The organism is Neobacillus sp. NPDC058068, from assembly GCF_042885335.1.
Lineage (GTDB): Bacteria > Bacillota > Bacilli > Bacillales > Cytobacillaceae > Neobacillus.
This window is the reverse complement of the sequence record NZ_JBHVSI010000028.1, coordinates 1-57,671: the sequence shown is the minus strand read 5'-3', so window position 1 is coordinate 57,671 and position 57,671 is coordinate 1. Positions and strand designations below refer to the sequence as shown.

The 57,671-nt window shown below is 39.5% G+C and carries 50 protein-coding genes, 1 pseudogene and 1 other annotated feature (1 of these 52 running past the window's edge); of the genes and pseudogenes, 38 read left to right on the top strand and 13 right to left on the bottom strand.

Annotation, left to right across the window (positions count from 1 at the left end; genetic code table 11):
* Nucleotides 1-102: the 3' end of a sugar phosphate isomerase/epimerase family protein gene (locus tag ACFVSW_RS24935; protein WP_387319305.1), read on the top strand. The gene continues 798 nt to the left of window position 1, outside the view; the window shows 102 of its 900 coding nt (coding positions 799-900); its start codon lies off the left edge, out of view; its stop codon occupies nucleotides 100-102.
* 209 nt (nucleotides 103-311) lie between these two features.
* Here ACFVSW_RS24935 and ACFVSW_RS24930 read toward each other — a convergent pair whose 3' ends face one another.
* Complete coding sequence (locus ACFVSW_RS24930; protein WP_387319304.1) at nucleotides 312-1,214, bottom strand: helix-turn-helix domain-containing protein; 903 nt, start codon at nucleotides 1,212-1,214, stop codon at nucleotides 312-314.
* A gap of 398 nt (nucleotides 1,215-1,612) precedes the next feature.
* On the opposite strand from ACFVSW_RS24930, the gene ACFVSW_RS24925 reads away from it, so the two are divergent.
* From ACFVSW_RS24925 to ACFVSW_RS24905, 5 genes are all read left to right on the top strand, one after another.
* Nucleotides 1,613-2,677, top strand: a complete 1,065-nt coding sequence (locus ACFVSW_RS24925) for a DUF455 family protein (RefSeq protein ID WP_387319303.1) — start codon at nucleotides 1,613-1,615, stop codon at nucleotides 2,675-2,677.
* Nucleotides 2,670-2,978: a 2Fe-2S iron-sulfur cluster-binding protein gene (locus ACFVSW_RS24920; protein WP_387319302.1), complete on the top strand. Its 309-nt coding sequence runs from the start codon at nucleotides 2,670-2,672 to the stop codon at nucleotides 2,976-2,978. Before ACFVSW_RS24925 ends, ACFVSW_RS24920 begins: the two co-directional genes overlap by 8 nt.
* Nucleotides 2,979-3,492: 514 nt before the next feature.
* Nucleotides 3,493-4,053: a sugar O-acetyltransferase gene (locus ACFVSW_RS24915; RefSeq protein ID WP_387319300.1), complete on the top strand. Its 561-nt coding sequence runs from the start codon at nucleotides 3,493-3,495 to the stop codon at nucleotides 4,051-4,053.
* Between the two features lie 87 nt (nucleotides 4,054-4,140).
* On the top strand, nucleotides 4,141-4,659 hold the full coding sequence (locus ACFVSW_RS24910) for a hypothetical protein (protein ID WP_387319299.1): 519 nt from the start codon (nucleotides 4,141-4,143) through the stop codon (nucleotides 4,657-4,659).
* A 476-nt stretch (nucleotides 4,660-5,135) separates the two neighbouring features.
* On the top strand, nucleotides 5,136-5,528 hold the full coding sequence (locus tag ACFVSW_RS24905; protein WP_387319298.1) for a hypothetical protein: 393 nt from the start codon (nucleotides 5,136-5,138) through the stop codon (nucleotides 5,526-5,528).
* A gap of 84 nt (nucleotides 5,529-5,612) precedes the next feature.
* On the opposite strand, the gene ppsA is transcribed toward ACFVSW_RS24905, so the two are convergent.
* Nucleotides 5,613-8,213, bottom strand: coding sequence for a phosphoenolpyruvate synthase (gene ppsA, locus ACFVSW_RS24900; RefSeq protein ID WP_387319297.1), 2,601 nt, complete (start codon nucleotides 8,211-8,213; stop codon nucleotides 5,613-5,615).
* A 405-nt stretch (nucleotides 8,214-8,618) separates the two neighbouring features.
* Here ppsA and ACFVSW_RS24895 point away from each other — a divergent pair, with 405 nt between their 5' ends.
* The gene (locus ACFVSW_RS24895) at nucleotides 8,619-9,290 is read left to right on the top strand and encodes an HAD family hydrolase (protein ID WP_387319296.1); all 672 of its coding nucleotides are present in this window, start codon (nucleotides 8,619-8,621) and stop codon (nucleotides 9,288-9,290) included.
* A 29-nt stretch (nucleotides 9,291-9,319) separates the two neighbouring features.
* On the opposite strand, the gene ACFVSW_RS24890 is transcribed toward ACFVSW_RS24895, so the two are convergent.
* The gene (locus ACFVSW_RS24890; RefSeq protein WP_387319295.1) at nucleotides 9,320-10,021 is read right to left on the bottom strand and encodes a hypothetical protein; all 702 of its coding nucleotides are present in this window, start codon (nucleotides 10,019-10,021) and stop codon (nucleotides 9,320-9,322) included.
* 93 nt (nucleotides 10,022-10,114) lie between these two features.
* Between ACFVSW_RS24890 and ACFVSW_RS24885 the strand changes: the two genes are divergently transcribed.
* The 7 genes from ACFVSW_RS24885 (at nucleotide 10,115) to ACFVSW_RS24855 (ending at nucleotide 18,188) form a co-directional block, all read left to right on the top strand.
* Nucleotides 10,115-10,603 (top strand): GNAT family N-acetyltransferase, encoded by a 489-nt coding sequence (locus ACFVSW_RS24885; RefSeq protein WP_387319294.1) that lies wholly within the window; start codon nucleotides 10,115-10,117, stop codon nucleotides 10,601-10,603.
* A gap of 555 nt (nucleotides 10,604-11,158) precedes the next feature.
* Complete coding sequence (locus ACFVSW_RS24880; protein WP_387319293.1) at nucleotides 11,159-11,590, top strand: hypothetical protein; 432 nt, start codon at nucleotides 11,159-11,161, stop codon at nucleotides 11,588-11,590.
* A gap of 176 nt (nucleotides 11,591-11,766) precedes the next feature.
* Complete coding sequence (locus tag ACFVSW_RS24875) at nucleotides 11,767-12,333, top strand: MOSC domain-containing protein (RefSeq protein ID WP_387319312.1); 567 nt, start codon at nucleotides 11,767-11,769, stop codon at nucleotides 12,331-12,333.
* A gap of 706 nt (nucleotides 12,334-13,039) precedes the next feature.
* Nucleotides 13,040-15,256, top strand: a complete 2,217-nt coding sequence (locus tag ACFVSW_RS24870) for a hypothetical protein (RefSeq protein WP_387319292.1) — start codon at nucleotides 13,040-13,042, stop codon at nucleotides 15,254-15,256.
* A 555-nt stretch (nucleotides 15,257-15,811) separates the two neighbouring features.
* Nucleotides 15,812-16,249, top strand: a complete 438-nt coding sequence (locus ACFVSW_RS24865) for a VOC family protein (protein ID WP_387319291.1) — start codon at nucleotides 15,812-15,814, stop codon at nucleotides 16,247-16,249.
* Between the two features lie 876 nt (nucleotides 16,250-17,125).
* Nucleotides 17,126-17,890 (top strand): hypothetical protein, encoded by a 765-nt coding sequence (locus ACFVSW_RS24860; protein ID WP_387319289.1) that lies wholly within the window; start codon nucleotides 17,126-17,128, stop codon nucleotides 17,888-17,890.
* Between the two features lie 109 nt (nucleotides 17,891-17,999).
* On the top strand, nucleotides 18,000-18,188 hold the full coding sequence (locus ACFVSW_RS24855) for a hypothetical protein (RefSeq protein ID WP_387319288.1): 189 nt from the start codon (nucleotides 18,000-18,002) through the stop codon (nucleotides 18,186-18,188).
* 39 nt (nucleotides 18,189-18,227) lie between these two features.
* Here ACFVSW_RS24855 and ACFVSW_RS24850 read toward each other — a convergent pair whose 3' ends face one another.
* Complete coding sequence (locus ACFVSW_RS24850; RefSeq protein WP_387319287.1) at nucleotides 18,228-18,710, bottom strand: GNAT family N-acetyltransferase; 483 nt, start codon at nucleotides 18,708-18,710, stop codon at nucleotides 18,228-18,230.
* 131 nt (nucleotides 18,711-18,841) lie between these two features.
* On the opposite strand from ACFVSW_RS24850, the gene ACFVSW_RS24845 reads away from it, so the two are divergent.
* The 3 genes from ACFVSW_RS24845 to ACFVSW_RS24835 all read left to right on the top strand — a co-directional run bounded on the left by ACFVSW_RS24845 (nucleotide 18,842) and on the right by ACFVSW_RS24835 (nucleotide 24,023).
* Nucleotides 18,842-19,825, top strand: a complete 984-nt coding sequence (locus ACFVSW_RS24845; RefSeq protein WP_387319286.1) for a hypothetical protein — start codon at nucleotides 18,842-18,844, stop codon at nucleotides 19,823-19,825.
* Between the two features lie 784 nt (nucleotides 19,826-20,609).
* On the top strand, nucleotides 20,610-22,493 hold the full coding sequence (gene selB / locus ACFVSW_RS24840; protein WP_387319285.1) for a selenocysteine-specific translation elongation factor: 1,884 nt from the start codon (nucleotides 20,610-20,612) through the stop codon (nucleotides 22,491-22,493).
* 181 nt (nucleotides 22,494-22,674) lie between these two features.
* A protein-coding gene (locus ACFVSW_RS24835; RefSeq protein ID WP_387319284.1) for an IS3 family transposase occupies nucleotides 22,675-24,023 on the top strand; the annotation gives its coding sequence in 2 pieces (ribosomal slippage) (nucleotides 22,675-23,119 and nucleotides 23,119-24,023; 1,350 coding nt in all).
* Between the two features lie 211 nt (nucleotides 24,024-24,234).
* Here the strand turns inward: ACFVSW_RS24835 and ACFVSW_RS24830 are convergent.
* Nucleotides 24,235-24,444, bottom strand: coding sequence for a glycine zipper domain-containing protein (locus ACFVSW_RS24830; RefSeq protein ID WP_387317155.1), 210 nt, complete (start codon nucleotides 24,442-24,444; stop codon nucleotides 24,235-24,237).
* 601 nt (nucleotides 24,445-25,045) lie between these two features.
* Nucleotides 25,046-25,183, bottom strand: coding sequence for a hypothetical protein (locus ACFVSW_RS24825; RefSeq protein ID WP_387319283.1), 138 nt, complete (start codon nucleotides 25,181-25,183; stop codon nucleotides 25,046-25,048).
* Between the two features lie 77 nt (nucleotides 25,184-25,260).
* Between ACFVSW_RS24825 and ACFVSW_RS24820 the strand changes: the two are divergent.
* Nucleotides 25,261-25,458, top strand: a pseudogene (locus tag ACFVSW_RS24820) (23S rRNA (adenine(2503)-C(8))-methyltransferase ClbB); the annotation flags it as partial.
* A 476-nt stretch (nucleotides 25,459-25,934) separates the two neighbouring features.
* Nucleotides 25,935-27,413: an Lsa family ABC-F type ribosomal protection protein gene (locus ACFVSW_RS24815; RefSeq protein ID WP_387319282.1), complete on the top strand. Its 1,479-nt coding sequence runs from the start codon at nucleotides 25,935-25,937 to the stop codon at nucleotides 27,411-27,413.
* Nucleotides 27,414-27,772: 359 nt separating this feature from the next.
* Here ACFVSW_RS24815 and ACFVSW_RS24810 read toward each other — a convergent pair whose 3' ends face one another.
* From ACFVSW_RS24810 to ACFVSW_RS24800, 3 genes are all read right to left on the bottom strand, one after another.
* Entirely contained in the window at nucleotides 27,773-27,988 is a 216-nt protein-coding gene (locus ACFVSW_RS24810; protein WP_387319281.1) for a DUF6366 family protein, read from the bottom strand.
* A 485-nt stretch (nucleotides 27,989-28,473) separates the two neighbouring features.
* Complete coding sequence (locus ACFVSW_RS24805) at nucleotides 28,474-28,947, bottom strand: DinB family protein (RefSeq protein ID WP_387319280.1); 474 nt, start codon at nucleotides 28,945-28,947, stop codon at nucleotides 28,474-28,476.
* Nucleotides 28,948-29,320: 373 nt separating this feature from the next.
* Nucleotides 29,321-30,808 (bottom strand): TerD family protein, encoded by a 1,488-nt coding sequence (locus tag ACFVSW_RS24800; RefSeq protein WP_387319279.1) that lies wholly within the window; start codon nucleotides 30,806-30,808, stop codon nucleotides 29,321-29,323.
* A 276-nt stretch (nucleotides 30,809-31,084) separates the two neighbouring features.
* On the opposite strand from ACFVSW_RS24800, the gene ACFVSW_RS24795 reads away from it, so the two are divergent.
* The 10 genes from ACFVSW_RS24795 to ACFVSW_RS24750 all read left to right on the top strand — a co-directional run bounded on the left by ACFVSW_RS24795 (nucleotide 31,085) and on the right by ACFVSW_RS24750 (nucleotide 41,405).
* On the top strand, nucleotides 31,085-31,909 hold the full coding sequence (locus ACFVSW_RS24795) for a M55 family metallopeptidase (protein WP_387319278.1): 825 nt from the start codon (nucleotides 31,085-31,087) through the stop codon (nucleotides 31,907-31,909).
* A 13-nt stretch (nucleotides 31,910-31,922) separates the two neighbouring features.
* On the top strand, nucleotides 31,923-32,855 hold the full coding sequence (locus ACFVSW_RS24790) for an ABC transporter permease (RefSeq protein ID WP_387319277.1): 933 nt from the start codon (nucleotides 31,923-31,925) through the stop codon (nucleotides 32,853-32,855).
* Nucleotides 32,856-33,809 (top strand): ABC transporter permease, encoded by a 954-nt coding sequence (locus ACFVSW_RS24785; protein ID WP_387319276.1) that lies wholly within the window; start codon nucleotides 32,856-32,858, stop codon nucleotides 33,807-33,809. It begins immediately after the preceding gene.
* 4 nt (nucleotides 33,810-33,813) lie between these two features.
* Nucleotides 33,814-34,812: an ABC transporter ATP-binding protein gene (locus ACFVSW_RS24780; RefSeq protein WP_387319274.1), complete on the top strand. Its 999-nt coding sequence runs from the start codon at nucleotides 33,814-33,816 to the stop codon at nucleotides 34,810-34,812.
* Between the two features lie 28 nt (nucleotides 34,813-34,840).
* Nucleotides 34,841-36,481 (top strand): peptide ABC transporter substrate-binding protein, encoded by a 1,641-nt coding sequence (locus tag ACFVSW_RS24775; protein WP_387319273.1) that lies wholly within the window; start codon nucleotides 34,841-34,843, stop codon nucleotides 36,479-36,481.
* Nucleotides 36,482-36,667: 186 nt separating this feature from the next.
* The gene (locus ACFVSW_RS24770) at nucleotides 36,668-37,591 is read left to right on the top strand and encodes a S66 peptidase family protein (RefSeq protein ID WP_387319272.1); all 924 of its coding nucleotides are present in this window, start codon (nucleotides 36,668-36,670) and stop codon (nucleotides 37,589-37,591) included.
* A gap of 16 nt (nucleotides 37,592-37,607) precedes the next feature.
* Nucleotides 37,608-38,708, top strand: a complete 1,101-nt coding sequence (locus ACFVSW_RS24765) for a dipeptide epimerase (RefSeq protein ID WP_387319271.1) — start codon at nucleotides 37,608-37,610, stop codon at nucleotides 38,706-38,708.
* Nucleotides 38,701-39,618 carry a C40 family peptidase gene (locus ACFVSW_RS24760; RefSeq protein WP_387319270.1) on the top strand — a complete coding sequence of 306 codons (918 nt, stop codon included), beginning with the start codon at nucleotides 38,701-38,703 and terminating at the stop codon, nucleotides 39,616-39,618. Before ACFVSW_RS24765 ends, ACFVSW_RS24760 begins: the two co-directional genes overlap by 8 nt.
* Nucleotides 39,618-40,625: an ABC transporter ATP-binding protein gene (locus ACFVSW_RS24755; protein ID WP_387319269.1), complete on the top strand. Its 1,008-nt coding sequence runs from the start codon at nucleotides 39,618-39,620 to the stop codon at nucleotides 40,623-40,625. Before ACFVSW_RS24760 ends, ACFVSW_RS24755 begins: the two co-directional genes overlap by 1 nt.
* Before the next feature lie 3 nt (nucleotides 40,626-40,628).
* The gene (locus ACFVSW_RS24750) at nucleotides 40,629-41,405 is read left to right on the top strand and encodes a serine hydrolase (RefSeq protein ID WP_387319268.1); all 777 of its coding nucleotides are present in this window, start codon (nucleotides 40,629-40,631) and stop codon (nucleotides 41,403-41,405) included.
* Nucleotides 41,406-41,493: 88 nt separating this feature from the next.
* Here the strand turns inward: ACFVSW_RS24750 and ACFVSW_RS24745 are convergent, their stop codons facing one another.
* Nucleotides 41,494-44,658, bottom strand: coding sequence for an MMPL family transporter (locus ACFVSW_RS24745; RefSeq protein ID WP_387319267.1), 3,165 nt, complete (start codon nucleotides 44,656-44,658; stop codon nucleotides 41,494-41,496).
* 4 nt (nucleotides 44,659-44,662) lie between these two features.
* Nucleotides 44,663-45,157: a MarR family winged helix-turn-helix transcriptional regulator gene (locus tag ACFVSW_RS24740; protein WP_387319266.1), complete on the bottom strand. Its 495-nt coding sequence runs from the start codon at nucleotides 45,155-45,157 to the stop codon at nucleotides 44,663-44,665.
* A 154-nt stretch (nucleotides 45,158-45,311) separates the two neighbouring features.
* On the opposite strand from ACFVSW_RS24740, the gene ACFVSW_RS24735 reads away from it, so the two are divergent.
* The 8 genes from ACFVSW_RS24735 (at nucleotide 45,312) to ACFVSW_RS24700 (ending at nucleotide 54,284) form a co-directional block, all read left to right on the top strand.
* On the top strand, nucleotides 45,312-46,283 hold the full coding sequence (locus tag ACFVSW_RS24735; RefSeq protein WP_387319265.1) for an efflux RND transporter periplasmic adaptor subunit: 972 nt from the start codon (nucleotides 45,312-45,314) through the stop codon (nucleotides 46,281-46,283).
* Nucleotides 46,283-46,993: an ABC transporter ATP-binding protein gene (locus tag ACFVSW_RS24730; protein ID WP_387319264.1), complete on the top strand. Its 711-nt coding sequence runs from the start codon at nucleotides 46,283-46,285 to the stop codon at nucleotides 46,991-46,993. The genes ACFVSW_RS24735 and ACFVSW_RS24730 overlap by 1 nt, the downstream gene beginning before the upstream one ends.
* Entirely contained in the window at nucleotides 46,971-48,137 is a 1,167-nt protein-coding gene (locus tag ACFVSW_RS24725; protein WP_387319263.1) for an ABC transporter permease, read from the top strand. The genes ACFVSW_RS24730 and ACFVSW_RS24725 overlap by 23 nt, the downstream gene beginning before the upstream one ends.
* A gap of 83 nt (nucleotides 48,138-48,220) precedes the next feature.
* Nucleotides 48,221-48,892 (top strand): response regulator transcription factor, encoded by a 672-nt coding sequence (locus ACFVSW_RS24720; RefSeq protein ID WP_387319262.1) that lies wholly within the window; start codon nucleotides 48,221-48,223, stop codon nucleotides 48,890-48,892.
* An 11-nt stretch (nucleotides 48,893-48,903) separates the two neighbouring features.
* A complete protein-coding gene (locus tag ACFVSW_RS24715; protein ID WP_387319261.1) occupies nucleotides 48,904-50,160 on the top strand; it encodes a sensor histidine kinase in 1,257 nt (418 codons plus the stop codon).
* 305 nt (nucleotides 50,161-50,465) lie between these two features.
* A complete protein-coding gene (locus ACFVSW_RS24710; RefSeq protein WP_387319260.1) occupies nucleotides 50,466-51,008 on the top strand; it encodes a PepSY-associated TM helix domain-containing protein in 543 nt (180 codons plus the stop codon).
* Nucleotides 51,009-51,109: 101 nt separating this feature from the next.
* Nucleotides 51,110-52,246 (top strand): cadherin-like beta sandwich domain-containing protein, encoded by a 1,137-nt coding sequence (locus ACFVSW_RS24705; RefSeq protein ID WP_387319259.1) that lies wholly within the window; start codon nucleotides 51,110-51,112, stop codon nucleotides 52,244-52,246.
* A gap of 160 nt (nucleotides 52,247-52,406) precedes the next feature.
* Nucleotides 52,407-54,284: a M48 family metalloprotease gene (locus ACFVSW_RS24700; protein WP_387319258.1), complete on the top strand. Its 1,878-nt coding sequence runs from the start codon at nucleotides 52,407-52,409 to the stop codon at nucleotides 54,282-54,284.
* Nucleotides 54,285-54,317: 33 nt separating this feature from the next.
* On the opposite strand, the gene ACFVSW_RS24695 is transcribed toward ACFVSW_RS24700, so the two are convergent.
* A complete protein-coding gene (locus ACFVSW_RS24695) occupies nucleotides 54,318-55,211 on the bottom strand; it encodes a cupredoxin domain-containing protein (RefSeq protein ID WP_387319257.1) in 894 nt (297 codons plus the stop codon).
* Nucleotides 55,212-55,343: 132 nt separating this feature from the next.
* Complete coding sequence (locus ACFVSW_RS24690; RefSeq protein ID WP_387319256.1) at nucleotides 55,344-55,472, bottom strand: hypothetical protein; 129 nt, start codon at nucleotides 55,470-55,472, stop codon at nucleotides 55,344-55,346.
* A 134-nt stretch (nucleotides 55,473-55,606) separates the two neighbouring features.
* Nucleotides 55,607-55,822: a binding site (T-box leader), on the top strand.
* 81 nt (nucleotides 55,823-55,903) lie between these two features.
* Here ACFVSW_RS24690 and proS point away from each other — a divergent pair.
* A complete protein-coding gene (proS, locus tag ACFVSW_RS24685) occupies nucleotides 55,904-57,301 on the top strand; it encodes a proline--tRNA ligase (protein WP_387319311.1) in 1,398 nt (465 codons plus the stop codon).
* Nucleotides 57,302-57,671: the final 370 nt, after the last annotated feature.

The window sequence follows — 57,671 nt, the reverse complement described above, 5'->3', positions numbered from 1 at the left end:
ACCTCCGGAAATGAAACAGTTGAACTATGCGATCGTTGGCAGCAAGCGCTTCTCCTGAAAGAAATCGTGGAAACTCAGATATTAACGAAAATCCCCAATTAGCGAATGAAGATCGCCGATTATCCTCCTCAATGGTCAGGATAATGGCGGTTTTTTGGATTTTGTTCCTGTATTTGGCGATCCGTCCCACTAGCCCTTCAGGCTACCTGCCATCAATCGGGCCTTGACCAGTATCATTTTTAAATCCTTCCGTGCAATCGTTTCATCCTGAACTAGCAAAACGGTAAACAGGTTCATCCTTATCTATGTTCCTATTTATCGAAACCGGCCATTTTACGTTGTTGATTGCGAAATTTAATCGGGGATAAGCCCACAGAAGAAAGAAAGAATTTACTGAAATGGGAAGAGGAAGAGAAATCGAGCTTTATTGAGATTTCTTCAATCGTCAAATCGGTATTCAGTAATAACTGCTTTGCCGAACGTATTTTCACCTTTGAAAGAAACTCCCGGGGAGAAATACCATATAATTGCTTAAAAGAATTACTGAGATAAGAACGGTGTACTCCCAATTTTTGAGCCAAATCATTGATCTGAAATTTTTCGTTGGCATGCGTCTCCAGTTGAAAGGCAACTTCGTTAGCCAGTTTTATTTGGGAGGGTGTCAGTTTTTCCGGTAGTCTCACTTCGGAATCATTAATAAAATAATCTGCCAGTTTGCAAACAAACTCAAGCACACGGGTCTGCATACGCAGCAACGTCACAGATTTCTCCAAACGTTCATTCATGGATAAGGAAGGTAGAGTGTTATGCTGGACCAGCACTTCCCCGAATTCCTGAATAAACTCTTTAACCCACTGGCTAATGGAAAACGAAACGTCTTTCTTCGATTTTATAATAGGGTTGGAAATCATCTGAAAGAGCATATGGACCTCCTTCTCGTCGATATCAAAGTGAAACACGAATATCTCCGAATCCGACGCAAGGGGGGCCGTTTCATGATAAAGGCCATACTTGATGATTAGGGCATCTCCTTCATGTAACCGGTATGGCTGCCCATTAACCCATTGCTCAATCGTACCGGAGGCACAGTAAATGAACTCAAATAAAAAGTGTCGGTGTCTGGGAAAAGACCAACCTTTAGGACGTTTTACGTAATGTAAGCTCTCCAGCAAAATGGAGGAGTAAAGCTTGGGAATATTGAATAGCAGCTCCATAATCGCACCTCATTAATCGACCAAAGAATAAAAAAAGGTAATTTTTAATAACAAATATATAAAAATAAGCGACATATGTAAATGGCTTTTTAACTTGTACCTTGTTAAATTTATGATATTGGCAGCAAAACAAACTTCTATCGTTAACAAAATAAATTCCAAAAAAAGGAGAATGATCGATGTCAGAGCGAGTGCTGGTTATGGGAACACCCGGAAGGAGAACCGTCAACGAAGCCTCAGAGATGGTGAAAAAGCTGTATTTTATAGAGAGGGAGATCATGCGTACTCTAGGTGGTTACCATGTCAATGTCTCCGAATGGGAGCTGAAAAAGGTACTGCCTCGTCATATTTGGCAGGATTCATTAAGAGCCGATGCGCTACGAACCAGGGTTCTGGAGATGCGATATCCCCGACGTGATGTAGATCAAGCGCACGATGTCGATTTGTCTTGTTTCTTCTCTTCCTTGATCCGTTGTCACAATGATGCGGAGCTGCTGGTCGGAGCCTATTTTGTTGTGAAAGAAGCATTAATTCAGGCGTATGATGACTATTTAAAGGATGCCGATCCGCTTGATGACGCACCGACGGTTGCTTTCATGAGCGGCTTCCCATCCCAGCTGCGTTCACAAATTGCCGAGATCAACATGCTGTATCCGTATTTACCTGAAAGTAAAGAGTCTGAGGCACTCCAACAATGGAAGCAAGCACTGGAATCCTATTTGGAAAATATCGGCGGTTTATTTTGCAAGAGAAGCGGAAGCCTTGAGATACCAAATCTGATAGCAGTTAGAGAGGAATATGTGCCTCCACTCTCTCCAAGACGGGATCCGAAATTCACAGCCTCGGTTTACCATATGCCCCCTTGGTCACCTGAAAAATTCATAGAGCGACAAATTTGGCAGGGCATTAACCATGTCAACGAAATGTGGGCTGCAGAAATACCTGCGCTGGTTATGTGGAAATGGAACGACATGCCGTGGGACTTTTATTTGGAATGCGCCCGGTGGGCCTATGACGAATCTAGACATAGTATGATGGGGGAGGAGAGACTGAAGTCATGGGGGTTCGAGATCGGTGTTGATTATCCGGTCATCGCCGACCATTATATGTCCGTAAGCGAACAAGGAGAATTGGACGTCCTCGCTTTACTTCATACACTTGAAACAGGGGGGCCAAGCTGGAAGGCGGGGTTGAAGTCGGATTTTGAAGCTGTCGGGGATACCGCAAGCTCGCAAGATTTCGACTATGATTGGGCGGACGAAAGTATTCATTTGCAATATGGCCATAAATGGGTACTGCATCGTTTGCAAGGAGATATAGATGCACTGGAGGATTTGAAGGAAGATACACTTGCTAGGTGGGACGAATGGATTCGGGTCAAACATACGGAGTGGGATTATGAACCCTTTAAAAGTAGAATTAAAGGGAAAATAGAGGAAATGGAGGACAAACACCATGTCTGAGTTTATAGTAAAGGTTAAGTCCTCCGACCAAACATTCACAGTAAGACCTAATGAAATAATTCTGGATGCAGCGATCCTCCAAGGAATCAATATCCCTTATTCCTGCCGCAATGGAACTTGCAGGACTTGTATTTTCGAAATCAAAGAAGGGATTGTACAGGCAATTAATGTGGAAGAGTGCTTGATTTCACCAAATGAGCTTGAATTAAATAAAAGACTGTTATGCATGAGTTTATGCAAAAGTGATGTCATCATGGAGAAAGTATCTCCGCGAAGACGGGCAAAGATAACAGGCTCTTAATTGACTTTTTGTAGAAAATGGATAACGTGTTTCGTTACTGGGAATGATAAATTATAAAACTATAAGTCTGAAGAAGCTTAATACTTCTTCCGGCTTTTTATCTTTTTCACACAACTAGGAATAAAATTAAAGAGCCAAAAATATGCAAGTTTTTATGCACTTCTTGCGTATTTTTGGCTTTCTTACATTCTTGCATTTATAGAATAAATAAAAGGAGTATCATTCATGTTTGCATCTGTTTTAATTTGGCTAGGTCCTATTTTCTTAACCTTCCAAAATTGTTTACGAAGAACCGTCTAGAAATGAGATATATGGCACAATTAATGTTACAATCAACAAAATAAGCCTATCCCTAGATGCAACATCACCCCATCCTTTCTTCAAAAATTTAAAAGGAAAACGTTTCTTAATAAAATATTTGCCTTATACAGAGTGGATAATTAATTAGAGGGCGTTCAGTAAAGTTAGAAAGATGAATGTTATTAAAAAATATTTAGATTAGGAGACTATAACAATGAAAACAGAAAAAGAAAAAATGATAAATGGTGAACTATATGTTGCTGCCGATCCTGAACTAGTAAAAGAGCGGGAAAATGCGCGAAGAATTACAAGGCTATTTAATCTTACATCAGAAACAGAGGAGAGCAAACGGACAGAACTGCTAAAAGAACTATTTGGTTCAACAGGAGAAAATATATACATAGAGCCAACTTTTCGCTGTGATTACGGTTACAACATTCATGTTGGAGAAAATTTTTATGCAAATTTCAATTGTGTATTTTTAGATGTTTGTGAAATTCGGATAGGCAAGAATTGTATGGTGGCTCCGGGTGTTCATATTTATACAGCAGGGCATCCGTTGAACCCAGTTGAGAGAAATTCCGGCGTAGAGTTTGGTGCGCCCGTTCAAATTGGTGATAATGTTTGGATTGGCGGGGGAGCGATAATAAACCCTGGTATTAAAATAGGTGATAATGTCGTCATTGCTTCAGGAGCTGTTGTCACAAAGGATGTACCTGATAATGTGGTAGTTGGCGGAAATCCGGCAAGAGTGATTAAACATATTGAAGTGTAGATTATTATAATTATGGCGAGTGTTCAGTATATATCATCCTATCATGCAGAATAATATGTTCATATATGGTTAGGGGTGATGTTTACTGTGAAAAAAGCAGCAAGCTTTATTGGGGGGATATGCCTCGTGCTTTGTTTTAATTCTTTACAAGTCCTGGCTGATGATCCACCAAGGTTATCCTCCGACTGCAGAGAAAATATGAAAATTCGCGACGTTGAATATAATAAAGCACTTATGAATGATATTATTGCAGGTCTTGACTTGGATATTGATGATCAAAACTACATTGAGGTAACGGATAAAGGGTTAGATGCTGCCAACATTATTTACGGCGGGAAGGAATTTGACGAATATTATCAATCCTTACATAAACAATTTATTGTCGCCTCTCGCGGCAAGCCGACATTGTTTGTCAAACCATCGGAAGCCTATTTACTGTATAAGCAGCCTGATAATACAAACGTTGCAGTCCATTTAAAGCTTTCTGATTTAAAATGGGAAGTCATTGAAAAGAAGAAGAAACAAGGTAATGCGATTAAATACCAGCTGTTGACTTGTGAAAAGGATTATATGAAGGAAAAGAAGAAGTATTACAATATGGACTAAAAAGTATCCTTCAGTAGCAATTCGTACTTTTAATAAAGAACGTACCCGTCAAACCTGCATGATCTATCTTGACCCACAGTTTGATGCTAAATATCCTGAGCTAATTCTGTGCTTAGGAAATGTTAGCCAAATGCGCACTTACTTGGTAAGAGTGTAACGGGTTCCGATAAGGGAGAGAAACAATATAATTAGAGTATGAATTAGCAGACTAATTTGCATTGCGAGTTAGTCTGTTTTTTTATCGTTTTATCAACGTTTAAACGAATTAATTTTGAAAATAACAGTTATATTAACAACCCTATTTTTACAAGAACAATAGATGTTGTCCACCATAAAATTGATAAGCTAAAATTACTGCTAAATCATATGCTAAAATGTTGGATATTTGACTTTTGAAACAAAGGGCATTTTGTATTTGAGGTAAAATTAAGTAACAAATTAATAAACAAGTACGACTAATTAAATGGGGTGTCAAAATGAATAAACTCATATTAAGCCTAATGCTGATGGTGGTATCTTTGTTCTATTTATCAGGTTGTATTGATTCGGAAACCAAAACCTCGGTCTCGAAACACCCAGATGCAGAAGAAGTGTTGCGTCTTGATGAAAATGCTAATATTTTTCAATGGGAAGGGTTAATTTATAAAACTGATATTGATTGGATAAATGAATTAGAACTTACCAAGAAAGAGTTAGTTGGGGAGATTACAAAATTATTTACAAACGAAGACACTAAATCGTTTAAAAACGGAATGGCAAACAAATTACCAATAGGTACAAAAATTTATTCAACAAACGAAAATGAAGGCATTTTAATTGTTGAATATAACAGCGAAGAAAAGTATTATTTAGCCATGGTCGAAGGGTAAAAGTGGTTGAGACTAGTAATTATAAACACCGCTCTGGTACCCACTAGAGCGGTGCTACTAATTAAATCTTGACGTATTCAGCAATTATAATATTTCGATATACCCTTCTGTTCCGTTGACAAGAATTCGTTGCCCATCTTTTATCAGTTTGGTGGCATTTTCAACTCCAACAACTGCTGGTAAGCCATATTCCCGTGCGATTACTGCTCCATGGGTCATCAGTCCACCAACTTCGGTGACGAGACCTTTTATGGATACAAACAATGGTGTCCAGCTAGGGTCAGTAAAGGCGGTGACTAATATATCTCCATCTTCTAAATCAGCATCTTCCAAGTTTAATATAACGCGAGCGCGTCCCTCGATCACTCCGGAAGAAACAGGTAGACCTGCAATAGCTTCGGCTGGGAGATTATCTCGTTTGTATTCACCTACAATGATTTCACCATCAGACGTGATAACACGTGGGGGAGTTAGTTTTTCATATAATTTGTACTCGTCTTTTCGTTTGCTGATGATCTGGTAGTCCAGTTTATTTGTGCGGACCACATCAAGAAGTTCTTCAAAAGTGAGATAGTATATATCTTCTTTTTCAAGAAAAACGCCCGCTTGGACGAGTTGTTCGGCTTCTTCCAGTAAAGCCAGCTTATAAACGAAGTAGCGATTAACCATGCCGTATTTTGGATATTCCCGATAACCGATGAAATTCCGGATTAGGTCGACCATTCGTTTTGTTTCTTTGGCTTTTTGTTCACCATCCGGTAATTGCTTCAATCGATCTAATAACTCTTGTTCTTTTTTCAAAGCCTCCAGCCGCCCTTGCTCAAATTTCCGATTGCTTGCATTAGGCTCAAAGTTTTTGATGTTACCCAGAATCATGGGGACAATTGTAATTGGTTTTTCACACCAGCGTGTTCTAGTAATATCGATTTCTCCGGCACATCGCATTCCGTATTTGTTGAGAAAAGCATTAAAAGCGTCTCTAGCTTCCTTTCCACCATCAAAATTAACCAGTTCATCCAAAAAGTTATCATCTTTTATATGTTGTAAATAATCAATTACTTCTGGATAAGGACGAATCACATCTGCGACATCCAATAGTGCTAATCCCATTTCCGAAGTAATATTGTTTGGTACAGATTGAGAAAGCGTGTCTGCTGCGTTTTTTTCACCTAACCACTCGTTCATTTTTTCATTGATCCATGTTGAAGCATTTATAGCAGCCATAAATACAGCTGAACTTTGTGGGTCAAATAAAATCTTCTTTAATTCCTGAATATCTTCTAGAATAAAATCAAATAAATCTAATCCTGATTTCGTTTGGATGTTTTGTTTTAACTCTTCAATCGATGTTTGACTGCGCTTAATCAAATCAGAAACGATTGATGGATTGTTTTCGATTTGTGCCTGCATATCTGTATTGCCTCTAGTGGGACTCGGTGCTTTATTATCATTTGGTAATGACTTTATATAATCTCCACGCCCAATGATGTTCATAAGTGCGTCTTTCATGAGCGGATCGTGTTGTCCCATAGCATTTAATAAAATGTTTCTACTGACAGGTGAAGCCAGTTGATGTGTGACATCTACAAACAACCTTCCACCAGCTTTACGCATGGGTGCAGGAGTCGTTAACAGCCAAAAAGATAATCCCAATGGTTTCATGGGGTCAGTCATCATTTGTTGATGACCAACAGATATATAGACGTGATTTTCTTGATCATTCGCTTCAGGGATGGGGAAAAGAGTAGTGATTGGACGACTCTGGACAATATAAAATGTATCATCAACTAAACACCATTCGATGTCCTGGGGGTAACCAAAATGAGCTTCGATCTGTCTTCCGATGCGTGCTAGTTGTAAAATTTGTTGATCATTAAGTGTTTGAATCTCTTGCTGATCAGGAGCGATCTCGTGAGTCTCTGTTCCGCCTTCTTTTCGTCCATAGGTAGCTAATTTTTTGGTTGCTATCATCGTATCGACGATTTTATCTTCCTGTACTTTATAACAATCGGCAGAGACCAAGCCTGAGACCAGTGCTTCTCCAAGTCCAAAACTGGCATCGATTGATAGCAGCTTTCGGTTAGAGGTAATCGGATCAGCGGTAAATAAAATCCCTGATGCCTGTGGGAACACCATCCGTTGAATGATAACGGATAAATAAACTTGACTGTGGTCAAATCCATTTTGCATACGGTAGATTACCGCGCGATCCGTAAATAGGGAAGCCCAACATTTGCTGATATGCTGCATGATTGCTTCTTTGCCGATGATATTTAAATAGGTGTCTTGTTGACCAGCAAAAGAGGCATGTGGTAAATCTTCAGCAGTCGCACTAGAACGCACTGCATAAGCATGTTCATCACCAAACTGGGAGAGATAGTGAGTAACTGCGCACTCTACATCTGAAGGAATTTCTACTTCCATAATGATTTGTCGAATCTTCCTGCTGATTTCACCAATTTGATCTCGATCTTCTACGTTTAGCATTGTTAGTCGATCCAACAAAGCATGATACGCTTCATTTTGTTCGATGGCTTTTTGATATCCCACCGTTGTAACACAAAATCCTTCTGGTACTTGTATTCCTTCAATTTTTGATAATTCCCCTAAATTTAGGCCTTTTCCGCCAACGAGCAAAAGTTGCGTTTTTTCCATTTCCTGAAAACCGAGAACCAAAGAACTCATTCACCATCACTCCTAACCATTAATATTCTATTGATTTTAGCAGTAGTAAATGAGAATAAAAAGTCTATATTAACCATTTTTTACATGCTATAATTATATTAGGAAGAGTTCAAAAAATAGCTACCTTACCATTAAGTAAGCTGATGCCCCGGTTCATCCCCTCGAAAGCAGCTCATATACCTTTAAACCCCAATAAGAATATGATTAAAATCAACTTTTTTCCATTTAAACTGTTTAGTTTCCCTTAAATACCTTATATTTTTTTCGTATCTTTGCTTAATAGTGGTGAGATTTCACCTGTGAGTTACTTTTTTGCACCCCAAAAGTGAACCCGTTAATAAAAGTATCGCATTTTTTATTTTCAAATTGTTTTGAAATGAAATGAAGTATAAGGGGGGCTGTACAATGATAAAGGCAGTACTATTTGATTTAGATGGAACTATATTAAATCGAGATGCCTCTGTCGAAAAATTTATTGATAACCAGTATGAGCGCTTTAAAAATTCGCTCGGGCATATTCCTAAAGAATTATATACCTCAAGATTTTTAGAATTAGATTCTCGTGGATACGTCTGGAAAGATAAGGTGTATCAGCAATTAATCACTGAATTTTACATTAACGGGATTACATGGGAAAGGCTGCTTCATGATTATCTGCTAGAATATAAGAATCATTGTGTACTATTTCCAAATTTAATCAGCATGTTAGAAGCATTAAAGGCGAAATCAATCCTCTTAGGGATCATCACAAATGGAAGGGGACAATTCCAATTTGACAATATTGTCGCCTTGGGCATTGAAAAATATTTTGAAACCATCCTTATTTCCGAATGGGAGGGCATGAAAAAGCCTAATCACGAAATATATGAAAAGGCGTTAATGCAACTCAATGTATTAGCAAATGAAAGTGTTTATGTTGGCGATCATCCCGAAAACGACATAAAAGCAGCCAGAAAAGTTGGAATGAAATCAATTTGGAAAAAGGATATCTATTGGAATGATGTTGAAGCCGATTTTATTATTGAAGATTTAAGTGAGATTCCAATCATTATTCAAAAAACGGACATGGCAAGATAAGAATTACGACAGTTTGCATATCAAAGCTATTAATGGGTATTTTTTAAGATGCTCTGAATTTTATCCGTATAAATTTTATCTAAATATCGGGTCGTATACTTAAAGTTTTTCATACTTGCTTTTTTAGGGGTACCCATATTAACTAATTCCTTATCCAATTTTTCAATGATAAAACGAGGGTCTTCATCGTTTTTTGCTCCCATAAAATCGACATCAGCTAAGTCTATTTTTGTGCCGTCGTTCAGCTCTACAATATAATAAAAATCACCTTTTGAGTGACCAAAGAAACTAAAGAATTGCCTATCACCATACACACCCGCGTTAATCTTAGAAATATCATTGTAGCTGTAGACCTTGCCCTTTGGAGAGAGGAAAGAATAATCAACCAACGTATTTTGGGTTAATACTGTAACGTTTGAGAGGATGGTATAAAGCAAAATAATATTAAATATCCCAAAAACAGGGAGGAATAATTTTTTATATTTTTTAAAAAAGCTAGAAACCCACTTTCTTAAATCCTTATAAAATAGGCAGAAAAAACCAAAGAATAGGTAAAATTCGTAAATTAATGTTAATCTAGATGCAGGAAATTTACTTACATACATGATATATTCATCCTGAACAAAAAGCTTTTCTTGAATTAGTGGTATTACTATAAAAATACCAACTGTTAAAATTATTACAGCAATGAATGATAGTACCCCATAAATAATTGTTTTTAATGCTTTCAAAATTATTTCTCCTTATCAAACCTTAGAATGCCATCTAATTCGATTTTAACATATATTTTTTAAAAAGAGAGGTAATTCATGGGGTAAGGTAAAATGAAAATACCAAAGGATGATTGCATGATTAAAAAGCTGAATCTACATAATTTAAATCTAGTCAAGGAATTGTTTGAACTACAAAGGGCTTCCTATCTGGTAGAGGCAAAGTTAATCAATTTTTTCGAAATCCCGCCTCTAAAAGAGTCTATGGAGGAACTAATGGAGAGTGGGGAAACCTTCTTTGGATACTTTGAGGGGGATGAATTGGCTGGTGCTATTTCATATACTATCGATGGGACCGAGCTGGCGATTTGCCGGATGGTCGTTCATCCTAACCATTTTCGTAAAGGAATTGCCCAATGTTTATTGGCGGAAGTGGAGAAAAATAATCAGCAGTTTACGGTTTTAAAAGTTTCAACCGGTAAAGAGAATTCCCCTGCTAAAAATTTATATCTGAAAAATGGCTACAAATTAGTTCGTGATCTGGAGGTTGTACCGGGGTTAGTTATTAGTAATTTTGAAAAAAGAAGGGTTGAAGAAAGATGACATCTACATTTTCGCATAAGCAATCGGCTGCAAATTGTTTTAATGCAGTTTGGGATTTACTGGATCTTAATGAAAGGTCAATAGAAGAGGAAGAGACAATGATTCATCTTGCCCATTCATCTTTTTGGCATTGGTGTCATGTAGTTATAATAGATTAATAGATACAGCGCCCATACGGCGCTTTATTTGTTTGTCATCGTATTGAGATTTATAGGTAAATTAAAGGATGAGAGTTATATTTTGCTAACAAGCACATGCACACAGTCCTGTTTTATCATTTGTGCTAGCGTCTTGGTATCGTCGATGATTTCCTGCGTCCCGTTATTCTCCTGAACGACTGGCTAGTCCATTGGCTAAAGAATGCCAAACTGGAATTGCGGAACTAACATAAGAAAAGAACAGTCGTGTGTTATTAAAGTTACGGGTGCAATAAAGCGGGATGGCTACGGCAATCCCTTTATTACGCTAACGTGGCAGGTTACTTTAAGAATGATTATAATTGAATAAAGAACTTAACTCAGAGGTGTTGCTGTTTCTTAATTAAGGAGGTATAGGATGAAGTTTTTTATAAAGTTAAATACTATTAGTGCCTTATACGCTATAGCGTTGTATATAGCAATCGAACTCATAATAAATGTAACTCATATTAGTAAGTTAACTGGCTGGGAATGGGATAATGTTTACTTTGTAATTGCTGCTATTAATGTTATTGGACTTCTACTTTCGACAATTTTATTCATTTGCTTAACAAAAAAATGGACTATAGATAGAAAATACAGCTATTTGTCAATCCTTTTGTGGGCACCATATTTTATTCTTTTTTTCTCTTTTTTCCCTCTTGTTTTTCCTATTAATACAGGAGTAGCACTTTTTCCGAGATTTAGCCTTCTGATTTATGGGTCTGTCATTCTGTATCCTGTTTACATATTATTTATTAATCTATATGCTTCACCTCTAAGTCCAGATTATGAGGAAATAAGGCGTTAATAATGAAGGTCACTTTTTGCACCTTATTCATCTCGCTTATTGAACGGGGGCGATTGTTCAAAAAGAACAATCGCTTTTTCACTAACGAAACAGCAGGTTAGTAGAAGAAGGAATAAATAAACCTTTATCGAATATGAACAAACAGGGAGTTTAAAAAGGGAAGGCTGTGAGGATTGATGTTTGATGAAAAAAAAGAGAGTTCAATTTTAGGAACAGTCATAGCGGTTAGTTTAAGTAAGAAGCATACGTTTAGTAAAGAAAATCAAGAGATTATAAAATTAGTGAAGGGTTTTGGGGTCGAAGGCGATGCACACTTTGGTTCAACGGTTAAACATCGATCGAGAGTGGCACAAAATCCAAACCAACCGAACCTAAGACAAGTGCATTTAATTCAAAATGAGTTATTCGAGGAGTTAGCAGATCGTTTTAATATTAATCCTGGACAAATGGGTGAAAATATAACAACTGTCGGAATAAATCTTCTTGAATTACCTACTGACACGATATTATTTATAGGTGAGTCTACAATTATTAAAGTAACAGGCTGTCGCAATCCTTGTGTTCAAATTGATAATTTTAAACAGGGTCTTTTAAATGCTGTTTTGGATAAGGATTCAGACGGAAATCTAATAAGAAAAGCAGGAATAATGGGAGTTATATTGCAGAATGGAGAAGTGAAACCAGGTGATAACATCCGTGTTGAATTACCTCCTAGTCCATTTAAAAAGCTTGAACGTGTTTAACCAGCTTGGTGCGTATTTGTACCTTAGTGAAATTAATCTTTTTTGTGAACAAATGTACTTAAAGTAACAGGGTGCTTTAGTGAAAGAGGAAATAAGTGATTTTATGATTGAAATCATATTTTAGTTATTCCATTAAAGGGCGCGTTTCTGTAATAAGCAGGAACGCTTTTTTAATGCCATAAAAGAACGTAGTTAACTTTCATTTTCTGTGGAGAAGCTCTGGATGGAGAACGGGTCCTTATGTTGAATAAGGAGGGTCTATACAGCAATCTTAATTTGAGTTTTATAATAACCCATATGTTTGCCAAGAGTTTTTAATTTACCCATATAGGTGCCTTAAGTTTTAGATTTCACATATTTTTCTTTATACATATCGTTCTTTTTTAGTTCATCGAAGTTAATTTTTACAAAATAATGGGTGAAACCCTTGCAGCACAAGGGTTGGCAATATTATGAGTTGATTGTTGGGAAAGATACGGGTTAAGTCACACCTAGCTTACACATTTATGAAAGTTAAAACAGCTGCTACCGATACAATAAAGAAAAGGTACAAAGCTATAACATTAGCAATAGCGGCCAGCTTGAACTTATGCTCTCCTAAAGGTGGGCTTTTTTTATTTGAATGAAAGGAAAAAATTTGTGTATACAGAATACATTTTTATGAATGGGTTTTTTTCCAAAATGAAATGAATGGAGGTAATCGACTATGCGCAAACGTCTCGAAGTTTCGAACATCGGCTTCACCCCTTTCCGGCCTGGTGAACCGCTTTTCGAGACTGAAAGGATTGCCAGCCAAAACTATTTGCCAGTCCTCAAAAATGAAAAGCAGGACGTTGGCGGTTTTTGGGATTTCATCAAACCTGACAAGGACGAATACAAGGGCATTAGTAAAGCATTGAAATTCCTTAAATTCAATGAAGATGAAGCGAAAAAACTCTATGACCTCATTGGCGGGGCGATTAATCTAGCGTCGAGCATTTTTAGCGTTGTTGGAATGATCAACACGGTTACGGACCTTGCTAAACAGTTTGGCTTGTTCGGGTCGAAGGAAATGACTGACAGCGAGCAGCTGAAGGAAATCGGTGCGCGAGTTGAACAGATCTACGAGTATCTTAAGAATACCGAACGTCGAGAGCTCTATGATAAATCGCTCGAGTGGCGCTCAAAGATTCAAAAAGTGAGAGAAGATCTGTGGAATACCGGGCTCTCCAGGTCTCCTCAAAACCTGCATTTTTTAAAGGAGTGCGCAAACAATTTAGACGATGCCATTACGAAGATGCTGGATACGAGAAAAGCCGATATTGCCTTCCAGCAGGCTGCCTATGGTTATGGAATTGACTATCCTCACTGGATCAGTATAGCTTATAGCCCGTTAATCAAACGTGCGGATGGGCAAAAAATACCTAACTATTGGGACCCGAAGAAGGAGCTGCAAACCAATATCTGGGATGCTGGATATTACATCGATGTATTGTTCGCTGCGCTTCGGGAGCGCCTGATCGTTACAACAGCGATTGAACCGGCATTTCGCTCAACAGGTTTCGAACGCCAAGTGCTTTTGAACATCGCCAACGGTTTGCGAAATTTTATTGACATGTGGCGTGCTTCAATTCTCGTCGTTGATCCTGCACTGGGGATTAACTTCGTGGGACAGCTCAATAATCCGCTTTACTATCCTTACCCTGGCTCTTTGGTCAAAGGAATCCTTATCGGAGCGGTAGATCCCGTCACGGGAATCTCCTCCATTCAGTCATTTGATGGCTTCGAGATTAGACACAAGGAAAGCAATGTGTATGAGTATGGAGGGTCATGGGCGGTTGAACCTGAAAAAGCCCTTACCGCAACCATGAAGGCCCATGCAGCTGCGGTTGACTCCGTAATCCAAGCATGTGGCATCAATTCTCTAGCCAAACTTGAATCACAGTTCCGGGCTGCGGCCTCGCCGCCGAGACAATCGCAATTTGTCCAACTCCCCGATGCCAAATTCCGTTTTCATCCTAAATTTATTGTCCCGCGGGGGCTGGGCAACATCATCATCGAAGAGGGAACACCGGAAACGATTGACCTTGGCAATCTCAAAGACTTCGCTGATGATCCGAACAAGACCTATCCAGCTATGCGCTATCACCGGGAAATGGAAAAGACATTCCGATTCAAAATGGCCCGCAGGGCAGAGATGTCCGGGATTCAGCTCGGTTACCGCTTGCGGATTGCCGGCAAGGACATTAAACTTTGCCCCTTCTCGTCCAGTCCACCTGAGGGAATTCCTTCGGAGCCGTTTCCAAGTAAACCGATCGAGTTGAAGTACCAGTTTACCACAGATGTTTATGATTGCTGTCAGATCCGTCATTTCAGTGCCAGCGACGAAGATACCTTCGAAAGGGAGGGGGAAAATGGTGAGCGGGTCTTCCATAATATGCGGAAGGGGCGCGGTCATATTCAGATTTCCGTTCAATTCGTGCCGCTTGTCGGCGGCGCCAATGATGCCCACGCCGGAGAGGCCGTCGTCACGATCCGCAATCTCGAGCCGAATGCTTTTCCAGATGCTTTTATTCTTGATGTCTCGGTTTATGAAACCATATTCGGCAGCTCGATTGGCACGACAGAGGAGTTTGAAGCCGACTCAATTACGATTCATATGACTCCAAGTTATTTAATCGTCGGAAAGGACTTTTTTGATGATCGGTGGAAAGCACTCTTACGAATGTTTAAAGCAAAAACCCGCATCATTGACAAATTTGCCTTAGAGGACTTGATCACCATGGTGCCGACGAAACCGAATCCTGAGCCGGCCTGGAACATCCGCCGCCAGGCGCTGGAAATCGAGAACAGCGTGGCGTTTATCCAAGAAGCGATGCGAGCGAAGCCGGAACTAGTCACTGAGGAAATTAGACACTTACTTCCGCCGCAGATTCGGAAATAGTGTGTGCACAGAAGATGATACATGGGTAAGCAGGAGGTTTATTTAAATAGCTAAATTACCTGAGCCAGGCTGGACGCCTGGCTTTTTGGGTGTTTGGGGTTGTGGTAGAGATGGGTTGCCAGCGGTATACTTATAGCGGTTGAGAAACGAGGGGTTTTCTAGAAAAGGTTATTTTTTTAAAGATTTATAAGGAATTCGCGCAAAATATAATGCAATGTGTAGATTTAAAAGAAAGATGTACCGTTTATAAGAAAGATGCACCCTTTTGAAAAAAGTTTAACCGTTTATAAAAAAGATGAACCGGAATTTCCTATCTCTTTAAAGAAGGGATCTCAGTTTTTCTAGTGGAATAAGAATCTGTAAAATGATGATAGAGTTATTCCATTAAAGGGCCAGATTCTTTAGTAACGATAATGGATTGTGAAGAGGTACACTTAAACTAAAGGGCAGGTTTGTTGAAGAAGAATATTTTCTGTTTTAAGCGAATTAGAATTTCAAACAAACCTTACACGAATACAGGTATTGAAAATAACAGGTACATAGGAGGTATGAGATATGAAGGTCAATAGAATAGATCATGTGAGTATAAACGTAAATGATCTTTCAGAGGCTAAAGCGTTTTTTCTTGATTTAGGACTTGAAGTGCAAGCGGAATGGGAACTGGATGGAGAACAGTTGGACAGAATAGTTGGGCTTAATGATGTTAAAACGGCATGTGTAGGATTGGGGATGCCAGATGGTCAGGCATGGATAGAGCTAGTCAAATTTTATACGCCGTCAGATGAAAAAGATATTCAGCAACCTTTTGCAAATACGCTGGGTATCCGCCATATTTGCTTTGCTGTTGAAGATATTGAAGCTATTGTTGCAAAATTGAAAAAGAAGGGCACGGAAATCTTTAGTGAGATACAGCAATATGAAGAAAGTTATAAGTTATGTTACGTTCGTGGTCCAGAGGGAATTATTTTAGAGTTGGCGGAGAAAATCAAATAAATATTGAATGGGACTTGAAATGATTTAGATCTCCAATTTTAAAGATTTCTTATTAAACTATCGGGTAGCTTTAGTAAAAATTAATAATAAATACACAAAAAAAACACCGAGCTAATAATAACGGGTTCGGTTCAGAGGTGCATAAATGTAAATAACATTATAATTAGGAGTCCAATTTGCAAATGAATTGGATTCTTTTTATTTATTGGTACATAGGGGTTTCTGCCATTTTAACAGATTAATTAGCAGTGGAATTCGCACACGAGTTGGCAACAATCTGTTGGTCAACAGACAATCTCTGAATAGGGTGTATAATGAGCTCTATTTAGCACTCTTTGTATGATCATTTTTTAGATTACACTCAAGGTTTATTAGCATTTCGGTAATGTATTTTAAAATATCGGAATGGGCAAAATAAGAAAAATCTATAAGCGAGAAAAATTGAACAAAATTCTCTTTGTTAGTTCCAAATCGACAATTTCTTGATAAATCTATAAATGTATAATTTTCACCTTTCTGCGCAAAATAAAGATAATTAAAAATTATTAAAAATCATTTAAGGGGGAAGAGTATTCAAATGCTGCATCAAAAAAATATTACGCGCATGATTGAGTAAAAAAAGCTACAGTAAAAAATTTGGGAACCTAAAAATAAATGTTACTTATAATGAGCCAACTGACGAGGCAATCAATATTTTTAATTTGGTCTTTAATGAAATTATCAATCAACAAAATAATAAAAAATGGACAAGGAATCTTAAGACGTTTCTAATTGTGGGAGCGTCTTTTTTTATTCATTCATATAGAAGTGTAGTTGTTGGTTTTTTCTGAAAAATGTATACTAAAAAGGATTACAAAAATAGAATAGGGTGATTGGATGCTAGAGAAAGAGCGGTTAGAACAATTTTGGAATCAAATAGAACCACTAAACAACGATGAGATTATTTCATTTGTTAAAGAACAAAATGTAGATCAGCAAGAAACATTTCAGTTATTTTCAATGATCCAAAGAAAGCTTTACGATTTACATGCTCAATCAAATACACTCGAAAAATATGGACAATTTATATTAGAAATTGTCAATACATACAAGGTGGAAGCTTCTTTATCAAAGGAACCAAATACACTTCTTCATTTTGCAAATGTAATGCTGTATAACCTCTCAGCAGATATGGCAGAATGTTGGGCGGAAGAAAGTTATGTAAAAACAAGTGGCTGTTTTGAAATTGGATTACAAGCAGCGCTTGATTGTTTGCAACTTAGAAAACAATTACAAAAAGATGATGCATCTTTTGCTATGGCTTATTGGGCTGTGGGAATGCATCAGCTTTCTTTACATCGTTATGAGGAATCGCTAGAAAGCTTTAAAACAGCATTTAATTATAGCGTTAATACGGGCACCGATGCTTCTGTTTTTGATATAACAACAGAAAATTCATTTTCAGATATTTTGTATGCTGGATATTTGGGTATTGCATCAGTTGTAAATGAGTTAGCAGGAGGAGAAAAAATTTACGACTTTGCTATAAAGCTTTTTGAACAACAAATAATTGATGATGAAAAGAAAAAAGGGGATGCGGCCTTCGGTTTTAAGCAGTTAGAACATGTGAGAAATAAATTCATTCATTTATCAGTAAAATAACCTTCGTTGGGATTTATTTCTATTGACACCACACCAATAAAAAAACAGACTTAATATGAAGAAGCGTATCTATCTTCTCCAAAATGCCCATAATTTAAGGGAATGGAGAGTGGCTTTTATGAACTTGTCATTGCCGTTTTATATAGGTTATGCCTATGAGGCATTAAGCCGAGCTAATGCTTTATTAGGTCGTACTGATTTGTCCAAAGAGGAAGCTAAACTTGCACTAGAATATGCGCAAAAAGTAAAAGATGAAAGCTCAAAAGATATGCTGATAAAAGATTTGGATTCAATTTAAAATCAGGAGTAGTGGGATAAATCCCACTACTCCTGATTATTAAACTAGCAAATTTGTATCAAACTCTTGTATCGACTTTCTATTTTCGTCATATCTTTCACTGAACTTTCCACCCGTAAATTTAGAAATCGTACCTCTCCAAAAAGCCTGTGCAGGATAGTTCTTTTCAACTTGGGTGACAAACCACTTACCCGGAAATAAGTTGAATAGTTCGCGGGCAGCCATTTTTCCATAGCCTTTACCGGCATATTTGCGGACAATAAAGAATTCAAGTATCGCGTTCGGCTCGATGTCTGTAGCACTTTCAACAAGGGCAAAACCAATCAGCTCGTCTTCCTTTTTAATGAAAAAGGGGTGCAGGTTAGGGCTGCTCCAGCAGTCTGTTAAATCAAACGGCTTGTAAGATCCATTCGATTCTAAAGCAATGGCTGGTATGTACTGGCTAAATTCATAAAAATAAAATTGGCTAAGGTTATGGAGGATATTTTCTTCTTCCTTTAATACTCTCACAAGTTTTATCATGTTATACTCCAATCTACCAAAATAGTATTTGACAAAATTTAGTCATTTTACTTTATTTTATCATTTTTAGAAGGAATTCGTAAAATAAATAGATGATATAGAAATAAAAACAATACTGAGAGGGATCCAATTTGGACGAGTCAAAATTTTATGCCTTGTGTTTACATGGGGATGTAACGGCTGCTTATGAGTATCTTCAATCCCAATCGAATAAAAGCAAAAAACATCAACAGTTAGAATCTAAGTATTACCAACGCTTTTTTGGTGAAAAGCCGATATATCGGCTTAAATCGGATGATCCATGGATTAGAAAGGTGATTTTAGCATATTATCAATACTTTACTTCTGTATTAACGGGAAAGAATCTCAACGAAGCGGAATACCAGCTAGTCAAGTCGTTGGGGGTATTAATTTCAGATGGAAATTTAACAGATAATCTTGATGAAATTGAAGGAAAACTTGAAGCAATTTTTGAGAAAAAGGGCTATCGCTTCTTGGGCGGTGTGACATCACCATTCAGAGGACCATATATTTGGAAGACGACGGATAAAAAGGATTTTAGAGTTGAATTGCCTCATCAAACACAGGATGTTACGGTTTACTTCTTGAGGGATTTCATCATGCAAAGCTGGATTCATTTTGCAACATTCGGGGAAAAATTCGCCGGAGGCTGGGCGAAAGAAGATGGTCTTTATTATGTAGATGAACGGTCTAAGAAAAAAAGGGTAACAATAGATAGCAGCGAGTTTCAAGTGAGTTATTTAAAGCATGAAGCGCAGCATCTAAGTGATTATGCACGTTTTCCTAATCTGCCCGCAAAAGATTTGGAATACCGAGCCAAACTGGTTGAACTAATTTACGAACCAATACCGTTTAGATTACTAAAGAAATTTTTTTATGAGGCAAAAAATGACCAGACTTTCCCGCATTCATACTCATCCTATGTGTTAATGATTAAATTGTCTAAATTAGCTTTTGGAAAAGAAGAAATCCCGAGCCTCGATAAATGGAAGTCTGTGGATTCTGTCAGGATTCGAGATTGGGCTAGGACTTTATATGACGAGCATACAGGGAAGCTTGAAACAAGAGGGAAAGAAAGAGAAGGAATCATTTAGCGCGTTTTAAAAAGCCGAACCTAGCGTTTGTTAAGCTGATTTCGGCTTTTCTTTTTATGATTAAACTTTGTCTTACATAGTTTATTTGCCCTTCATATGGGTGCCGAAGGACAAATCGAGTCAAAAGTAAGAGGTAATTGTCCTTCGTAAGGGTGCCGAAGGACAAATCGAGTGAAAAGTAATAGGTAATTGTCCTTCGTAAGGGTGCCGAAGGACAAATCGAGTGAAAAGTAAGAGGTATTGTCCTTCGTAAGGGTGCCGAAGGACAAATCGAGTGAAAAGTAATAGGTAATTGTCCTTCGTAAGGGTGCCGAAGGACAAATCGAGTGAAAGGTTAGGGGGAAATGTCCTTCGTAAGGGTGCCGAAGGACAAATCGAGTGAAAAGTAATAGGTAATTGTCCTTCGTAAGGGTGCCGAAGGACAAATCGAGTGAAAGGTAAGAGGTAATTGTCCTTCGTAAGAGCGCTGAAGGACAAATCGAGTGAAAAGAAAGAGGTAATTGTCCTTCATATGGGTGCCGAAGGACAAATCGAGTGAAAGGTAAGAGGTAATTGTCCTTCGTAAGGGTGCCGAAGGACAAATCGAGTGAAAGGTAAGAGGTAATTGTCCTTCGTAAGGGTGCTGAAGGACAAATCGAGTGAAAGGTAAGAGGTGATTGTCCTTCGTGAGGGTGCTGAATGTTAATAAATCATGAAAATATCAGATTGTCTAAAAATGTTCTCTTGAACAAATGAATTAATAGGGCTACAGTAGAATGGTAGAACGATTAAGAAGGTGACAATCTTGGAAAAACGATATTTTACGATTGGCATGGCGGGACATATTGACCATGGAAAAACCTCTTTAACAAAAGCACTCACAAATATTGATACGGACCGTTTAAAAGAGGAAAAAGAGCGGCAAATCTCGATTGAACTCGGATTTGCGCCATTATATGAAGATGATGAAATCCAAATTTCCGTCATTGATGTTCCGGGACATGAACGCTTTATCAGGCAAATGATTGCCGGAGTGGCCGGAATTGACCTCGTTGTGCTTGTCGTCGCCGCGGATGAAGGCGTGATGCCGCAGACGAGAGAACATCTTGATATTTTAAAATTCTTAGGTGTGAAAAATGGTGTAGTGGCGATCTCGAAAATTGACAGGGTTGACGAGGAATTTATTGAACTTGTCAAAGATGATATTTTTGAAGAGCTAGCCGGCACCGTCTTTGAGAATGCACCATTTGTGCTTGTCGATAGCCTATCAAAAAAAGGAATCGACGAAATAAAAGAATTAATTATTAAAACATTAAAGGACCAAGAAATGCGGGATATTAAAGGGGCATTCCGGCTGCCCATCGACCAAGTGTTTACGGTGAAAGGGCAAGGAACGGTTGTCCGGGGAACCGTATATGAAGGTTCCGTTGAAGAGGGGCAGTTATTAAAAATCATGCCTAAGGGTCTTGAGGTAAGAGCGAGGCAGATTCAGGTTCATCATAAACCTGCGGAGAAGGCGTATGCTGGTCAGCGGACAGCGATTAACCTTTCTAATGTTTCCAAGGAAGACTTGGAACGCGGCGATGTCCTCGTTTCATCTGAGCATTTTATTGTTACAAAAACATTAGATGTAGCCATTCGGATGGTTGAGGACCTTGAACATTTGGTGAAGCAAAGGATGCCGATTAAGCTTCATATCGGAACGGCAGAGGTAATGGGCAGGATTGTTTTCTTTGACCGCAATGAAATTAAGGAAGAAAATGGCGAGGTTCTTTGTCAGCTTCGGCTTGAGGAGGAAATTCTCACGAAACGCGGCGACCGCTTTATTTTACGGAGGCCAAGCCCACAAGAGACAATTGGCGGCGGCTGGGTAATCGACCCTCGCGGAAATAAATATCGCTTCGGAAACGAAACAATAGAAGAACTTGAAAAGAAAAAAGCAGGAACACCGAAAGAACGAATCACGGCTGCTTTTATAGAAGCGAAGAGCCTGCCGCTCAATGAATTGATTAAGCGGACAGCATTGGATGAAGCAACCTTAACCGAACATTTGGGTGATGCCGAATTTGTTTTATACAATGGCAAAGAATATACGCTTCAATTGTTAATCGATTCTTTAGAAGAAGATATATATGATCGTTTACATGATTACCATCTTGCTCATTCAATGAAACCGGGGGTAAATAAAGCCGAGCTTTTGCAAACAATGCAAAAACGATTTCCTAAATCCCTGCTTGATTATGTCGTTGAAAACGGAATCACGAATGGTATTTTTAACCGAAAGGAACAATTTGTTTCCTTGTCAGGATTTATTCCCAATGTGCCGAAAAGCTGGGCCAAGCGGACCGAAAACATGCTTGAGGAATTGAAGAGAGACGGTTTAAAGGTTCGCTATTTAAAGGATTATTTTTCTGGAGCTGGCATTCCTGAGACTTTAGAGTTTGATCTAAAGAGATTCCTAGAAGACCAACAGCTTCTCGTCCAGTTAGATTATCAGTTTGCCTATCATGGGGAAGTGTTTAGCGGAGCTGTCGATAAACTCCGGAGCCAAACAGGAACAGAGTTCGAAGTCGGAGATGCGAAAGATGTACTTGGAATATCGCGAAAATACATGATTCCCTTTTTAGAGAGATTGGATGCCAAGGGATTTACGAAACGAGTAGAGAACAAACGAGTTTGGAAAATGTAAAAAAGCCTTGCTCCTAAATGGGTAAAGGGTTCCGTTTTGAGGTGCTTTTCTAAAAAAATGTGCCGAATTGACACTCGTTTTGACATAGTAATTAGTATATAAAAAAAGCAAAAACTCGCCAAATTGAACTGCACCCCATTTGTTAGACACTTAATCTAACATTAAGGGGTGCTGTTTTTCTATGGTTAAATTTAAAGCAGAAGATAAACTAGTAGCGGTTCAACAATATTTAGAAGGAGTAGGTTCTTATGCTTCGATTGGAGCGTCGATAGGTACATCTGAAAATATAGTGAGAACTTGGGTAATGCAGTACGAGCATCATGGGGAAGAAGCATTCAAAAAATCCTATACAAGTTATTCTGCACAGTTTAAACTAGACGTACTTAATTATATGAATGATATCGGGACGTCTCCGAATGAAACAGCTACAGTATTTAAAATTTCTTCTCCTGCTTTGATTCGAAAATGGAGAATACAATTGGAAACACTAGGTATAGACGCCCTTGAATCAAAGAAAAAGGGGCGTCCTACAATGAAAAAGAATACAAAGAACTCAAAACCCGTCGAAGGATCTATAGAGGCACTACAGGCAGAATTAGACCGTTTACGCATGGAGAATGCTTATTTAAAAAAGTTGAATGCCTTAGTTCAAAACAAGGAAAAATTACAAAGCGAGATAAAGCGCAAGTAGTATTTGAACTAAGGCCTGAATTTCCTGTCAGTGGATTAATCGAACTGGCTGACATTCCACGAAGTACGTACTATTATTGGGTAAAAACCTTTGATCGTCCTGATAAAGATGCCGAATTAAAGTCATTAATTCAGGCTATTTATCATGAACATAAAGGGCGTTATGGTTATCGTCGTATTACAGCTGAGTTAAAGAATCAAGGCTATAAAGTAAATCATAAAAAGGTCCAGCGATTGATGAAAGTGCTAGGCTTAAAATGCACGGTTCGTATGAAAAAATATCGTTCATATAAGGGGGAAGTTGGGAAAACTGCCCCGAATATTTTGGATCGTAACTTCGAGGCAGAAAAACCAAATGAGAAGTGGGTAACCGACATTACTGAATTTAAATTGTTTGGTGAAAAGCTTTATTTATCTCCAATTTTAGATTTATTTAATGGTGAAATTATCGCTTATACAATTAATTCAAGACCAAGATATTCTCTTGTTAAGACTATGTTAGACAAAGCATTTGAGAGATTAATAGATGGGGAGAAACTCCTTATCCACTCGGATCAAGGTTGGCATTACCGCATGCCCCAGTACCAACATGCATTAAAACAACTCAAGATTACACAAAGTATGTCTCGCAAAGGAAACTGTTATGATAACGCCGTAATAGAGAATTTCTTTGGAATATTAAAATCCGAATTTTTGTATACACAAGAGTTTGAGAGTGTTGAACATTTTAAGCAAGAGTTAGCAAAATATATCGATTACTATAATTACAAAAGAATTAAATCAAAATTAAAGGGCTTGAGTCCGGTACAATACCGAATTCAAGCCCAAGTAGCTGCCTAATAAATAATATGTCTAACTTTTTGGGGTCACTTCAAAATTGCGAGTTTTCTTTGTTATTGAAATTCGAAACTTCTTCAACTAAAGCCCCTGTTACTTTAAGTGAATTGATTCACAATTTTACTGGGAATTTACCTAAAAAGCTGAATTAACTTAATAAAAAAGGACTCCCTTTTTGGGAATCCAATTCATTCAGTGCCCCTTTGGTTAAAATCTAATCTTCTCGGTTCGCAACACTGTCATTAGCCTCATTGGCACCTTCGCCGACTTTGTTACCCATCGCTCCTCCTGCAACAGCTCCTGCAACGGTACCAAGTGGACCAAGAACAGAACCCAAAGCAGCTCCAGCGGCAGCACCGACACCAGTGCCTACCGCTTCGCCAGCATCATTATCGACACGGTTACGTTCGTTTTTATCAGCCACTCATCTCACTCCTTATTTAGAATAGGCAAGTGCTTGCCAGCACAATACCGTTACATATTTTTCCCTATAGGGACAGATTTACTCGAATTTAAAATCTGTCCTTAAAACTTTGCAATTTTCACTTTCCTTCACGTTGTACAATAAAAAAAGCTGCCATAATGACAGCTAATTCTTAAACTATTGCCCCCGTTAGCCATCTATGCAGCGGAAAAATCGTCGCTGCACCACAGAGAATGAAAATGGGTAGGAAGTGTCAATACTGATACTGACCTTAACCCAGTCAACCCTAATCCATAGGCTTATTAATTCAATACTAAAAAAGACCCTGCTCAATCGTTAAAAAAAAAGGAGGAGAGCGTATTCTTGAAGAAACATATTTTCATGGTAGTTGAAGAAGAACAGCTCTATTTGCTATGAAGTAATGCCGTTCTTATTATGTTGTATAAAAAAGACAAGAATAGTACAAATCTATTTGGACTGCTGCTTCCACATTGTCGGGGTCAAATTTAAGAATAAAAACAGGACATAGGAAATTTCCATGCCCTGTTTTTTGGTTTATGAAATTTGTGGTCAGCAAGATTCTTTCGTTTGCCGTTTCGGATTAAAACGGCTCGATAGCTTTCTCGTTTTTTCCAGTTTGAGGCTGATTTTCAATTCTTCTTTCTTCAACTACCTTGGGAATTTCTTTAAGGTGTTTATTTACTTCTTCTACTTGATTGGTAGTTCGCATTTCATCCATTTTCAAAAACCTCAATTCATTAAAATATCTTTGGTAAATATAATATGCCTCAGTGATAAAGATTTTATGTCCATTAAATCAGATCTGTAAGATATAACCCAACCGTCAGTTCTCCTTTAAGGTTCGGTGAAGTTGATGAAGGTCATGTTGTTAATTTTTACAAAAAATTAAAATCATAAGGTATTAATGTGACCATTAGAAGTCAATTTGGAATTGATATAGATGCTGCTTGTGGTCAATTGTTTGGAAATTATCAAAAGAGCAACAAGCAGTAATTTGAGGTGAAGATGATGCCGAATTGTATTCCATAAAAAAAAATGTTAATATAAAAATACAATTATGAGAGGGCTGATGGATGGACAATGATTAACTAATCTATATTTTTTTGAAATGAATAACTTCAAACTACAAAATATAGGGTTAGTCTATCCATTTTTATAAATCAGTTTACACTTTATTTGTCATGATTCCAATGGCAAAAAAGAACTTATTTAATATAAGTGAAAGACTAATCCTTCCAATTACAAATGGGGAGGATTTTTTATTCTCTATAGATAAGATTGATCTTTAACTTTAATCTAATAAATAAAGGAGTGAGAGAAATGAGCAATTCAGACACTATTGTTACGCATGTAATACTCCGTATAAGTCGTTAATATCCATCAAACTTATACGGAGAAATTTAGAATAGATGGATGTGCCGACTTTGTATAAAAAATAAAAAGTGTTGATATACAAAGGAGGAATTATCATGTCAATGATACAAGTTCAAGACTTAACTTTTTCTTATCCAGGTAGTTTTGACAATATTTTTAAAGGTGTAAACTTTCAAATAGATAGCGATTGGAAACTTGGATTTATCGGTAGAAATGGACGAGGTAAAACAACATTCTTTAATTTATTATTAGGGAATTATGAGTATAGTGGGAAAATCATTTCTTCGGTAGAATTTAATTATTTTCCTTATCCAGTTTCGGATAAAAACAAGTATACTCATGAAATCTTTGAAGAAATATGCCCCCAAGCAGAAGATTGGGAATTTCTTCGTGAAATATCCTATCTTAATGTTGATGTCGAGGTCATGTACCGACCATTTAAAACATTATCAAATGGAGAACAAACAAAGGTGTTGCTTGCTGCACTTTTTTTGAATGAGGGTCAATTTCTATTAATTGATGAGCCAACCAATCATCTAGACACTAATGCACGAAAGATTGTCTCTGATTATCTAAGGAAGAAAAAAGGGTTTATTTTAATTTCACATGACAGAATTTTTTTAGATGGATGCGTTGACCATATTTTATCTATAAATAGAGCAAATATTGAAGTTCAAAGTGGTAACTATTCTTCTTGGAAGTTAAATTTTGATAGACAGCAGGAACACGAAGAGGCAACAAATCAGCATCTACAAAAAGACATAGGGAGATTAAAACAGTCTTCAAAGCGGTCAGCAGGTTGGTCTAATCAAGTGGAAGCTTCCAAAAATGGGACAACGAATTCGGGTTCTAAGTTGGACAAGGGTTTTGTAGGACATAAAGCGGCAAAGATGATGAAGAGAGCAAAGAACCTTGAATCAAGGCAACAAATAGCTATTGAGGAAAAGTCAAAACTGCTAAAAAATGTGGAAAAAACCGAGTCATTAAAATTAGAATCATTGGAATTTCAGTCAAATGAATTGATTGTTTTGGCTGATGTGTCTGTTAAGTACGATGACCATGTAGTGAATAAGCCAATTAGCTTTAAAGTTGAACAAGGTGACCGAATTGTACTTGATGGAAAGAATGGAAGCGGAAAAAGTAGTATCCTAAAACTAATTCTAGGAAATCCCATACAGCATACAGGCACAATGAATTTAGGTTCAGGCCTCATTATTTCCTATGTCCAACAAGATACTTCTCATTTGAAGGGACTGTTATCGGACTTTATTGAAATGCATGAGATTGATGAAACGTTATTTAAATCCATCCTACGTAAGATGGATTTTGACCGTATTCAATTTGAGAAAGATATATCTCATTATTCTAGTGGACAAAAGAAAAAGCTGCTTATAGCCAAAAGTTTATGTGAAAAAGCTCATTTATATATTTGGGATGAACCGTTAAATTTTATTGATATTTATTCGCGTATGCAGATTGAAGAGCTTATTCAAAGATTTAATCCCACAATGGTTATTGTTGAGCATGATCAGGTATTTCAACAAACAGTTGCAACAAAAACTATATCTATGTAGTTAAATATGAAGAATTGAAGATTTAATCAGTAAATCTGGTAATTAAACTATATGGTGCTTTAGTTGAGGAACGAAGCTAAAATGATCAAACTTTTTTATGAAGACTAAACATAAATCTGTAAGAGAAGAATCCATTTTGATTAATCTTTTTTCAAAATGGATTCTTTTTTTTATCGTAATATACTGGTTTATGAGGTGTTTTTGAACAAACTTTATTTTAAAGCAACAAAGAAACAAAAAAAACCCTTCTCTTAGCTGAGAAGAGCTAACTTATTTAAGCTGCTTGTTAAACGATAAATATTGAAAATTAATCAATGTAGATCGCCGCCGATATGATCCTTTTTAAGCTCAAGCACCCGTTATTTTAAGAAGATTGAAGCAATTATAACTCCAATTATAATTAAAAGAATAAGAATCCCCGTACCTTTCCAACCTAAACTGCCTACTAAATCCGCAAGACCGCCACTGTTTGCTCTATTAAAAGCATCGTTCAAACTACCTGTCGGATTTCTTTTTAATTCTTCTTGTCTTAATCTCTCTCTTTTTTGTTCAGGAGTTTCTTTGTTTCCTTGCACTTAAACACCCCCTATAAATTAAACAATCATTCTTTATATATTTTACCACAAATAACCATTAACCTTGTTGAACTATTCTGTCCGTTACTTCAATAAGCTATCGGAACTAAATAGGCATAAATTCTATTTTTCAGTACTAATAAAAATTCATTTTTTCTTTAGCTTCCGGGGCAACTCAGATTTAATTTCCTTACACATCTCAGGGAATTGCTTCTTAAAGGCTTTTACTATCTTTGTGATCTTACTAAATGCGTACTTTTCTACTTCACCATAAGGAATCCACATCTCTCTATTTTGAATCTGTTCATATAGGGATGAAATAACTATATCGCAATGATTAGGAGGTAGTTTCCTTGATGTATGTCTTTCTTTCATTTTATTGTGGTAGAGCATTTCCAACTGTGGTTTTTAACCTGAACCGTTAGTCGAAAAATAAAAATGCTGCCTAGATGGCAGCATTGAGTGTATTGTCCTATAGTGAATCTTTAAGACCCTATGAGATCCGTGTCTGGGGGGATATACCCAAGTTGTCTGCCTATTTTTACAATTTGTCCTTTATGGTGAAATTCATGTGTAATGGTATGCGTAAAAAGCCATAATGCAGATATCTCCGCTCTTCCACCTTCCTCAAAGGATACTTGTATGGTGTTATCCCATTTGCCTTTAAATTCATTCAGAAATTCATGAACCAGGTCATCGATTTTCCTAAAAACTTCACGCATCTCCGTTACATTGTTAACGGAATCTGGTGTAATTTTTGGAAAAGATTTACCAAGAGCACGGCTTCCTAACCATACCCGATAACAATCGGCTACATGAGCATGCAAACTACGAATAGAGTCTCCACCAAAGGTTTTAAGTTCTTTAAAATAATCTGATTGTGGCAAGGTTTCACAATAACTAAATAATGATTCTCTGGTGCGTCGAATCCACTCATACTGGCTTACGAATACATCCATCTTCTCGCTCTCCTTTATTATTTTTTTGTAAGTAAATCTAGGATCATTAAGGTGTGTTTATTACATTCAATATATCCTTTTTAATAATTCTGTTTAAAACCTGTATTTCCTTTTAAATATTGCAATGTTGAGTAAAAAATGCAACTAAATTTGCACCGTATTTTTGTAGTGTCTTTTGTAGTAAAAATGAAATGGCTCAGTTCATTCATAAAAAATAATATCAATTGCTATGTCAAAATTCATTAAAACTCGCAGAAACCTCGATAAATAAAGAAAATGACGTATGCCAATTCATACGTCATTTCTTGTGTCATTTATTAAGAAAGCACCCGAAAACGGAACCTTTAACTAATTCGAAGTAAAGGCTTTTTTCTTAAGATAAAAACTCACCAGGGTTCAGTCCAAGTTCGTGGCAAATGTCTGCTACCATTTGCTTTTCATTATTGTCAAAGTTTCCATCGGCATAGCCGATTGCAATGCAATAGCGGGCAACTAGCCGGGCAATCTCTGGCTTTGTTCTAATTTTTCCAAGGGCACGAAATGCTTCGGCACGGCCCATCATGCGGTCATTCTCTATCCTTGAGACGAACAAGTTAAACTTTTGAATGACTTTATTGGTATCAAAAACGCGTAACTCCTCACTTTGATGAACAAATTCCATCATTTTTTGCCGTTCGGAAGCGTCTAAGTAACCATCCGCCATTGCCACTAGGGCACAGCCCGCAACGACTGCCTCGAGAACGTCCTGGCTTTTGTAACGATTGAACACATCTTGTGCTTTCCGTTTTTGATTGTTTGCCCATTCCGCATAATCGGTTTGCGAAGGGGACCATGTGTTTCCGCAGCTATTACAGCTAAACTTAAGCTGGTTTTGCCCGATAAAACCGCCTAGCAGCCCGACAGGTCCGAGGATTAATCCGCCAATGGCCGCTTTGCCAAGGCCGAATCCTTTTTTCCCCGTTCTTACATTCGAGGAATGACAGCGCGGGCAAATAATGTCGTCGCCGCTATAGGTGTTACGTGAGCCAGAAGTGGATGGATATGCCGATTGTGCGGGATACCCATAGGCAGGCTGCTGATATGAATTTTGGACAGGCTGGTTTTGCTGGTATGAATTATAGTTATTTTGGTTTTGCTGATATGGGTTAAGATTGTTTTGCTGCTGCTGATAAGAATGATTAGGTTGCTGGTACGGATTACTTGGTTGATAGGCGTTAGTATTCCTTTGACTCTGCTGGTAATTTGGCTGCTGGGATGGCGGTGCTGCCGGTGCGCTCACTGGCGGGTCGTCAACTGTAACACCAAAGTTGCGGCAAAGTGCGGCTAATCCGCCTTGAAAGCCACTGGCAATCGCATTAAATTTCCATTCTCCGTTATAACGGTAAACTTCCGCAGCAACAATTGCTGTTTCAACTGTAAAATCTCTTCCCAGGTTAAATCTTAATAATTCCTCATTGGTTACATCATCAAAAATACGCACGTAGGAATCGGCGACTTGTCCGAAATTTTGCCTTTTCACCTGCGCATCGTGAATCGTAATGGTAAAGGCAATCCGATGGATGTGCGCAGGTACTCTGTTTAAATCAATTCTGATTTGTTCATCATCCCGGACACCTGACCCAATCCGATTGTCGCCGCTGTAAATAATCGAGCCATTTCCACCTGAAGGATTATTATAGAAAACAAAGTCCTGGTCGCTTTCTACCATTCCAGTTTGGCCTAATAAAAAGGCCGAAGCGTCCAAATCAAAATTGGAACCTAAATGACTAACATTCCAGCCCAGCCCGACACCAACATTTTTCAGGCCGGGGTGAGATTTTGTTAAATCAACTTTTTGCCCCTTGCTAAGCGAAACACCCACAAATTTCCACTCCTTGTCGATTATTGTCCATATGTACATTATAATTCTATTTTTTGAAAAAGAGAAAAACTTCTAACCGAATGACATTCGGAAAATCCAATTTTCTACTTTAAATATACGGGAATGAAGGCGTGAAGTTTCAAAAAATTTCCGAAAGATAAAATGTAGGACCATTTTCCTGCTTAATATAGAATTTTAGAAATAGTTTGAATAAAACGAAATGTTATTTTATAATAGTAAGATAAATTGAGATAAATAGGAGAAAGGAAATCGGTTATGAAACTATATATTTCGGTAGACATGGAAGGAATAACGGGACTTGTTGACCATACCCACGTTGATTCTAACAAACTTAATTATGAACGTAGCAGGATCATTATGACAGACGAGGCTAATCATGTAATCACGGCTGCTTTTGATGAAGGCTGTGACGAAGTCGTTGTGAATGATAGCCACTCGAAAATGAATAATCTGTTAATTGAAAGGCTTCATCCGGATACACAGCTCATTACTGGTGATGTAAAACCATTTTCAATGGTTCAGGGGTTAGATGGATCCTATACCGGTGCTATGTTTGTTGGTTATCATGCCCGTGCCTCCTTACCGGGAGTTATGTCCCATTCGATGATTTATGGTGTTCGCAATATGTACATAAATGATGTTGCCGTTGGTGAGTTGGGATTTAATGCCTTTGTCGCAGGTTATTTTGATGTACCTGTTATTATGGTCGCCGGGGATGACCGCGCGGCAAATGAGGCGGAGCAGCTCATTCCAAATATTACAACGGCAATTGTGAAAGAAACGATCTCACGGTCTGCGGCAAAATCGTTAACTCCAGTAAAAGCCGGACAGCTCCTCCGCGAAAAAACGGCTTTTGCGATAAAAAATATAGGAAAATTGAAACCGCTTACTCCGCCAGACCGTCCATTATTAGGAATAGAGTTTGCCAATTACGGCCAAGCAGAGTGGGCAAATTTAATGCCGGGAACAGAGATTATCCCTGGTACAACAACGGTCCGTTTTCAAGCAAAAGACATTTTGGAAGCGTACCAGGCTATGCTCGTAATGACTGAATTAGCAATGAGAACAACATTCTGTTAGGAAGTGGTCAAGCATGAAAGGTTATTTTTTTAAACGATTGATTGCCATGATCATCACCCTATGGCTCATCATTACCGGGACATTTTTCTTAATGCATTCGGTGCCGGGTTCACCCTTTAATGAAGAGAGGACGACAAATGAGGCAATCCAAAAAAATCTGGAAGCCTATTATCAGCTCGATAAGCCATTAATTGTTCAATATGGTAATTATTTAAAGGCGTTGGTCAAGTTTGACCTCGGCCCTTCGATTAAAAAATCATCCCAGACAGTCAATGATATGCTGGGAAGAGGATTTCCAGTTTCGTTTGAACTTGGTATGTATACGCTGATTGTTGCGCTTATTTCCGGGCTTATTCTAGGTGTTGTCGCCGCACTAAGACATAACGGAATTATTGATTATCTAGCAATGAGTATTGCCGTCCTCGGGATTTCGATTCCGAACTTTGTTATGGCAACCGTATTAATTCAACAGTTGGCTGTTAATCTGCCGATCTTCCCAGTAGCAACCTGGTCCAGCCCCAAACATATGGTATTGCCGATTTTGGCATTGGCAACAGGACCTATGGCGATAATCGCCCGCTTAACCCGAACAAGCATGCTTGAAGTTTTAACCCAGGACTACATAAAGACGGCAAAAGCGAAGGGACTTTCACCGGTCAAAATAGTCTTTAAGCATGCGCTCCGTAATGCCCTTTTACCGGTGGTAACGGTACTAGGGTCATTAGCTGCAAGTATCTTAACCGGGACATTTGTTATTGAAAAAATATTTGCCATCCCTGGGATGGGAAAATATTTTGTGGATAGCATTAATAATCGTGACTATCCAGTCATAATGGGAACAACCGTCTTTTATAGTGCAATTTTGATCTTTATGCTTTTATTGGTCGATATTGCTTACGGGGTATTAGACCCGAGAATTAAGCTCCATAAAAAGGAGGCGAAATAATTGGAACTGCGTAAACAGGAAGCACAAAATATTTCGCCAGATATTCCAAATGAATGGTTTGTCCCAAAGGTTCGAAACAAACAAGAAGCTGAAGCTGTCGTAAGGCCCAGTCTTTCGTACTGGCAGGATTCGTGGCATAGGCTTTTAAAAAACAAATTGGCAATGGCAGGTCTAATCTTTTTAATCTTTTTAGCGTTATTGGCTATTTTCGGTCCGATTTTTTCAAGCCATACGGTTGAGTCACAAAAACTAGCAGAGCAAAATTTACCGCCATCCAGTAAGTATTGGTTTGGTACAGATGATCTCGGGCGCGATGTATTTATCCGCACCTGTTATGGAGCCCGAATCTCTTTATTTGTCGGCTTAATGGCTGCGCTGATTGATTTTATTATTGGTGTAGTATATGGAGGACTTTCCGGCTATAAAGGCGGTCGTACTGATAACCTAATGATGAGGTTTGTTGAGATATTATATGGACTGCCATATTTACTTGTCGTCATTCTCGTCATGGTTGTCATTGGTCCAGGTCTAACGACTATTATTCTAGCACTCTCGATTACGGGATGGGTCGGGATGGCGCGGATTGTCCGCGGACAGGTCCTGCAAATTAAAAACTATGAATTTGTGCTCGCATCAAAAACATTTGGGACGAAAACAGCACGGATCATTCGGAAAAATCTGCTGCCAAACACCATGGGACCAATTATTGTCCAAATGACATTGACAATTCCATCTGCTATATTTGCCGAGGCGTTTTTGAGCTTCATTGGACTTGGTATTCAAGCGCCGCATGCCAGCTGGGGTGTAATGGCGAATGATGGCTTGTCTACGATTCTATCTGGATATTGGTGGCGCTTGTTCTTCCCAACGATGTTTATTTCGTTAACAATGTTTGCATTTAATGTGTTGGGTGATGGGCTTCAGGACGCCTTAGATCCTAAGTTGAGGAGGTAACAGCATGGAAAAAGTTCTTCAGGTAAATGACCTTCACGTTTCCTTTTCAACTTACGGCGGTGAAGTGAAAGCCGTTCGCGGAGTCAGTTTTGACCTTCATAAAGGGGAAACATTAGCAATTGTCGGGGAATCCGGCTGCGGGAAAAGTGTCACCTCACAAAGCATTATGAGACTTATTCCTGAACCCCCGGGGAAAATTCGCGGCGGGGAAATTATTTTTAAAAATATGGATTTAATCAAATTGAAAGAACCGGAGCTGCGGAAAATTCGCGGCGCCAATATTTCGATGATCTTCCAGGACCCAATGACGGCACTCAATCCGACGATTACCATTGGCGAGCAAATTATGGAAGGGATTATCCAGCATGAGAAACTAACGAGGGCTCAGGCGAAAAGAGTAGCGGTTGACATGCTGACGCTTGTTGGTATTCCGAACCCGGAAATACGCCTAAAGCAGTATCCGCATCAGTTTAGCGGCGGAATGCGCCAGCGGATTGTGATTGCGATGGCGCTGGTGTGCCGGCCAGATGTATTAATTGCCGATGAACCGACAACTGCTCTTGATGTCACGATTCAAGCGCAAATTTTAGAGCTGTTTCGTGATATTCAAAAGAAGACAGGAGTTTCGATTATCTTAATCACCCATGATTTGGGCGTGGTCGCCCAGGTGGCTGACAGGATTGCTGTCATGTATGCCGGCAGAATTGTTGAATTAGGCACAAGGCGGGAGATATTCTATAAACCGCAGCATCCATATACAAAGGGACTGCTTCAGTCTGTTCCGCGTTTAGATGCGGAAAAGGCTGAACTTGTTCCTATCCCAGGGACACCTCCCGATTTATTTTCACCTCCTGTAGGATGTGCATTTGCGGCACGCTGCCCTTATGCAATGGAGGTTTGTGAAAGGGTTTATCCGTTTAAAACGCACATAAGCCAGCAGCACCAGGTAGATTGCTGGCTGCAGGACGAACGGGCAAAAAAATTGGTTTCAAGCTTTAAATAACATAATAAATTGAACGAGGGGGAATACGATGAAAAAGTTTACTGTTCTGTTAGTCGCTGTAATGATGTTATTTGCTTTAGCCGCTTGTACAGCAAACAAAGATGCTGGAAGCGAAAAGAAGGACGATGGAAAAGGAAAGTCAGGGGAAAAGGCAGAAAAGGTAGAAAAGGTTCTGAACTTGAATAATAGCCAAGAGCCAACATCGTTTGACCCGCCAATCGGCTTTGATGCTGTTTCGTGGAATTCGTTAAACAACCTTATGGAAGGTCTTACGCGCTTAGATGAAACACATCAACCAAAAGAGGCAACTGCTGAAAAATGGGATGTCTCCGCTGATGGGAAAACGTATACATTCCATATTCGCGACAATGCAAAATGGTCCAATGGCGATGATGTAACGGCCGACGATTTTGTCTTTGCCTGGAAGCGTTTATTGGATCCGAATACAAGTTCTCCGGCAGCGTTTTTAGCTTATTTTATTGAAGGCGGCGAGGCTTATAATACCGGAGCGGGTTCTGCAGATGATGTAAAGGTAAAAGCAGTGGATAAAAAGACCTTCGAAGTAACACTAATCAGCCCGCAAGCCTATTTCTTAAGTGTTATTTCTAATCCTTGTTTCTTCCCAATTAATGAGAAGGTAGCCAAAGAAAATCCAAAATGGTTTGCCGAAGCCAACACATTCGTGGCAAATGGTCCATTTAAATTAGCAGAATGGAACCATGATAGTGATTTAACCATGGTCAAGAATGATAAATATTGGGATGTAAAAAATGTGAAATTGGATAAAGTTCATTGGGCAATGGTTGACGATCCAACGACTGAATACCAAATGTTTACAACAGGTGAGCTGGATACTTCTGATGTCCCGGCAGAGATGGCTGAAAAGCTGTTTAAAGAGGGAGACGTAAAGGTAGAAGACCAAGCTGGCGAATACTTCTATCGTTTTAACGTCACAAAGGCACCTTTCCAAAATGAGAATATCCGTAAGGCGTTTGCCCTTGCTGTTGACCAGAAGCAAATGGTTGAGCTCGTGACGAAAAACCAAGAAAAGCCTGCCTACGGTTTTGTTTCCTACGGATTTAAAGATCCTGATGGCAATGACTTCCGTGAAAAGAGCGGTGACCTGATTAAAACTGATGTAGCAAAAGCGAAAGAACTGTTGAAAAAAGGAATGGAAGAGGAAAAGTACACGAAGCTTCCAGAAGTTACCTTAACCTATAGCACAAGTGATTCTCACAAGAAAATTGCTGAAGCGCTGCAGCAAATGTTTAAAGAAAATTTAGGCGTGGACGTGAAGCTTGCCAATATGGAAAGCAGTGTGTTTGCAGCAGATCAAAAAGCTTTAAAATTCCAGTTCTCACGGAGTTCGTTCCTTGCAGACTATGCCGATCCAATCAACTTCATCGAAAACTTTATTACTGGCTCGCCGATGAACCGTACAGGCTGGAGCAATAAAGAATTTGACCAATTGGTTAAAGATGCAAAGCTTGAAAAGGATGAAAAGAAACGGTATGAGATGATGTATAAAGCGGAGAAGATTTTACTCGACGCAGCTCCAATTGTTCCAATTCACTTCTACAACCAAGTATATTTACAAAATAAAAATGTAACAGGCATCGTCCGACATCCAGTTGGTTACTTAGAGTTAAAAGGCGCGGATAAAAAATAAAAAGAAAAGCGTAAGCGCCTTGGTCATCCCCGTCAAGCATAAGACGCTCCCAAAAAGAAGGCGCTTTTGCCTTCATTTTGGGAGTGGCTTAGACTTCCGAGGCTAGGCGCTGGAGCTAGACAAACTGGTAAAAGGGATGTTCGGTAGAACATCCCTTTTCTTAAAACCTGGAAGGGGGTTATTGTGATGAACGTTGTAAGACCAAATCGCCTGCAAAAGGGAGATACTGTTGGAGTCATTGCACCAGCAAGCCCGCCAAACCTTGAAAATCTTGAAAGAGGCATCGAGTATTTGCAAGGGCTAGGGTTGAAGGTCAAAAAGGGAAGAGGTGTCAGCAAAATTTATGGCTATTTAGCTGGGGCTGATCAAGAGAGACTTGTTGACCTGCATGAGATGTTTTTAGATAAAGAGGTAAAGGCAATCATTTGTGCCTGCGGTGGATATGGAACTGGTCGAATTGCCGCTGGGATTGACTATGAAATCATTAAGAAAAATCCGAAAATATTTTGGGGCTATAGTGATATTACTTTTTTACATACTGCTTTTCGGCAAGAAACCGGGCTCGTTACCTTCCATGGACCGATGCTGGGATCTGATATTGGGAAGGAAGATACACACGCATTATCACGAGATGGATTTTTGCAATTGTTTCATCCAGAAGCAATGACCTATACCGAGCAGCTCTCTCCATTAGAGGTGGTAGTTGCTGGGACAGCGAGCGGTCCGCTCATAGGCGGCAATCTGTCACTGTTAGTTAGTACGCTTGGCACTAAATTTGAAATAGATACAAAAGGAAAACTGTTGTTTATCGAAGATATCAATGAAGAACCACGTTCAGTAGACAGGATGCTCAATCAGCTTTATATGGCGGGTAAGCTTGATGAGGCAAACGGGATTTTGCTAGGAGACTTTTGTGATTGTACACCGAAAAGGGATCTTTCATTAACGCTTGATGAGGTAATCAATCATTATCTCAAGCTTGCAAATAAGCCTGCTTTAAAGGGATTCCAAATCGGTCACTGTAATCCGCATATTTCTATACCACTTGGCGTGAATGCGACGATGAATACGATGGAAAAAACTCTAATTGTCGAGAGCGGCATTTTGTAAAGGAGTGTTAAATATAATGAGGATTGAGCGAATTGAAACATTTCGAGGCGCGGTTCCACTAATTAAACCGTTCAAAACAGCACTAAGGACCGTTACAACGGCAGAGGCTATTTTTGTAAAAATAATCTGTGATAATGGCATTGTCGGCTGGGGAGAGGCACCTCCAACCGTTGTGATTACCGGAGACAGCCTTTTAAGCATCGATTCGGCCATCAACTATGTGATCAAACCGTTTTTAGAAAAGAAAAGTCTGTTAAACTATGAATTGCTATTTCAGGGACTGAAGACCATTTTGGTCGGGAATTCGAGTGCAAAGGCAGCCGTCGATATGGCTCTTTATGACTGCTTGGCCCAATATTGCAAGCTGCCGCTTTATCAATTCCTTGGCGGTCATAAGCAGGAATTGGAGACGGATTTCACCGTTAGTGTCAATGGACCTGAAGAAATGGGTGACGACGCCGTTTCCTATATCCAACAAGGATTCAATGTTCTGAAAGTGAAGGTGGGCAAGGATGATATTGCCACCGATTTAGAACGCATCCGCGAAGTACGGAACCGGGTTGGGAACAATATTAAAATCCGCCTCGATGCAAACCAAGGCTGGACCGCAAAGGATGCCATCCGGGCCATCCGCAAAATGGAGGACAGCGGCTTACAGATTGAATTAGTCGAACAGCCTGTTAAAGCGGATGATATTGAAGGTCTAAAACAAGTAACGGACCATGTCGATACGCTGATAATGGCGGATGAAAGTGTGTTCACAGCTAGACAGGCCTTTCAAGTATTGAAAACAAGAAGTGCCGATTTAATTAATATAAAGCTGATGAAAGCGGGAGGAATTTATCAGGCGCAGATTATTAACCAGCTTGCCGAAACATGCGGTGTCGAGTGCATGGTCGGGAGCATGATTGAAACTCGTCTTGGGATTTCTGCTGCCGCTCATTTTGCCGCAAGTAAGCAAAATATTACTCGCTATGATTTTGATGCCCCGCTGATGCTGGCGAAGGAAATTGTTGATGGGGGAATTCAATATAATGGGCGATTTATAACAATGCCAAGCGAGCCAGGTCTAGGGATTAAAGGGGTTATTTTTGAAGGGGGAGTTTCTGTTGGATAAATGGCTTGTTAGTGTTCCGGTTGCTACGGTTTGGACGTCTGCTGATTCGGCCCGGGAAATAGATTGGGATGCGGTCACAAATCCAGTTGATATAGAAGCATGGTTATCCGGCTTATCATATGAAACACGGTTAGGTTTATGCGAAGACAACCTTGTTCAAACACAGCTTTTATTCGGTCAAGAGGTTTTGCTGGTAGAGGAAAAAGAGGAGTGGGCTCAAATCATTATTCCAGATCAGCCTTCTTCCAAAAATGAGAGCGGCTATCCTGGCTGGGTTCCGAAATGTCAATTAATGAAATGTCATGAGGACTGGAATATAGAAAACGGACCTGTGGCAGTGGTAACGAGACCGATGGCCATTCTTTCGAAGGAAGGCAGCACTTTAGAATTATCGTTTCAAACAACGCTGCCGCTGATGAAGGAAGAGGATTCGCAGGTAATAGTCAAAACACCGGATGGCATCGGTGCATTAGGCTGGGAAAACATTGTTGTCTTTGAATCCTTAGCAGCACGTTACAAAGGGATGGGAAGCGATATCGTTTCCGCTGGAGAACAATTCCTTGGACTGCCCTACCTTTGGGGAGGGATGAGCAGTTATGGCTATGATTGTTCTGGTTTCAGCTATTCCATGTGTAAGGCAAATGGTTATGTCATTCCCCGTGATGCTCATGATCAAGCAGGTGCGGGAAAACCAGTTGCCACAACAGATATAAAACCTGGAGATTTATTGTTTTTTGCCTATGAAGAAGGGAAAGGAAGCATCCATCACGTCGGTATTTATTACGGTGACGGGAAACTGCTTCACTCTCCGAACACCGGCAAAACGGTTGAAATTATTCCGCTTTCGGGAACCATTTACGAGCGGGAACTTTGTGCAGCACGGCGTTACTGGAATGATACGGAGGCATAATGATGGAAAAATTACTACAGGTAAATAACTTGAAAAAGCATTTCGATTTAGGGCATGGAGAAATCCTGAAAGCGGTTGACGGGGTAACATTTCATATCAATAAGGGTGAAACCTTTGGCATCGTTGGTGAATCGGGATGTGGTAAATCTACTGCCGGTAGGACAATCATCGGCCTATATGACCGGACAGATGGAGAAGTTCTCTTTAATGGGAAAAACATTCATAATCTAAAATCGCGGGAACGGTTTGCTTTTCACCGGCAAATACAGATGATTTTTCAGGACCCCTATGCCTCATTAAACCCGAGATCAACCGTAAGTGAAATTATTTCTGAGCCGATGGAAGTCCATGGCCTCTATCCTAATAAAAAGGAACGATTAAAGCGGGTCTATCAATTATTAGAGGATGTTGGCTTAAATAAAGACCATGCCAACCGCTATCCTCATGAGTTTAGCGGCGGACAGCGCCAAAGGATTGGCATTGCCCGTGCACTGGCACTGGACCCGGAATTTATTATCGCTGATGAACCGATTTCCGCTTTAGATGTGTCCATCCAGGCACAGGTCGTGAACTTGTTAAAGCGGCTTCAAACTGAAAAAGGGCTAACCTACCTATTTATCGCTCATGACCTTTCCATGGTAAAACAAATCAGCGACCGGATTGGCGTCATGTATTTAGGTCAATTAGTTGAATTGACAACTAGTAACGAATTATATAAGAAGCCTCTCCATCCGTACACACAGGCATTGCTGTCAGCAATCCCGATCCCTGATCCGGATATTGAGGACAGAAGAGAGCGGATTATTTTGAAAGGGGAACTGCCAAGTCCAATCAACCCGCCAAGCGGCTGTGTTTTTAGGACGCGCTGTCCAATGGCAATGGACATTTGCAGTGCCGAAAAACCAGTGTGGCAGGAAATGGATGCGAACCATTTTGTCGCTTGCCACTTATATGATAAAAACAAAACCGGCGGGCATGATTATTCTCAGGCTGCCGCGACAAGATAGCCCATGAAAAGCTTAGAAACGAGAGTATTCGAAGAAATAAGCGGATTCAAAGGGCGGATTGGGCTGGTTATTGAGATTGACAACGAACAGATTCAAGTGAATAGCTTGGAAGTGTTTCAGTCTGCAAGTCTAATTAAAGTTCCGATTTTAATAGAAGCACTGAGACAATGTGACAATCGGGAGCTGGGCGAGAATGACCCAGTCCCGGTTTTTAAGGATGCAATTGTCGGCGGTTCAGGGGTTTTGCAGGCCCTGTCACCTAATGTCCGGCTGACAGTTAGAGATGTAATGACGTTAATGATTATCGTTTCAGATAATACAGCTACTAATCTCTTGATTGACTTATTGGGAATGGACGCGATTAATCGGTTTATGCGGCAGTCCGGATTGAAACAGACCGAGCTGAACCGGAAAATGATGGACTTTCAGGCAATCTTACAGGGAAGGGACAATTACACAAGTCCGCTGGACATGATTCAATGCCTGAAGTGGATGACGGAAGGAACGATCCTTTCGATGGAAAGTCAGGCACTTGCGTTAGAAATCATGGGTATTCAGCAATTTAAAGATAAGCTGCCAGCGAGAATGGATGATGATCGGCTGTTCGTGGCCAACAAAACCGGTGAGCTTCCAAAAGTGGAACATGATTGTGCCGTGCTTCAATTTGGAAAGAAAACCGCTTTTGTGGCAGTCTTGATGGACCAGATTGAAGACTTGCAGGCCGGAAAGCAAACCATGAAGAACCTTGGAAAACATATATTTGATTATTTAGTTGAATAGGTAAGAAAGGGACTGACTTCTGAAAAAGTCAGTCCCTTTCTTACTTACGTTGAGCATGCTGAGCGATTAGGGTCAGCGTGCAGATTCGTTAATCTAGATGATTTACACGGTCGTTATTTGTTTTAAATGGCCACCAGTTGGCTACGCCAAATGTTTTCACCATGACTGGTACAAACAATGGAAGCATAACGAGAGAATACAAGGCAAGACCGATTAAGAGAATCGTTGCAATTTCTAGCAATGATAAAACACCTGATGGCATCATCGCTGCAAAAGTACCGCCTAAAATGACTGCGGCAGAAATAATGACTGTACCCATCTTTTTCATAGCATGCAGGATGGCCTGTTCCACCGGCAAATCCCGGTATTCGTTGAACCGGTCCATTAAGAAAATACTGTAGTCAATTCCAAGCGCTACTAAAATAACAAAAGCAAAGAATGGGACAGCCCAGCTAATTCCTGAATAACCTAGCAAATGAACAAAAATCGCTTCCGAAATCGCCATGGAAGTAAAGTAGGTTAGGATTAAGGAACCAATTAAGTAAAGCGGCATAATGATGGAACGCAGTAAAATAATTAGGATGATACTAATCCCGATAAGCATTAATACCACGGTCCGGGAATAATCTGCCTTGGAAATGGTATCAAGGTCATTGTGCATACTTGATACACCGCCAACGGCCACTTTGGCATTTTCCAGCTTTGTATCCTTAACAGCCCGTTTGACCGCCTGCTTAATTTCTGGGATTCGATCAATCGCTTCATTGGAATACGGATTTTTATTAAAGACAACATCAATCGTCATCACCTTGCGATCCGCTGACATATAAGCATTGAGTGCTTGCTCAAAGTCTTTACTATCCAGTACGTCCTGTGGAATGTAAAAACCATTCTGCTTCTGCTTCGCTACATCGGAAAGATAGTCCTGGGCAGAATTCAATCCATTGGATACTTGATTTAAGCCATCTGAACTTTGCGTTAAGCCGTCAGAGAGCTGGGTGATTTGACCGCTCATGTCTTGGAATCCAGTCAGGATCTGTTGCTGTCCATCTTTAAGCCCAGCTAAACCTCCTGAAAATTGTGGCAGGTTTGCAATAGCTTCCCTCTGACCTGCTTCCATTTTATAAAGTCCATCTTCAAGGTTTTTAATCCCTGTAATCAGCTTTTCCATCCCGTCTACTAGCTGCCCATGGTGAGCAATAATAGAGGAAAAGTTTTTGTTCGCAATATCAAGGCCGTTTTGAGCTCCTTTTAGTTCAGTATTTATATTATTCAAAGCAGTTGCCAAAGAGACTTTTGGATCGTTTATCGAAGTATCTGTTGCCGTTTTGGCACCAGCTACCCTCATTTTAATAGCTTGATAGCTTTCATTTTGGGCGATGCCTGAATATTGATTTTCAAGTTTAGCAAAATACTGATCCGTTGAGGCTAGCCTTTGATGCAAGACAGCTAATCCGCCCACGATTTCATCGTAATGCCCTTTAAGCGTGCCAAGACCAGTACTTGCGTCCTTATAGCCCTGCAGGATTTGTTTGTACCCTGCTAATAGCTTTTCAGATTGGGATTTCATATCCTCTACGCCTTTACGTGCATCTGTTAATCCAGTGGAGCCACTTTTTAGTCCATGTTCAATTTTTGTCAGCCCATCTTGAAGGGAGCCCATTCCTGTTTTTAATTTGTCGGTCCCGGTAATTAATTGGCTGATGCCATTTGTAGCCTCCTGCATTTTCGGCTGATTCGCTGCCATCTGACTGCTTGCTTCGGCAAGACCAGCACTGATTTTCTTGATACCGTCATTTCCTTCACCAAGTCCCTCCCCAAGGCTTGCTACTTGTTTTGATAAATAAAAATCATCAATTGGTGAGCCTGTTGGACGGGTTACGGAACGGACGGATTTCACATCATTTACTTTATTCAGCTCCTGGCTGATTGTTTCCGTCAACGCGATATAATCCGATGTGCTCATCTTGTCATCGTTTTTAATGACAATTTGTGTTGGCATCGATTCACCAGGACCGAATGAGTCAGCGATGATATTGAAGCCTTTTATCGACGGATAATCATCACTGATTTCCTCAAGTGAGTTAAATGATAATTGCCCCTTATAGGTGAATAAGAACGGAACCGAAATGATGGCGACAAGGATAAAGGCAATCAACGGACGCGCTAGGGCAAATTTGCCGGCAAAGCCCCAGAATTTACTATCACCATGCTCAAGCTTGCCTTTGGAAGGCCAAAATAGTTTTTTTCCAAGCACGGCCATGAAAAAGGGCACGACAGTGAAAAGCGCGATTAATAAAATGGCCACCCCAACGGCAACGGCGGCTGCCGATTTGTAAAGCTGAAAGGTTGAAAAACCGATCGATGCAAAGCCAATTAAAACCGCTATACCGCTGAATAAAACGGTTTTTCCAGCCGTTCGATAAGTGGTAATAATCGCTTCATTCGCATGCTCACCTTTTGCTAGTTCTTCTTTAAAGCGGCTGAGTAGCAGGATACAATAGTCAGTACCAATCCCAAACAGAACGGCGACCAAGAAAATCTGGGTAAAGGTTGATAGTGGGAAGTTAAACTTATCCACTAATATCGAGACGATTGATTGAGCAGTAAGATAGCTGAAGCCGACGGTTACTAACGGAATAATCGGTGCAACTGCAGATCTAAACACAAGCAGGAGAACAATCAAAATGAAACCAACGGTGATTCCTTCTGTTTTTTTCAAGCCTTCTTGCGAGTTTGTGACAAGGTCCTCGTTTATGACCCAGCTGCCGGTATAGTAATGAGCAAGCTTGGTCTGATCAATCGCTTTATATAAATCTTTTGAAATATCTTTTGCTTCCCGGCCATTTGCGGTTACTTTTAGCGAAACAAGAATGGTATTTCCATCTTTTGAAACAAGCTGATCCTTAAGCTGTTCTTGATTGAAATGGGTGAGGATTTCAGTAATTCCAAGTTCATTCTTATTGTTTTCGAGCTGTTTAACCGCTTTTTCTGCTGTCGAAAAATCATCCTTTGTTAACTTTTTATTACTATGGAAGACGAGAGCTGTTTGCAGATGACTGCCTTTGTTTTCACTCGACTGGACATCTTTGAGAAATTTTTCAGCGATGGTCGATGAATAACCCGCGGGTACTTTAATTTGTCCTTTCTCCCGGACAAGTGCTTCCATATTTGGAGCGACCATAAAAAGAGCAGTGATAACAGCAATCCATGCAACGAGGATGAACCATTTTCCTTTAATTATTGCTCTCACTTTGTTATTCCCCCAGTTCTTCTTTCTTCTTGTGGTCTAATATTTGGGCTAGTTTTTCATACGTATTGATAAAATTCTTAATTTCTGACTCTTCAAATTGAGTAATGATCGATTCCACGAGAAATTGTATTTTTTCTTGGCAGTTCTGATAAAGAATATTGCCTTCATCCGTTAAGGTTAAATATACTACTCTTCTGTCATTTTCATCACGAGTTCTTTGAATGAGGCCTTTATCGGCCATTCGGTTGATAATCGCCGTGATGGCACTTTTATTCACTTCAAAAGCATCAGCCAATTCAGAGGAAGTGCATTCCCCTGACTGAGAAATGTACCTTAATATGTAGTGCTGGTCATTGGTTAAATCATCGCCAATTTTCCCTTTGATTAATGACTCCGCCTTTTTATGAACTTGAAAAGAAACAGTCACGTATCGGTCGATTAACTCCTGAATAATCTTGTTAGTCACAATATTTTCCACCTCGCAAATTAGTTCAATCATTTAACTATTCACCTGTTTAACTATAAATCAAACTAATAGGAGTGTCAATTACTTATCTTTAAGGAAAAGTTAAGGAACGAAGATAATAATAGGCTTATTCGAAAATAATGTGTCCTGTAAAGGGTCTCCAGGATCAGAAAAGGAGTAAATAACAATGAAAAAATGGATTTTAATTGCAGTGGGCGTTCTGGTAGTTGGTTTTGTCGGCTACCAATGGTATTCATCTAAAACGAGTACTCAACAAGCATCGGCAGAAGTGCGAACTGCCACTGTACAAAAGGGAACGTTAGAAGTCAAAATCAGCGGATCGGGCACGGTGCAGGCGATAACAAGCGAAGATATTAAGTCAACAATTGATACTAATCAAATAGATGAGGTCTTGGTGACAGTTGGCGAGGAGGTAAAAAAAGGCGCAGTACTGATGACGTACATTGATGGAAGTGATCCAGTCATTGCACCAGCAGATGGCGTTATTACCACAATCGCCGTTCAAAATGGAGAACGTGTTAATAATGGACAAGTTGTTGCCCATCTAACGAACTACAAAGACTTACAAACCGTTGTCCAAATTGATGAGTTAGATATTCCAAAAATCAAAAACGGACAAACGGTGAGCTTAAAAGTCAATGCGTATCCGGACGAGAGTTTCACCGGAAAAGTGACTGCAGTTGCGGAAGAGGGTTCCTCAGCAAACGGAGTCTCAACATTTGATGTCACGATTCATATTGACAAACCAGACAATTTAAAAGTAGGTATGAGTGCTGAAGCAAGTATTCTGACCGCGAGCAAAGAAAATGCTTTGTTAGTCCCACTCGATGCTGTTTACACGAGAAACAATCAGAAATATGTTATCGAGCTTACAGATAGTCAAAACTCTGGAACCGAGCAAAAAATAGTGAAAACGGGCTTAGCAAATGAAGATTATGTAGAAATTACCGAAGGAATCGCAGAGGGTCAAACCATCCAATTACCGCAATTGGCTGTAGGAGGCTCCTCCACTAATTCTAATCGCATGATGCAAGGCGGTGGCTTTGGCGGCATGGGCGGCATGGGGAACATGGGTGGAGGCGGTATGAATCGAAACTGGGGCGGACAAGGGAAAGTAGAAGTAAGGAGTGGGAACTAATGAGTAATCCAATTATTCAAATTAGTAACCTCATGAAAACCTATCGGCTCGGCGGCGAAACCGTACATGCGTTAAATAATGTTTCCCTAGAGATTGAAAAAGGTGAATTTTTAGCGATTATCGGTCCCTCGGGTTCGGGGAAATCGACATTAATGAATATGATTGGCTGCCTTGACCGTCCACAAACGGGAAAATATCTATTGGATGGTAAGGATATTGGGAAAATGAACGATAACCAGTTAGCGACGATTCGGAATCAAAAAATTGGATTTATTTTTCAAAATTTCAACCTTTTGACGAAATTAACGGCGCTCGAGAATGTGGAGCTGCCCTTGTTATATGCAGGTGTGTCATCGAAAGAAAGGCGCGAACGGGCATTAGAAGGATTAAACAAAGTCGGGTTGAAAGAACGGGCCGGGCACTTACCCACACAGCTTTCTGGGGGGCAGCAGCAGAGGGTTGCGATTGCCAGAGCGTTGGCGGGAAATCCAGCTATTCTTCTCGCCGATGAACCTACAGGCGCGCTAGACAGCAAAACAAGCAAAGAAATTCTGCAGGTTATGAAAGAACTAAATGAACTTGGCAATACGATTATCTTAATTACCCATGATTTAGCGATTGCCAAACAAGCAAATCGAATGGTCAGCATCCAGGACGGTCAGCTGCTAGAGAACGGGGGTGAGCTCGTTGGGAATTTTTCAATCTATTAAGATGGCCCTAAAAAGCATAAAGAGTAATAAACTCAGGTCCGCGTTAACAATGCTTGGTATGATTATCGGAGTTTCGTCGGTCATCATCCTTGTGTCGATTGCGCAAGGCTCTGCGGCAAATGTAACCAGCCAAATCAATCAGTTGGGCACTAATCTCTTAACCTTAAATACTTTTGGAACTGATTTATCCTTAACAGAAGATAAAATTGATGAGTTAGGTAAATTGAATGGCGTTAAAGCAGTTTCACCAGTCGTATCTGGCCGTGTAAATGTAAAACAGGGCCGAACATCATCACAGGTTACGTTAACAGGTACCAATGCTGCCTATTCCACTGTCCGGGATACGAAGGTAAGTGAAGGGAGATTTATTACTGACCAGGATCTCGAATATCGGCAAAAGATTGCGGTGATTGGTTCTGATACCGCAGCTACTTTTTTTGGGTCGGATAATCCTGTTGGCCAATATCTTCAAATCGATGGAACTTCATTTAAGGTTGTTGGGGTGTTGGTGTCGAAAGGGAGCTCGCTGGGACAAGGCGGTGACAATGTCGTCATCGTCCCGATCAGCACCGGTCAGCGTTTAGTTAAGAGCACGACGATTAACCAAGTGTATTTACAAGGAAAAAATGAGGATCAAATGGATTTTGTGACGAACGAGATAAAAATGGCGCTAGCTTCTATGTTTCCTAACAAAAGTGATTCCTATAGTGTGACGAATCAGCAGGATTTAATGGATACAATGAGTTCGGTCACGAATACGATGACTATGATGTTAGGGGGTATTGCCAGCATTTCCTTACTGGTTGGCGGTATCGGAATTATGAATATCATGCTCGTTTCTGTTTCAGAACGGACGAAGGAAATCGGGATTCGCAAAGCGATTGGAGCAAAAAGGCGGGATGTACTTCTCCAATTCTTAATTGAAGCTGTAGTATTAAGCGGTGTAGGGGGACTGATTGGGTTATTAACCGGAGTAGGCTTAGGAAAGTTATTATCTTCTATATTAAGTTTGACTGTTTCCTTTACTCCATCCGTGATGGTATTGTCCTTCTTATTCTCGTTAGCTGTTGGAGTTGTATTTGGCGTTTTTCCTGCCAATAAAGCTTCGAAGTTAAATCCGATTCAAGCCTTGCGCTACGAATAATGAAAGTTACATGCGGCTCGCTTCTGTTGCGGCCGCTTTGTTTGCTATATAATAAAGCTAATTAATATGGAGGAGCGGGAAAGATGCGTTTATTAGTTGTTGAAGATAACCTTCCTTTGTTGGAGTCAATTGTTCAGTTGTTATCTGATGAGTTTGAGGTCGATCAAGCATCAAACGGGGAGGATGGCCTGTTTTTGGCGATGCAAAACATTCATGATGTGATTGTGTTAGATGTCATGCTACCGGAAATCGATGGCTTTGAAGTGTTGCAAACGATTCGAAAGGAGGGCTTAAAGATTCCTGTTCTGTTCCTTACAGCAAGGGACTCATTAGAGGACCGCGTGAAGGGATTAGATAGCGGCGGCGATGATTATTTAGTGAAGCCGTTTCAAGCAGCGGAATTGAAAGCAAGGATCCGCGCTTTATTACGGAGAAGCGGCAGTTTAACGACTAATCAAACGATTCAATATCGTGGGATTGAGCTGCAGGGGAAGGAAAGGGAGATTACCGTCAATAGGGAGCCGATTAAACTCACCACCAAACAATATGAGCTTTTGGAGTTTTTGATTCAAAACAAGGGAGCGATCTTAACAAAAGAGCAAATTTATGATCGTGTCTGGGGCTTCGACTCTGATACAACCATCGCCATTGTGGAGGTATTCATGCACCATCTCCGTAAAAAATTAGAACCGTCTGGTTATCATGCCGATATTAAAACCATTCGTGGTGTCGGCTATATGCTGAATGAAGCGTAAGGGAGATTTGTATGTTTCAGAAAACACATATCCGGCTGACATTGTTGAATTCTTTGGTGTTTATTATATTAATTAGCATTCTCGGAAGCATTATTTATATTTATACAGAAAATAAACTCTATAAGGATGTTGACGAATCATTACTTGAATCAGTTGATATTTTTATTAACCAATCGCAGCCGAGGCAAGTGATAATTGGAGGTGGACCGGGACCAAGGATCGTCCGGAGAGATCCAAGAATCATGACACTATTTTGGAATGAAGACAAGCAGCTTTTAGTAGAACAGAACCGTGATTTCGAATTATTTAAGGACAATGAAAAGTTCATTCAACCAAAGAGCCTGAACAAGGTGCAGGATGTTAAAGTGGGTGACTTTTCTTTTAGATATATTGCTTTTCAAATTGAAGCTCCCAAAGTGGGAAAACTAACCGTACAAAATATTCGCAATGTCAATTCAGAAAAAGAATTATTAGATAGGCTATTATTAATCATCCTAGTAGGTTGTGGCGTGGGGGTACTTTGTGCAGTTGCATCCGGTTACTTCTTAGCGGGGAGGGCTTTGGTTCCGATTACAAACGCGTGGCAGAAGCAGCAGGAGTTCGTTTCCGATGCTTCACACGAGTTACGAACACCCTTAGCCGTTATTCAAGCAAAAACAGATTTACTATTTCGCTCACCAGGAGCGACAATTCAAGAAAAAATTCTCGATGTTTCGACGATTTCGAATGAATCAAGGCGTCTCTCCAAACTGGTAACGAATTTACTGACACTCGCGAGATCGGATTCTGATCAAATCGAAATGAAAAAGTCAGACTTTCAACTTGAGGAGCTTTTAGAGGAAATCATTCAGCAATATGAAGAAATTGCTATTTATCAAGAAAAGTTACTTCGGCTTGACGTAGCTGAATCAGTTCATTTTTTTGCGGATAAAGAGAGAATTCACCAGCTGATCGTTATTTTGTTGGACAACGCAATGAAGTATACAAAAGAAGGCGGTGAAATCCTCCTTTCGTGCACGCAAAGCCACTCTTCGATTTTCTTGCAAGTGAAGGATAACGGGATTGGTATTCCTGAAACGGATATTCCGAAAATCTTTGACCGCTTTTATCAAAGCGATAAGGCACGGACGGCTGCAGAGGGTACAGGGCTGGGGTTATCGATTGCCAAGTGGATCATTGAGAAGCATCATGGTAAAACAAAGGTTACCAGCACCCTTAATAAGGGGACAACCATAGAAATTATATTTCCAAAAGCCCAAAAAACTTGAATTTTGGGCTTATTTTTTTAGGCTGTGTTAAAGCACATTGTTGATTTTGAGCACAATGATGATTGGAGTGGAAGGCGCGAGACTCCTGCGGGAGCAGCGGGACAGGTGAGACCCCGCAGGCGCTTTAGCGCCGAGGAGGCTCACCGCCCGCCCCGCGGAAAGCTCGCGCCTGGAACGGAAATCAACATTCCCTTTTTACAGAGCCTTTTTTTAAGAAAAACTTAAGGATTCCCCTTCATAATAAGTTTAGCAATGGTACAAGCACATTTTCGTGCAGTTTATTGATTCGAAGGGAGATTACTTTAATGAAAAAGACGAGAAGAGCACATTTATGGATTGGCTTAATTGCATCGGTGTTCATTTTTATCGAGGCTCTTAGTGGGCTATTATTGAATGAGCCGTGGTTAATTGGACAAGCACAGCCAGCAATTGGCGGAGGGAATTTCCAGCCGGGTCAATTTAGACAGGGACAAGTTCCTCAAGGAATGCCAGATAATTTTGGTCCAAGTAATGGGCAAACAGATGGACAAGCTCCTGATCAAGGACAATCACAGTGGCAAGGAAGAGCAAATGGAAATGGACAATTCCAGGGACGTCGCGGAATGGACGGAAATGGAAATTTCCCTGAAGGATTTAGAAGAGAAGGCATGGGACAAGGTTCTGCCCTTAGCATCATCCGCGGCCTTCATGAAGGAAGAATTGGCAATACAAACATCAAGTGGCTATTAGACCTCGTTGCCCTTGCAATGATGGTCCTAACGGGAACAGGTATTTATTTATCGATAAAAGTTCTTGGTGCCGAACGAAAGAGAAAGAAAAGCCTTGATGATAACATCGGCATTTCTTAATCAAATGCCCATGAAAATTAAGCTAATCTTAAGCATTAATTGGTAAAGTTGGTCCATAATTCATTATTTAAAATGATAGTAAACAGGAGGACTGGCAAGTAATGAAAAGAAAGGTGCAAAAAAAAGGAATAAATCTATTACTAGCTGTATCAATGCTTGGGATGGTTTCTGGATCACACATTTCAACGGCATATGCTGAAGGCAATCCCAATGTAAATCAGGAAAACCCAAAGACTAACACTCTTGCTAACTTAGAAATTACCGGGTTAAAGCTGGATCAGCCTTTTTCATCAGATGTCAAGGAATACTCAGCGACCGTTGAAAATGAAGTTCAATCGTTTAAGTTACTTGTAGAAGGTAGTAATCCAGCAGCGTCTATTATTATTAAAGGCCAATCAATAACTAGTGGAAAGGAAGAAACTTTTTCGCTGCAAACGGGAAAAAATACCTTTCTGATCACAGTGAGTGATGGCAGCCAAACAGCAAATACCTATACCTTAACGATTACAAGAAAACAAAATGGAAATAATCTATTGCAAAATATTAAACTATCTGCGGGAGCACTCTCGCCGGCATTTTCTTCTGAAATAACTGATTATTCTGTTCAAGTAACAAATGATGTTAATGCCATCATGATTACCCCTGCATCAATTGATAAGACAGCAACCATCGAAGTGAATGGAACTATCGTCAAGGGGGCAGGTGTTTCCGTAAAACTCGCGGATGGAAAAGCAGACATAGTCATTGCCGTTACAGCAGAAAATGGTGATAAGAGAACTTATACAATCCATGTTACCAAAGCTGCAGCCACAAGTCCGGAGCCCAACAATTCATCACAGAATAACAATTCATCAAAGAATAATAATTTTTTACCGAATAACAATTCATCGCAGAATAACAGAAATAATTCATCCATGCCAACTGGGCTGCAGCAAAACTCAACTACGGAACAAAAAACAAGTAAGGCAACACTTTCTTCTCTAACTGTTTCTAATGGTACCTGGGGAAGTGATTTTAGCAAAAATAAATTTACCTACCATGTAGCCGTTTCAAAAGATGTAAAAACGATTACCATTACCCCAACTGCTAGCTACAATGCTTCTACCATCATGATTAATGGAGACAGCAGCAAAACAATTCAGCTAAAAGATAATCAGAAAACGATTATTCCTATTGTAGTAACCTATGATGATGGTGACCGAAAAACCTATGTACTTGTGTTTGATAGAAATGAATAACTGAATGAGTTCATAAGAATTCATGTAAAAACCGGGCAGAATTTGCCCGGTTTTTCTTATAAAAATAAAATAATTAAAATCTAAGAAAAATAGTTATTTATGTAAGATGATACCATCTGTTATAATACTATCAAATTATAGAAATGTGGTGATATCATACATGACAAACGGCGAATTTGAATTGCTAGTGAAACGATTTGAGAGGGAAGCAGCTGAGAATTCTAAATCATATCGACTGAAAGTATTGTTGATGACGGGGCTAGGTTTTGGCTATGTATTTTTCTTTTTAGCTTTATTCTTATTTTTGATGGGGCTGTCGATTGCCTACTTAGCTAGTGGAAGCTTTAGTTTTGGCAGTATTAAACTTCTCCTTATTGCTGGTGCATTATCCTACTTTATTTTGAAGGCACTGTTTATCAAAATGGAAATGCCGGATGGGTATTATCTAAAAGAAGAGGATGCACCGGAATTCTTTGCGAAGATAGAGGAATTAAGAAAGAAAATAGGAACACCTGAAATTCATTCTATTTTTTTAGATAGTACATATAATGCTGGTGTTTTACAATATTCGAAGTATGGATTTTTTGGCAGAAAACAAAATATTTTACAAATAGGTTTGCCGCTGCTTTCGACTCTAAGTGAGAAAAATTTTCTTACGGTAATAGCCCATGAATTAGCCCATATTAGTCATTCCGATACCGCATTTGGGGCAAAAATTTACCGTGTACGCCGAACTTGGGCAAGGTTAATGGACTCCTTAGAGGAGAATGAACAATTTGGAACTTTCCTATTTAGGAAATTCTTTATGTGGTACTATCCCCGATATGATGCTTATACTTTTGCGCTGGCACGCCAGCAGGAATATGAGGCAGACAAGGTAGCAATGAATGTGACAGGGAATGCTGCTGTTTCACTATGTACGATTGAAGTGGCAGCCACCTATTATGAAGCAGACTTTTACGATCAGTTATTTGAAGAAAGTGCAAAAACGGATTCTGTTCCTGAACCATACACAGAATTTAAAGAAAAATTTAATAGTTTAAATGAGCCGCAATTAGAGAAATATCTTCAAGACTCTTTAAAGCGGAAAAGTACGGTGACCGATACCCATCCAAGTTTGATGGAAAGACTGCAATTTTTAAAAGGCGAGCCTACTTTGCCTGAAAGAGTTAACAACACGGCGTTGGAAACCCTTTTCGTAAATCCAAAACGGATTCTTAATCACTTTAATGACCTATGGATTGAGTGGAACTACGACAATTGGAAAGCTGGAATCAAAGACTATCATCATGACCAAAAAAGATTTGAAGAACTTTCAACCAAAAGTTCTCCTTTAGAATTGGCTGAATTATGGGAAAAGGCAAATCTTTCAAGGCAATTTAAAGGGGATTCGGAAGCGGTTAAGATTTACGAAGAAATCGTTCAGTCCTATGCCGAAAAAGAGGCCGCCCCAGCCTATTTATTTTTAGGAAATTATTATTTGGAAAATAAGACAACAAAAGAAAAAGGAATTGAATATATTAAAAAAGCAATATCCTTGGATTGGGAATGCCGTCTCCATGGTTTGGATTGTTTATGTGAATATTACCATCAAACCAGTCAAAAAGAAAAGCTGGAAGAAACAAAAGCAGAGTTGGAAAAATGGTTGGAAATTGTCGAGCAATCAGACCAAGAATGTAATTATTTTTACGCCAATGATCAATATGTCTCACATGACAAACCAGCTAAAGAAATAGAACTTGGTGTTCAACAGTTAAGTTTGCATCCGGAAATCATGTCTGCCTACCTTGTTCGTAAGGTGTTAACAGTGATTCCTGAACGACAGCAATATGTATTGGCGCTAAGTGTGCTTACTCCAAAAGGAACTAAACTTATTGAAAACATGGAAGCATTGTATGAAAAATATGTTCATGAACTAACTGCGTTCACTGATACCGCAGTTATAATCTTAACCGAAAAGGATGAACTTCTGCAGAAAATTAAATCAATTGATCATGCTTCTATCCATTGTCTCATAAAAAGTGAACGGGTATCATAAAAAAATGGCAAACCAATTGGTTTGCCGTTTTTTTTACTCAACAATTATCGTTCCCTTAAACATATTCATCCCACAGCTAAAGGTATATTCTCCTGATTTGTCAGGTGTAAATGTTAAATTCGTAGTGCCTTCTATAAGGTTGACATTATTAATATTAAAATCCGGAATCATAAAGGTGGATAGGCAGCTATTATTTTTGAGTGGATTTTCGATTTCTAGTTCAACCGCCACTCCTTTTTTCACCCGAATTACGTTAGGTGTGTAGCCTTTTTCCGTTACGAGCATTTTCACTTTTGGCGTGTCTTCGTTCGTTACATCGACTTCTGTTTTTGGGACCTCCAGGTTGCTGGATGCCTGTTGAGATTGTGATTGAGTCGCTTCGCTGTTACTAGGAATTTTCACAAAATCACTGCTATACATGAATAGGAACAAGGAAACAATCACAACTCCTGCCCCTAAAATCGCAAACGGCGAAAGCTCTTGGGTATCAATCGAAAACTTATTGTTTGTGGCAACTTTAATATAAACAATTACAAAGCCAATGATAACAATATAAAAGCCTAATAATATCCCTAATAAAATGGTGGGGTTAATAAATTGAAGGAAAAGTCCGAGTATCGCACCATTAATACTTCCCATCAAACCCGCAATAGATCCCATGAGAATAGCTAGAATTCCAACGGGGTGTCCGGCTAAAAACCCAACGATAAAGCCAATAATCATGCTGACACCAACGACTAGAAACGCCTCACCTGAAAGAATCCCAATAATACTGCCGGTAAGCAAGCCGGTTATCACTGCAATAACCATGCTGATCATTACCCCTGGCGTATTTGTCAGTTGGTCTTTATGAAGGTAAATAAGTAAAATAGAATAACCGGTGCCAATTGCAACTACCGCAGCTGAAATAATCGAAAAAATTGTCATTTCTGGTCTCCTCATATGTGTCCTCTTAAAATAAACAACATAAGAGTATTATAAATGCAAATGGCGGCTCTGAGGCGATAGGGGATATGAACGTTTTATGAAATTTGCTTATAGAAATGGAAAGTTGGGGAATTATTCTTTTTCATTTTCAGTTGCCTTTTTATAAATCCGTTTAAGGACTTCATTCTGCATACGAATGTATTCAAGCAAAAATTCCTTTTCTTCTTCCTCCAGGTCAAGATTATCCTTGTCATCGTTCATGAAGTCACCCCATTTATTCTAATACCTGCATTTTAACCCATTTAATTAGATGTTTAAAGGTGAAAGTAAGAAAAATATTCCACGATAGAATTGACATTTGTGTGCGGGACAGATATAATTTTTAAAAAAATACTATTGAAACAATGACGAGGATTAGTAATGTGAAGTGGTCTTACCAAGAGAGGAAACCATTGGTGTGAGGTTTCTTAAGACGGTCATTTGAACCTGCCTCCGAGTTCTGTATCGGATGAATTTGAAGATACAAGCGGATAAACTCCGTTATCATGGAAAGAGTATAAAGCAATTGCTTTATGAAGTTAGGGTGGTACCGCCAGGCCTTGGTCCCTTTTTAGGATCAAGGCCTTTTTGTATTTAAATTAACTAATGGGGTGTCAAAATTGGCAAAAGAATTCGTAAAAGATGTAACCAGTATGGACGAGGATTTCGCCCAGTGGTATACAGATGTTGTTACAAAAGCAGATTTAATTGATTATTCAAGCGTACGCGGTTCGATGATTATCCGCCCATACGGCTATGCGCTTTGGGATAATATCAAAAATGAATTAGATCACCGCATTAAAGAAACAGGGCATGAAAATGTGTATATGCCATTATTTATTCCAGAAAGCCTGCTGCAGAAAGAAAAGGACCATGTTGAAGGCTTTGCTCCTGAAGTAGCTTGGGTTACACATGGCGGTTCTGAACCATTAGCAGAAAGATTAGTTGTCCGCCCAACATCAGAGGTGCTTTTTTGCGAGCATTACAGTAAGATTATTCATTCTCATCGAGATTTACCAAAGCTATATAACCAATGGGCTAACGTTGTCCGCTGGGAAAAAACTACCCGTCCATTCCTCCGCACGTTAGAATTTTTATGGCAGGAAGGGCATACAGCCCATGCGACCGATGAGGACGCGATGGAAGAAACAATTAAGATGCTGAATGTGTATGCGGAGCTTTGTGAAACGATTCTTGCGATTCCAGTTGTAAAAGGGCAAAAGACGGAGAAGGAAAAATTCGCCGGTGCTAAAGCCACTTTCACGATTGAAAGCTTAATGCATGACGGAAAAGCTTTGCAGTCAGGAACTTCGCACCATTTTGGCACAGGCTTTGCTGAAGCTTTTAACATTCAATACTCGGACAAAGAAGGAAAACTTCAATATGTGCATCAAACATCATGGGGCTTCACGACAAGGATTATCGGCGCCCTGATTATGGTACACGGCGATGACCGCGGACTTGTAATTCCACCAAAAGCAGCACCAACGCAAGTCATGATTGTGCCAATTGCGCAGCATAAAGAAGGTGTACTTGATTTTGCCTACGATTTGAAAAAATCGCTTGCGGCTGTTGCTCGTGTTGATATTGATGCCAGCGATAAGAAGCCAGGCTGGAAATTCAATGAGTACGAAATGAAGGGGATTCCAGTTCGTCTTGAAGTGGGTCCAAAAGACATTGAAAATAAGCAAGTTGTTTTAGTAAGACGCGATACGTTAGAAAAAGTAATTGTTCCTTTAGCGGAGTTAGAAACAAAGCTTGTTGAATTACTTAATGACATTCAATCCAATTTATATAACAAAGCATTGAACCACCGTGAAGATCGAACTACGGTTGCTTTAACCCTTCCTGAATTACAGGAATCACTTGAAGCGAAACCAGGTTTTATCAAAGCAATGTGGTGCGGCGAATTAGCCTGTGAGGAAAAAATCAAAGAAGAAGCAGGCGCAACCTCCCGCTGTATCCCATTTGAACAAGAACAGCTATCAGACTCATGCGTTTGTTGCGGAAAAGAAGCGAAACAAATGGTTTATTGGGCAAAAGCTTACTAAAAATTGCTCAATGAGAGGCTCTTCCTTTACGGGAGGGTCTTTTTTTCGGAAAAAGAGGTCTTTGCCTAGCACTTTAGTGGCAAAAAATAGTTCAATGGGCGAATTTAGGCGTTCAATGGGCGAAACTATGTATTCAATGGGCGAATTTTGGACTTCTGTCAATAAAATAGATATTTATCCGGCTTAATTTGGCGTATTTTTTTTAACTTCCGCGCTTCGCTTGGAGGCCCCTGCGCAAAGGAATAATTTGAAAACCAATTATTCCTTTACGCAGGGGTTATAAGGTCTTCACAGGCGACTCGTCGTTGCGCCTTTTCATACGCCTTTTCATACTCGATTGGACTGGCGTATCCTAGCGTTGAGTGTATAC

What these genes read in the sequence shown, in the direction of transcription:
- ACFVSW_RS24705 (WP_387319259.1), top strand. Translation starts at nt 51,110, where the DNA reads ATGAAAAGAAAGGTGCAAAAAAAAGGAATAAATCTATTACTAGCTGTA.
- ACFVSW_RS24805 (WP_387319280.1), bottom strand. Translation starts at nt 28,947, where the DNA reads ATGGATGTATTCGTAAGCCAGTATGAGTGGATTCGACGCACCAGAGAA.
- ACFVSW_RS24925 (WP_387319303.1), top strand. Translation starts at nt 1,613, where the DNA reads ATGCGATATCCCCGACGTGATGTAGATCAAGCGCACGATGTCGATTTG.
- ACFVSW_RS24770 (WP_387319272.1), top strand. Translation starts at nt 36,668, where the DNA reads ATGAACGTTGTAAGACCAAATCGCCTGCAAAAGGGAGATACTGTTGGA.
- ACFVSW_RS24930 (WP_387319304.1), bottom strand. Translation starts at nt 1,214, where the DNA reads ATGGAGCTGCTATTCAATATTCCCAAGCTTTACTCCTCCATTTTGCTG.
- ACFVSW_RS24915 (WP_387319300.1), top strand. Translation starts at nt 3,493, where the DNA reads ATGAAAACAGAAAAAGAAAAAATGATAAATGGTGAACTATATGTTGCT.
- ACFVSW_RS24865 (WP_387319291.1), top strand. Translation starts at nt 15,812, where the DNA reads ATGAAGGTCAATAGAATAGATCATGTGAGTATAAACGTAAATGATCTT.
- ppsA (WP_387319297.1), bottom strand. Translation starts at nt 8,213, where the DNA reads ATGAGTTCTTTGGTTCTCGGTTTTCAGGAAATGGAAAAAACGCAACTT.
- ACFVSW_RS24710 (WP_387319260.1), top strand. Translation starts at nt 50,466, where the DNA reads ATGAAAAAGACGAGAAGAGCACATTTATGGATTGGCTTAATTGCATCG.
- ACFVSW_RS24755 (WP_387319269.1), top strand. Translation starts at nt 39,618, where the DNA reads ATGATGGAAAAATTACTACAGGTAAATAACTTGAAAAAGCATTTCGAT.
- ACFVSW_RS24850 (WP_387319287.1), bottom strand. Translation starts at nt 18,710, where the DNA reads ATGATAAAACTTGTGAGAGTATTAAAGGAAGAAGAAAATATCCTCCAT.
- ACFVSW_RS24720 (WP_387319262.1), top strand. Translation starts at nt 48,221, where the DNA reads ATGCGTTTATTAGTTGTTGAAGATAACCTTCCTTTGTTGGAGTCAATT.
- ACFVSW_RS24790 (WP_387319277.1), top strand. Translation starts at nt 31,923, where the DNA reads ATGAAAGGTTATTTTTTTAAACGATTGATTGCCATGATCATCACCCTA.
- ACFVSW_RS24815 (WP_387319282.1), top strand. Translation starts at nt 25,935, where the DNA reads ATGTCAATGATACAAGTTCAAGACTTAACTTTTTCTTATCCAGGTAGT.
- ACFVSW_RS24690 (WP_387319256.1), bottom strand. Translation starts at nt 55,472, where the DNA reads ATGAACGATGACAAGGATAATCTTGACCTGGAGGAAGAAGAAAAGGAA.
- ACFVSW_RS24775 (WP_387319273.1), top strand. Translation starts at nt 34,841, where the DNA reads ATGAAAAAGTTTACTGTTCTGTTAGTCGCTGTAATGATGTTATTTGCT.
- ACFVSW_RS24905 (WP_387319298.1), top strand. Translation starts at nt 5,136, where the DNA reads ATGAATAAACTCATATTAAGCCTAATGCTGATGGTGGTATCTTTGTTC.
- ACFVSW_RS24780 (WP_387319274.1), top strand. Translation starts at nt 33,814, where the DNA reads ATGGAAAAAGTTCTTCAGGTAAATGACCTTCACGTTTCCTTTTCAACT.
- ACFVSW_RS24750 (WP_387319268.1), top strand. Translation starts at nt 40,629, where the DNA reads ATGAAAAGCTTAGAAACGAGAGTATTCGAAGAAATAAGCGGATTCAAA.
- ACFVSW_RS24920 (WP_387319302.1), top strand. Translation starts at nt 2,670, where the DNA reads ATGTCTGAGTTTATAGTAAAGGTTAAGTCCTCCGACCAAACATTCACA.
- ACFVSW_RS24700 (WP_387319258.1), top strand. Translation starts at nt 52,407, where the DNA reads ATGACAAACGGCGAATTTGAATTGCTAGTGAAACGATTTGAGAGGGAA.
- ACFVSW_RS24870 (WP_387319292.1), top strand. Translation starts at nt 13,040, where the DNA reads ATGCGCAAACGTCTCGAAGTTTCGAACATCGGCTTCACCCCTTTCCGG.
- ACFVSW_RS24765 (WP_387319271.1), top strand. Translation starts at nt 37,608, where the DNA reads ATGAGGATTGAGCGAATTGAAACATTTCGAGGCGCGGTTCCACTAATT.
- ACFVSW_RS24880 (WP_387319293.1), top strand. Translation starts at nt 11,159, where the DNA reads ATGAAGTTTTTTATAAAGTTAAATACTATTAGTGCCTTATACGCTATA.
- proS (WP_387319311.1), top strand. Translation starts at nt 55,904, where the DNA reads ATGGACGAGGATTTCGCCCAGTGGTATACAGATGTTGTTACAAAAGCA.
- ACFVSW_RS24875 (WP_387319312.1), top strand. Translation starts at nt 11,767, where the DNA reads ATGTTTGATGAAAAAAAAGAGAGTTCAATTTTAGGAACAGTCATAGCG.
- ACFVSW_RS24825 (WP_387319283.1), bottom strand. Translation starts at nt 25,183, where the DNA reads ATGGATGAAATGCGAACTACCAATCAAGTAGAAGAAGTAAATAAACAC.
- ACFVSW_RS24695 (WP_387319257.1), bottom strand. Translation starts at nt 55,211, where the DNA reads ATGACAATTTTTTCGATTATTTCAGCTGCGGTAGTTGCAATTGGCACC.
- ACFVSW_RS24715 (WP_387319261.1), top strand. Translation starts at nt 48,904, where the DNA reads ATGTTTCAGAAAACACATATCCGGCTGACATTGTTGAATTCTTTGGTG.
- ACFVSW_RS24730 (WP_387319264.1), top strand. Translation starts at nt 46,283, where the DNA reads ATGAGTAATCCAATTATTCAAATTAGTAACCTCATGAAAACCTATCGG.
- ACFVSW_RS24895 (WP_387319296.1), top strand. Translation starts at nt 8,619, where the DNA reads ATGATAAAGGCAGTACTATTTGATTTAGATGGAACTATATTAAATCGA.
- ACFVSW_RS24885 (WP_387319294.1), top strand. Translation starts at nt 10,115, where the DNA reads ATGAAAATACCAAAGGATGATTGCATGATTAAAAAGCTGAATCTACAT.
- ACFVSW_RS24860 (WP_387319289.1), top strand. Translation starts at nt 17,126, where the DNA reads ATGCTAGAGAAAGAGCGGTTAGAACAATTTTGGAATCAAATAGAACCA.
- ACFVSW_RS24795 (WP_387319278.1), top strand. Translation starts at nt 31,085, where the DNA reads ATGAAACTATATATTTCGGTAGACATGGAAGGAATAACGGGACTTGTT.
- ACFVSW_RS24740 (WP_387319266.1), bottom strand. Translation starts at nt 45,157, where the DNA reads ATGATTGAACTAATTTGCGAGGTGGAAAATATTGTGACTAACAAGATT.
- ACFVSW_RS24735 (WP_387319265.1), top strand. Translation starts at nt 45,312, where the DNA reads ATGAAAAAATGGATTTTAATTGCAGTGGGCGTTCTGGTAGTTGGTTTT.